The organism is Streptomyces sp. NPDC043876 (genome assembly GCF_056435825.1).
The window spans coordinates 1-47,219 of record NZ_JBWKDV010000023.1 but is presented as its reverse complement, the minus strand read 5'-3'; the positions used below and the strand labels follow the sequence as shown (position 1 = coordinate 47,219).

Here is a 47,219-nt window from a genome sequence, read left to right as displayed (position 1 = left end):
ACAACTCCCACAAGCCGTCCGGCACCATCCGCTGCACAAGCCCAGTCGTCACCACACCAGACTGCCGCAAGATCACACCAAACGAAATGGCGTCTCAGCAGGTCAGAGGTTCAAGGAGCGACCGAGCGCTGATATCCGTCCACGAATGGGCCACGGCCTGCGGAACCTCGGGGATCAACCCCTGGAGACGTGGGGGCACAAGGAACGCCGCTCATACCCACCCAACACGCCGTTCCCGAGGGATGCCCAGAAGAGCTTCGATTCCGCGAAATGCCCACCGAGGGTGTGCCAGGACGCGTCCGGGTGTTCCAACCGCAACGTGGCCAGGCCGGCCGAGGCCAGGCCGCAACGCTGGTAGCTGGGGAGCGTGTAGGGCTCCTCGACCCAAGCGAGACGGCAGGCCGGGCAGGCCTGGTAGTCGACGCAGAACGCATACTCGCCATCCAGGTTCGCAGCTCGCTGCCGCCAGCCGGCCCGGTTCGGCGAAGGGGTGTCCTGCCAAGGAGTATCCAACTCGACTTCAGCCGCTGGCCTGTTGCGCTGGCCGAGTCGCCCTCGGGTCAGCCACCGCACGGCTTCGCGCCATGGCTCTCGCCCAGACACCCACCCGATTTCCTGGGCCTGGCCAGCCAAGAGCCGAGCTGCTTGCCGGTTCGATTCGCTCGTCATGACTCTGACCATTCCCTGAAATGTGACGTGGGAGCCTTGAGCTTGGGAATCGCCGGTCTTCGATCCCCTTACGCCCCCTGGCCAGGGGGAATGGGAGTCGTCGCGAAGCTCTGGGGTTCCTCGCGGACCCGTCGTTGACCGCTGTAGCCCGCCCTGTGTGGCACACGACTGGCATGCGATCGCGAAGCCACCTGGCGAGGAAGCGGCAGCGAAGTAATGCACCAGTCAAGCAAGCACTGGGGTTCGCACCGCGTATCGTTCGAAACACCTTCGGGCTAGGGGTGTCTTGGGTCACACTAGGCGTCCGTAGAGCCAAGGGGGAACCATGACGAATCCGTACATCAACGCGCCTATCCAGGCTCGCATGTACGCGAACACGGTGCACAAGGTGGTCTGGGTCGTCGCGGTCGTGGCGTCGGCGGGCCTTCTCGCGCCGCCTCTGTTTTTCATCGCAGCCAAGAAGCGTGTCGTCAGCATGGCTGTGCCAGCGGCGTACGCGGTGATCATCTACGGCACGGGATTTCTGGGTTCGCTCCTCGGCAACCCGAAGAACTGGGTAGGCGGCGTTCTCTCGATCGCGATGATCATTGCTGCCGTGCATGCCGCCATCCTCGATGCGGATTGGAAGCCGGGCCGATAGCAGCCGAGAGAGCTGCGCCCACCTGTCAGTGCGGGGAGGGCAGGCGCTGTTGAGCGCTGAGACGTTTCGAGTGCAGGACCTGAGTGCCTGGAGTTGGTGCGACCTTCTGATTCGTAGCTCTAGCGGGATCAGTCAGCGAGGTCGTGCCGACTTTCATGTCCTCGTGACCTGCCGACTGTCGAGGGTGGTTGGGTGCGACGCTGCTGCACGGCCAGCCCTTCGGGCCCCGACTCCTGCCGGGGCCCTCGGACGGTCAGCCCGCGTAGTCGCGGGGGTCGTAGCCGTGGTTGCAGGCGGGGAAGAGGTCATGGTGAGGCAAGCGTTGAGTCGACCTGACACTCTCGCCTAACCCGGCTGAGGGTGAGACCTAAGGAGATCATGGTGGGAACGTACTGGGGGCTGGCTGCAACCCAGCCAGATGGTGCAAGCTGGACGGCCCCCATCGTGGCCGCAGGAATCGCCGCAATCGCGGCCATCATTGCGGCCGTAATCGCTGCGCGTTCGGCCAGGGTGGCCAAGAAGTCCGAGCTTGAGGCCCAGAAAATCCGGGACTTGGAAGCGAGGATATCGGAGAGGAAGTACGACACCTATAAGCCGATGATCAATCTGCTAAAAGATTTTATGAATCAGCGGACTGTTGATCAGGAGATTTTTAGGGCCAGTGTTTCTGACTTCGCCACGTGGGTTGCAATCTACGGGTCGGGTGAGGCCGTGGGGGCGTTCCATAACTTCATGCAGGCGAGCTATAGTTCGCCACCACCGATAATTCTGATGCGGCTCTACGCAGATTTTGTAATTTCCGCTCGGCGCGACATCGGGCATCCCGACACTCAAGTGACGAGAATGCAGTTTCTGGGAATGCGGATCACCGACATATATACTCACCCGTCGTTCGCGGAGATCGACAACCCGTTTGTTGATCTATGTCGCAGTGCCGGATGGACACCGCCATGGCCCCACCAATCGACCAGCTGACGATCGAGGTTTGCGGAGCGGTCTGACCATCATGGCGCGCCCCCCCAACTCCCATCCCGTCTGCCGTCGGCCCACACGTATGTGGAGCGGGCGCGGTGCCGGGCGTCCTGGTGGAGCGCCCAACTGGACGAACGACCTGGACGCCCGGTGCCGTGTCTGCTCGGCTTGCCTGGGTCGACGGCAGACGGGATGGGAGTTCCCCACCACGGCCATCCACGGCCGGTGGCCGCAAGCGGTGCCCCTCCATCCCGGAGCCTGAGCGCCCCCGCCGGAGGCATCGGCGTTGACCGGCAGACGACAGACCTGGCACGTCCCCCACTCAACCCCCAGCCGAAAGGCGCGCGGCCGGCGGTCCGGGCTGGAGCGGGGCGGAGACAGGAGCGCAGGCCCGGGGCGACGGGCGCGCGACGCCGCCTTGGCGGCGGAAGCGCCCTTGATGAAGTAGGGAAAGTCTTACCGCACAGGCCTGAGTTAGAGGGCGATCGGCCTGTACGCCAAGGCTCGCGTGACGACCTTCTCAGCGGTCAAGCCCGGGTCGAAGTCCCAGTAGATGTAGTTCGCGATGTGCGGGCACCGCAGGCCCACGTGGAGGGCTTCCAGGGCGGCTTCGGCCTCGGGCTCGGTGCTGAGGGTGCCGTCCAGGAGCTGTTGGACGAGGTGGAGCGCTTCCTCGCGCGTCATGCCGTGAGGAGCTGGTGGCCGTCGTGGCTGCGGACGTGGGGGCCCGCGTGGTCCAGGGCGTCCAGGAGGCGGATCGCGTAGACCTCGGACATCTGGGCCGAGACCTCCTCCGGGGTGAGCCAGGCGACCGCGGTCGATTCCTCCGAGGTGCGTTCCGTGCCGCCCGCGGGCTTGCAGCGGAAGACCAGGGCGACGATGCCGCGCGTGGTGTTCTTGTAGACCCCGGTGAGTTCGTCCACCTCGATCTCGATGCCCGTCTCTTCCAGGACCTCGCGGCGGACGCCGGCTTCCGGGGATTCGGCGAGTTCGAGGACTCCGCCCGGCAGTTCCCAAGTCCCGTTGTCCGCTCGTCGGATCGCCAGGAGTCGGCCGTCCTCGCGGAGCACTGCCCCGGCTACGGACACGGAGTGCAGTGGCGTTGACTTGGCCTGGGGGGAACCCGTACTCATGTACAGGAGCATAGGAGGAAGAGAAGGACTATGGGAACCGCAGTGGGAGGTGGCCGAGGGGCCGTGCCGCGCTACGTGCAGATCGCCGACGACCTCGTCCAGCAGATCCGGGCCGGTGTGCTGAAGGCCGGCGACATGGTGCCGAGTGAGTCCGAGCTGGTGGAGCGCTACGGCGTCGCCGGCGGGACGATCCGCAAGGCCATGGTGGAGGTGCGGGCCAGTGGGCTCGTGGAGACGCGGCACGGCAAGGGGTCGATCGTGAAGGCCCGGCCTGCCGTACGGCACCGGTCCTCCGACCGTTTCCGGCGCACGCACCGGCAGGAGGGTAGGGCGGCGTACCTCGCGGAGTCCGCGCAGTCCGGTGCCGAGGCGAAGGTGAGCGTGCTCTTCATCGGGCCCACGGAGGCGCCGGATGGGATCGCGGAGCGGCTCGGGGTGACCGTGGGGACTCAGGTCCTGGCTCGGCGGCGGCTCTACTTCCGGGACGGGACTCCGGTGGAGACGGCGACGTCGTACCTGCCGTGGGACGTCGTCAAGGACATCCCGGAGCTGTTCTCGGAGAACCCCGGCCCCGGTGGGATCTACGCACGCTTGGAGGATCACGGCCACGTCTTCGCCGAGTACGTGGAGACCCTCCAGGCCCGGCCCGCCGCCAAGGCCGAAGCGATCGAGCTGTCGCTGACCCCCGGCGCTCCGGTGGTGCACCTGCTCCGTGACGCCGTCACCGAGGAGGGTCGGGTGGTGGAGGTGTGCGACACCCTCATGGCCGCTGACCAGTTCGTCTTCGAGTACCGGATCCCCGCCCGAGACTGACGCTCGCTCAACTCACCAAAGCCCGCCGCGAGTTTCTCTTCGCGGCGGGTTGACTCATGTATAGGAGTGGGGCACTCTTCTTCATGTAACTCATGTACATGAGTGCAGGAGTTCCACCTCTACATAGGAGTGATCTTTCGTGCGTCAGATCCCCGTCGACACCACCGGCGCGACCCTGATGGTCGCCCAGCCCCCGCAGCTCAAGATGCGGGACAAAAAGACGGGTCAGGTCGCCGTCGACAACGAGAGCGGCAACAGCCTCATGACGGTCGACGTGCTGTTCGTGATGAACGGCAACGCCGAGGTCGTCTCCGTGACCGTGGCAGAGCCCGACATCTCCGGTGACCTGACCACGGGCACCCCGGTCGCGCTGACCGGCCTCGTCGCCCGGCCGTGGGAGAACGAGTTCAACGGTCAGAAGCGGCACGGGCTCAGCTTCCGCGCCGTCGCCGTCACCTCGCTGGCCAAGGCGGGCTGACCATGAGCGCCTTATGGGGCACGCTGCTGGCGGTCCTGCTGGTCCTCGTGCTCGCGCTGGTCCTGCGTTGGCTGCGGCCCACCTGGTACTGGATGACCTTCGGGGTCAGCCTCGCCACGGTCCGCGTCCTGGTCCGGTACCGCTCAGTGATGGATGCCTGCGGGCTCACCGTTCCGCCTTCGCGGTGGCGGCTGGCCCTCGCCCGGTTCGCTGATCGCCCCGTTCCCGAAGCTCGTTCGCCCCGCATCTTGTGGCTGAGGCCCACCGCCACTGGGCTGGTCCTGCGCCTCAAACTGCGGTCCGGGCAGGACGCATTCGACTTCACCGCCTCCTCGGACCGGCTGCGGCACTCCTTCGCCCTTCACAACGTCGTTTCCCGCGAGATCCGCTCCGGTGTTGTCGAACTACGGATGACCGGATACGACGTACTCAGGCGGGTGCGCATGCCGATCGCCCCGCACGCCGAGACACTGCGGGTTCCGGTGGCCCTGCGCGAGGACGGGGAGGTCCACCACCGCGACTACCGACAGGTCCCGCACGCCCTGAACGTCGGTGCCACGAAGTCCGGCAAGTCCGTCTACCAGCGCACCCTCGTCGCCGGCCTCGCTCCGCAGAACGTCGCGCTCGTCGGGATCGACTGCAAGAACGGCGTCGAACTCTTCCCGCTGGCCCGCCGCTTCACCGCCCTGGCCGACAACCCGGTCGCCGCGGCCGAACTGCTGGCCGCGCTCGTCCAGTACATGGATCGCGTCTACCAACTCATCCGGGCCGAACAACGCATCAGCGTCGCCTTGCCCGACGCGGAGATCACCGCCGACATCTGGGACCTGCCCGCCCACCTACGTCCCGTCCCCGTCGTGGTCCTGGTGGACGAGGTCGCGGAGCTCGCCCTCGCTGCGAACAAGGCGGAGGAGGCACGGCGGGACCGGATCGTCACCGACCTGGTCCGCCTCGCCCAGCTCGGCCGGGCCGCAGGCATCCATCTGGAGATCTGCGGCCAACGCTTCGGCTCCGAGCTCGGCAAGGGCATCACCATGCTCCGCGCCCAGCTCACCGGCCGGACCGCCCACCGCGTGAACGACGAGACCTCGGCGAACATGGCCTTCGGGGACATCTCCCCGGACGCCGTCCTCGCCGCCGTCCAGATCGACAAGGACCGTCCCGGCACCGCCGTGGCCGGCGACTCCTCCGGCGGCTGGTCCCGCATCCGGGCCCCGCACACCACGCTCCGCCAGGCCGTGAACGTCTGCAACGAGCACGCCCACCGCACCCCGGAGATCCCCGAACTGGACGCCTTCCGGCCCGAACCTCCGGCCCGCGTCCTCGTCGGCAAGGTCCAGCCGTGGGCCGCTGGAGCAAGTGCCTTCTAAGCACGTGGCCAACCCGATCGGCGCGACCTCATCGCGCCAGCTCCCTACCCACCCCATGCCTGAAAGCCCGAAAGGAGGTGAAGACCATGCCCCGCCTGGTCCGTCCGGATGCCGTCCTCGTCCAAGCCGTCATTGCTGGCGCCCTCTCCTTCGCTCACCTCCACGACCTCGCCGAAGCCGCCGGACAGGACGGCTGGAAGGCCTGGGCTTACCCGGTCAGCGTGGATCTGCTCCTCGTCGCCGCCTGGCACCGCCTACGGAGTCTGCGAGATGCGGGAGAGCCCTCGCACTCGGCCTGGTCCTGGTTCGCCGTAGCCCTCGCGGCCTCGCTCGGTGCGAACGTCGCGACGGCCGGCCTTCTCGACCTGCGTGACGTCCCGGACTGGCTACGGATCCTCGTGGCCGGATGGCCCGCGCTCGCCTTCCTCGGCGGCACGCTCCTGGTCCACCGGCCTACGTCGCCTAGCTCGCCGGAACCCGCCCCGGACCCGGTGTCCCCGCCCGCGGTCGAGCTGGACGCAGAACCCGACGTACAGGTCGTCCCGGCTCCCGTCCCTCCCGCTACCACTGTCACCGCACCACCCGCCCTCGTCGCCCACGCCCAGAAGCTCGCCGCCGAACACCGGCTGCGCACCGGCTCGGACATCGACGTCGAGACGTTGCGGGCCCGGCTCGGCGTCCCGGCCCCGCTGGCAGAGGCCATCGCCGCCCAACTAGCACCCCAACAGCTCGCCTGACAGGAGACCCCATGCCCGCCCGGATCAACTTCCGCTCGCTCATGAAGATCGGCCCCGTCCAGATCGGCGCCTACCGCGACCGGCGCGGCCGCACCAAGGACGCCGCCGTCTGCACCGCCGACGGCTGCGGCTGGTCCTCGGACTACAGCTCCTCGACCGCCGCCCAGCTCGCCGCCCGCTCCCACCGCTGCCGCGTCAACTGATCCGAAGGGAAACCCCATGGACGTCCCGCTCTGGTTCGCCCTGATCGTCGTCGGCGCCCTCGGGATCAAGCTCATCCGCCCGCCCTGGTGGCTCGTGGCCGTGATCCTCCTCGGCGGCTTCCTCCTCGCGGACAGCTTCCTCGCCCCGGCTATCGACACCGCGATCCACAAGTAACCCGCCCCGGAAGGAGAACGGCCATGTTCAAGCCCAAGTATCCCCACCCCGACACCTACGCCTACACCCCGGCGACCATCCGCCCGACCGCGGTCCCCGTCGAGCACGCGGAACACGGCGGCCCGGCCCCCGTAGCCATGAAGTCCCCGAGTGCCTTCGCCGGCCTGGTCCAGCAGTCGCCCGGTACGGCTGTCGTCCTCGTGATCGGCGGAATCGCCGGAGTCCTCGCGCTGGCCTCGGTCGCTGTCTCGCTGCTCCTGGCTGTCGCGGTCACCGCCGTCGCGCTGTCCGTCACCGCCGTCGTCTTGCTCTTCCTCGTCCGCGCCATGCGCCAGGAGTTCACGCGCCGCTGACCGGCCCCGGGACGGCCTCAACCGCCAAGTGTCCGCCGTCCCGGCGCCGTGCTCCTGCCCGATCCGAAGAACCGGAAGGAAACACCATCATGAGCCAGGTCTCGGGCCAGCTCGGCTTGGACCCCGCCCTCCTCGGCGACATGCTGAGGGTGGCCGGGGCTCCCGGATACAGCCGCTGGGAGGACCAGGTCCGCCGCACCGGCGGCTGCTCCGACCCGATCCACATCACCGGGTGGACCATCGCCAAGGACAAGACCTCCGGCGAGATCCTGCACCGCTACTCCACCGCCGACGAACCCGGCGCACGCCTCCGCATCGCGTGCGGCAACCGCCGCGCGTCCCGCTGCCCCGCCTGCGCGTGGACGTACTCCGGCGACACGTACCACCTGATCCGCGCCGGACTGGCGGGCGACGACCGCCGCGACATCCCCGCCACGGTCCGCGAACACCCCCGCGTCTTCGCCACCCTCACCGCCCCCTCCTTCGGCCCGGTCCACAACCGCCCCGCCGGCCGTCCCTGCCGCTGCGGCAACCACCACCAGGAGAAGGCGCCCGAACTCGGCACCGCCCTCGACCCCATCACCTACGACTACGCTGCCGCCGTCCTCTTCAACAACCACGCCGGCCAACTCTGGCAGCGCTTCACCACCCGCCTCCGCCGCGAGATCGCCGCCTCCGCAGGTCTCACCCAACGCGAGCTGAGGGCGGAAGCGCGGATCTCCTTCGGCAAGGTCGCCGAGTTCCAGAAGCGCGGCGCCATCCACTTCCACACCGTGATCCGGATCGACGGCCCCACCGGCCCGGCCTCCCCGCCGCCCACCTGGGCCAGCACGGCGCTTCTCGACCGCTCGATCCGGGCCGCCGTCGCCCACTCGTACACCTCGATCACGGTCACGGCCTCCGCAGACCAGCCCGCCCGCACCTTCCGCTGGGGCGCCCAACTCGACGTCCGCCCCATCAAGGCCTTCGGGGACGGCTCCGACATCACCGAGCAGGCCGTCGCCTCGTACGTCGCCAAGTACGCCACGAAGGCCGCGGAGAACACCGGCACCCTCGACCGCCGCATCGGCAACCGCGAAGCCTTATTGCTTCTCGACGTCCCCGACCACACGGCCCGCCTCATCGAGGCCTGCCTCGACCTCGACCCGCTCTACCCGGACCGCCGCCTCGCCGCCTGGTCCCACATGCTCGGCTTCCGCGGCCACTTCTCCACCAAGTCACGCCACTACTCCACCACCCTCGGGGCCCTGCGCCAGACCCGCGCCGACTACCGCGCCGCCCAGGAACGCGAAGCCCGCGGGCTGGATGACATCGAGCCGGACACCGTCCGCGTCCTCGGCTCCTGGCAGTACGCCGGCCACGGACACACCCCCGGCGAATCGATCCTTGCCGCCACCATCGCCAGCGGCATCCAGCTCAACCGCCGGACCGCCCGCGAAGCACTCGCCGACCTGACCGCAGAACACGAGGGGGAACGATGACCGTCCTGAGCCACCACGGCGGCGAAGCCATGGCACCGGCGCTCTATCGGATCGGCGAAGCCACGACCGTGTTGAGGTTGAGCCGGACGGTCATCTACGAGCTGATCCGCACGGGCCGCCTGCGGACGGTCAAGGAAGGGCGCACCCGCCTCGTCCCGGCCTCCGCCATCACCGACTACGTGGCCCTCCTGGAGCACGAAGCGGGTGTGGCCCGATGACCGCCCGCCGGAGCCGCGGAGACGGTGGCCTGCACTGGGACGAGAAGCGCCAACGCTGGATCGCGTCCGTCAGCCTCGGCTACGACCCGAGCGGGAAGCGGCTCGTGAAGCGCGGCAGCGGCAGGACCAAGACCGAGGCGAAGGCCAAGCTCAAGGAGGTCCTACGGGACCATGAGGACGGCCTCGCCATCGCGCCCACCAACTACACGGTGGAGAACGCCGTGAACGACTGGCTGATGTACGGGCTGGCCGGACGGGACACGGGCACCGTCAACACCTGCACCTCGCTCAGCCGCAACCACGTCATCCCCGCCCTCGGCGCGCGCAAGCTCCGCGAGCTGAGCGGTGAGGACGTGGACCGGTGGCTCGCCCAGAAGGCCGGGACGCTGAGCACCCGAACCCTCCAGGCCGTGCACTCCTGCCTGAACCGTTCGGTCAAGCGGGCCATGGTCCGGGACAAGGTGAAGCGGAACATCGTCGAACTGTGCGCGGTTCCTGCCGGACAGCCGGGACGCCTGTCGAAAGCGCTCACCCTCGCTCAGGCGGAAGCGGTGCTCAAGGCCGCGGCGGGTACGTCGGCACATGCGTACATCGTGCTGGCCCTGCTGACCGGGGCCCGTACGGAGGAGCTGCGAGCGCTGACCTGGGACCACGTGTTCCTCAAGGAGGACACGCGGGCGACGCCGCCGGTACCGGCCCACATCGCGGTGTGGAGGTCCGTCCGAACGGGTGGGGACACCAAGACCAAGAAGTCCCGTCGGACCATCGCGCTGCCCGCCCGCTGCGTGGAAGCGCTCGGGCAGCAGTTCGAGGACCAGGGGTGGGACCGCCTGGCGGCCGGGGATGACTGGGTGGAGAACGGGCTCGTCTTCTCGTCCGCCGTCGGCACGGCTCTGGACTCCACCAACGTCCGGCGAGCCTTCCGACAGGCCATCGCCGGCGCCGGGGGAGTGGAAGCGAAGGAATGGACCCCGCGCGAGCTGCGGCACAGCTTCGTCTCGCTGCTCTCGGACAGCGGCGTCCCGATCGAAGAGATCTCCCGGCTGGTGGGCCACTCGGGTACGGCCGTCACCGAAGAGGTCTACCGGAAGCAGATCCGCCCGGTGATCCAGACCGGTGCGGTCGTCATGGACGACATCTTCCGGGCAGGTCCGGAGGCGTAGTCACGCAGATCGTCACGCACAACGCAAAAGGCCACCTACGAGAACTCGTAGGTGGCCTTTTGACCTGGTCTTACGAAGTCGGGGTGGCGGGATTTGAACCCACGACCTCTTCGTCCCGAACGAAGCGCGCTGCCAAGCTGCGCTACACCCCGATCGCCGCCTTGGCGATGTTGCTGCCCTGGCGACATCGATTACTTTAGCGGACCGTCGGCCGGAGACGAAATCCGGTTTTCGCGGGGCCGGGGCCGGGGCGGAGCCCCGGGGTGCCCGCGGCTCAGGGCGCCGGGGTCAGGGTGAGCAGGGTCGCCTCCGGCGGGCAGGCGAAGCGGACCGGGGTGAACCGGTTCTGGCCGCAGCCCGCGGAGACGTGCAGGTACGAGCGGTGCCCGGCGGCCTCGTGCGTGGAGAGCCCCTTGACCCGCTTCGTGTCCAGGTCGCAGTTGGTGACCAGGGCCCCGTAGAAGGGGACGCACAGCTGCCCGCCGTGGGTGTGGCCCGCGAGGATCAGCGGGTAGCCGTCCGCCGTGAAGGCCTCCAGCGTGCGCAGGTACGGGGCGTGCACGACGGCGAGCGAGAAGTCGGCGTCCGCCTCCGGACCGCCGGCCACCCGTTCGTAGCGGTCCCGCTTGATGTGCGGGTCGTCCAGGCCGGTGAAGGCCAGCTCCAGCCCGTCCAGCTTCATCCGCGCCCGGGTGTTGGTGAGGTTCAGCCACCCGGCCCCGTCGAAGGCGTCCCGCAGGTCCTCCCACGGGTTGTGGACGGCGCCGACGACCGGCTTGTTGCCGTTCAGCCCGTGCCGGCCCTGGACCTTCTCGATCAGGTAGCGCCCCGGATTGCGCAGCCGCGGCCCGTAGTAGTCGTTCGAGCCGAAGACGTACGCGCCCGGGAACTCCATCAGGGGGCCCAGCGCGTCCAGCACCTCCGGCACCCCGTCGGTGTCCGAGAGGTTGTCGCCGGTGTTGATCACGAAGTCGGGCCGCAGCCCCGCCAGGGACTGGAGCCAGGCGCGCTTCTTGCGCTGCCCGCACACCATGTGGATGTCGGACACCTGGAGGACCCGCAGGGGCCGCATCCCCCGGGGGAGCACCGGGACGGTCACCCGGCGCAGCCGGAACGACCGGGCCTCGAAACCGGCGGCGTAGGCCACCCCGGCTGCTCCGGCCGCGGCGATGCCGGCGGTGACCTTCAGGGGGATTCCGTAACGCGCGCGCATGGCCCCATCGTCTCAGACCGGTGAAACCGGTGGGCGCCGACGCCCCCTCACCTGGCAGACTCGACCCATGACCACGCTCAAGGCCAAGCTCAGGGAAGACCTCACCGTTGCCATCAAGGCGCGCGACGAACTCCGTTCGGCCACGCTGCGCCTGACCCTCACCGCCATCACCAAGGAGGAGGTCGCGGGCAAGGAAGCGCGCGAACTCTCCGACGACGACGTCCTCAAGGTGATCGCCAAGGAGGCGAAGAAGCGCCGCGAGGCCGCCGAGGCCTTCGCCCAGGGCGGCCGCAGCGAGCAGGCCGCGCGCGAGCTGGCGGAGGGCGAGGTGCTCGACGCCTACCTCCCCAAGCAGCTCGGTGACGACGAGCTGACCGCGATCGTGGTCGCGGCCGTCGAGGAGGCCCGGGCGGCGGGCGCCGAGGGGCCGCGGGCGATGGGCGCCGTCATGAAGATCGTGAACCCGAAGGTCGCCGGGCTGGCGGAGGGCGGCCGCGTCGCCGCCACCGTCAAGAAGCACCTCTCCTGACGCAGGGGAAACCCGCCACGGAACACGCCGGGGAAACCCGCCACGCAACACGAGGAGGGCCCCGGTCGCCGATGCGACCGGGGCCCTCCGTCTTCCGTCCCTACGCGCCGGCTACGGCCGGCGGCCCGTCGGCTCGCCCAGGATGCCCGCCGGGAGGCTGATCCCGGGGTCGGGGGTGCCGGGGAACCCCGGGTCGCCGGTGGTCGCGCCCGTGAGCGCCTGGCCGGCCGGCCTGCCGTCACCCGGCTTGCCGTCGCCGCCCGGCTTCCCGGGCTTGCCGCGGCCCGGCTTGTTCGGGTTCGGCGGGGTCGGGTTGGCACGGCTGCCGCCCGACGGGTTGCCGGCGTCCGGGATGGTGACCGTGGCGAACATCGGGGACTCGCGCCCGGACAGCGCGCCCGAGACGGCGTCCTTCCAGATCGGGCCGGGCAGGCCACCACCGAAGACCTTCGGGTAGTACTGCCCGCCGATGGTGATGTCCTCCATCGAGATCTTCTTGGCACCGCCCGAACCGACCCACACCGCACCGGACATGTTCGGGGTGTAGCCGACGAACCAGGCGTTGTAGCGGCTGTCGGTGGTACCCGTCTTGCCCGCGCTGTCGCGGTCGGACAGTCCGGCCTTCTCACCGGTACCGGAGTCGACCACCCCGCGCAGCAGGGTGTTGATGGTGTCGGCGGTCGTCTCCGACATGGCCTGGTCGCACTTGGACTTCGGCACCTGGAGCGCCTTGTTGTGCGAGTCCGTGATCGCCTCGATCGCGACGGGGGTGCAGTACACGCCCCGGTTGGCGAAGGCGGCGTAGGCGTTGGCCATCGTCAGCGGGGACATCTCGGCGGAACCGAGCGCGATGGACGGGGACTCGGGGAGCTTCTCGCCGCTGGCCGGGACGACGTTCAGCTTCTGCGTCATCTCGGTCACCGGGCAGAGCCCGACCTCGCCGATCATCTGGACGAAGTACGTGTTGATGGACTTCTCCATCGCCGTCCGCAGCGGGTACGGGCCGAACTCGTCCTCGGTCTCGTTCTGCGCCTTCTCGTACTTCCTGGTCTTGGGGTCGCGCTCGTTGATGTAGTTCGTGCCGTCGCAGCGCGCGATCGGGCTCGGGTAGTCGATCTCGTACGGCGCCGGGTACACCTTCGACGGCTGCATCCCGCGCTCCAGCGCGGCGGCCGCGATGAACGGCTTGAAGGTGGAGCCCGTCTGGAAGCCGAAGTTGGAGCCGCCCATCCGCTTGTCCACGGAGTAGTTGATCTGCGTCTCGTTCTTCCCGAAGCCGTACGGCTTGGACTGCCCCATCGCCAGCACCCGGCCGGTGCCCGGCTGGACCATGGTCACGGCCGTCGCGATCGAGTCGTCCGCGTAGACGTGCTCCTTGATCGAGGCGTTGGCCGCCTCCTGCGACTGCGGGTCCAGCGTGGTCCGTACGGTCAGGCCGCCCTGGTTCCAGACCTTCGCCCGCTCCTCGCGGGTCTTGCCGAAGACCGGGTCGGACAGGAAGGTGTTGCGCACGTAGTCGCAGAAGAAGCCCGCGCCCTTGACGGCGGTGATGCAGCCGTTCTTCGGCCGGGTCACCTTCAGGGTGACCGGCTTGGCCTTCGCGGCGTCCGCCTCCGCCTGGGAGACGTCCTTCATGTCGGCCATCCGCTGGAGGACGACGTTGCGGCGCTTCATGGACTCGGCCGAGTCGTTGACCGGGTCGAAGCGGCTCGGCGACTGGACGATGCCCGCGAGCAGCGCGGCCTCGTCCAGGGCGAGGTCCTTGGCGGGCTTGCTGAAGTAGCGCTGCGCCGCCGACTCGATCCCGTACGCCTGCTGGCCGAAGTACGTGATGTTGAGGTAGTTCTCGAGGATCTTCTTCTTCCCGAGTTCCTCCTCGACCTGGATCGAGTACTTCAGCTCGCGGATCTTGCGGCCGAGGCTCTTCTCCTGTGCCTCGCGCACCTTGCTCTCGTCGTCGCCGGCCTCTTCGACGAAGACGTTCTTCACGTACTGCTGCGTGAGCGTGGAGGCGCCCTGTGCGGCGCCGCCCTCCTGCGCGTTGCGGTTCACGGCGCGCAGGATGCCCTTGAGGTCCACCGCGCCGTGTTCGTAGAAACGCGAGTCCTCGATCGCGACGATCGCCTTCTGCATGTAGGGCGAGATCGCGGTGAGCGGGACGACCTGGCGGTCCCGTGAATAGACAGTGGCGATCAAGCCACCCTCTGCGTCCAGAATCGTGGTGCGCTGACTCAGCGGCGGTGTCTTCAGATTGGCCGGGATCTCGTCGAATCCCTCGACCGTGCCCTTGGCCGCGAGGCCCAGCGCGCCCGCGCCGGGGATCGCGATGCCGGCGAGCACGACTCCGGAGAGAACGGACACACCGAGGAACCTGGCGGCCTGTTGGCTCCCCGAGAGCCCTCCGCTTGAGCGCTTCTTTCCCATGGAGGGCAGCCTACGTTCTCATTCGCCGGACACACGCGAATGCCTTGGCCTAAGCTGGCAACAACTGTCACAGCAGTGTGGCGCGACATCAACCCCGCGGCTCGATTTTCACCCTTCCCGAATGGGGTGAACTCGTGTCCGAATCTCGCCCCTCTTCCGGGTGGCCTACCGCCGATTCACCCGAATTGCCGGAATGGTCGGGCATGTCGTCCGATCACTCCGTCGGGTGATCTGCCGCTTACCCATAGTCCGTTCGGACCATTCAAGATTGGGCCCGACGGGGGTGTTGCACTCTGTCCACCTTCCGTAACGTCCTCAACTGGCAGCGGTGAATATGCCGCTACCGCCGTGGGGGAGCCTCGATTCGGGAGAGGACGGCGCCGGGATGGGCTGGGTTACCGACTGGAGTGCGCAGGCAGCCTGCCGCACTACCGATCCGGATGAACTGTTCGTTCAAGGAGCGGCACAGAACAGGGCCAAGGCGGTGTGCACCGGATGTCCGGTGCGGACCGAATGCCTGGCCGATGCGCTCGACAATCGCGTGGAGTTCGGCGTGTGGGGCGGAATGACCGAGCGGGAGCGGCGCGCACTGCTGCGCAGGCGCCCCACCGTCACCTCGTGGCGACGGCTGCTCGAAACCGCCCGTACGGAGTACGAGCGCAGTACGGGCATCCTCACCGTGGATGTCGAGGGGGAGGTTGATCTTCGGTTCGAGACGTACGCGGCAGCCGGGTAGACCCCCGCGCAGCCCGTCTACGCTCCGGCCGGCACCCCGGCCGCGAGCCGCTCTCCGATGGCCCGCAGCCCGGCGAGGTCGTGCACATCGCCGGGCAGGGCGGCCACTTCGGCCACCGCCACCTCGGGGTGCAGCGAGGTGAACCGATCACGTGTGCGCCGTTCGCGCGCGATCACCTGCATGCGCTCGGCGTGCAGGCGCAGGAGCCCGGCGGTGATCTCGTCCGCCGTGACGTCGTCGTCGTCCGGAGTCGTGCCGGTGCTGTCGGTACTTCCGGTTCCTTCGGTGCTTTCCGTGCTTTCGGCAGGGCCGGCAGGGGTGGGGGAGCCCTCCGCGGCGGAGCCACGATGTCCAGCTTTCCCGGCCTCCTGATCGACAATGCCGCCCTCTTCAAGATTCTCTGCGGCGGCCAACGCCCGCTCCGCCGACAGCTGGTCGGCCCCGCTGCCGTGCACCCGGTTCAGTACGAGCCCGGCCAGCGGCATCCGTTCCGCGGCCAGCCGCTCCACGAAGTACGCCGCCTCGCGCACCGCGTCCGGTTCCGGCGCCGCGACCACGAGGAAGGCCGTACCGGGCGCCTGGAGCAGCCGGTACGTCGCGTCCGCGCGGGTCCGGAAGCCGCCGAACATCGTGTCCATCGCCGCGACGAAGGTCTGCACGTCCTTCAGCAGCGAGGCCCCCATCAACTTGCTGAGCGTGCCGGTCATCATCGACATGCCGACATTGAGGAACTTCATCCCCGCCCGGCCGCCGACCTTCGCCGGAGCCATCAGGACCCGGATGAACTTCCCGTCCAGGAAAGACCCCAGCCGCTTCGGCGCGTCCAGGAAGTCCAGCGCCGACCGGCTCGGCGGGGTGTCCACGATGATCAGGTCCCAGTCGTCCCGGGCGCGCAGCTGCCCGAGCTTCTCCATCGCCATGTACTCCTGCGTGCCCGCGAACCCGGCCGACAGGGACTGGTAGAAGGGGTTGTCCAGGATGGCCCTGGCCCGCTCGCCGTCCGCGTGCCCCTCGACGATCTCGTCGAAGGTCCGCTTCATGTCCAGCATCATCGCGTGCAGTTCGCCGCTGGCCCCCGGCGCGCCGTCCGCCGCGCCCACCTCCGCCACCCGCCGCGGGGTGTTGTCGAGGGAGTCGATGCCCAGCGACTGGGCCAGCCTGCGCGCCGGGTCGATGGTCAGGACGACCACCGTGCGCCCGCGCTCCGCCGCCCGTACGCCGAGCGCCGCGGCCGTCGTGGTCTTGCCGACGCCGCCCGAACCGCAGCAGACGATGATCCGCGTACCGGGGTCGTCGAGCAGCGCGTCGACCGCCAGCCGCGGCGGAGTGTCCAGGCCCATGGTCCCCGCGCTCCCCAGGTTCTCGCTCATTCGGTCCCCACCTGCTTGCGGAGTTCCGTCGCCAGCTCGTACAGCCCGGCCAGGTCCATCCCCGCGCCGAGCAGGGGGAGTTCGTACGCCGGTACGTCCAGCCCCTCCAGCACCGCCCGCTGCTCCCGCTCCAGCTCCACCCGGCCCGCGTGCTCCTCGGCCTGCTCCAGCAGCGGGTCCAGCAGCCGCTCCGCCAGGCCGCCGCGCCGCGCGCCGCCCAGCCCGGCCCGGGACAGCGACCGCGCGAGTTCGGCGCGGCGCTCTCCGGCGGCGGCCCGCAGGGTTCCGCCGTCCAGGTGGTGCGGCCGCATCATGTTGACGACGACCCGGCCGACCGGCAGCCCGGCGGCGCGCAGTTCGGCGATTCCGTCCGCGGTCTCCTGGACGGGCATCTCCTCCAGCAGCGTCACCAGGTGCACGGCCGTCTCGGGGGACTTCAGCACCTTCATGACGGCCTGGGCCTGGTTGTGGATCGGCCCGAACCGGGCCAGCCCCGCCACCTCGTCGTTGACGTTCAGGAAGCGGGTGATCCGCCCGGTCGGCGGCGCGTCCATCACCACGTGGTCGTAGACGAACCGGCCCGCCTTGTCCTTGCGCCGCACCGCCTCGCACGCCTTGCCGGTGAGCAGCACGTCCCGCAGCCCCGGCGCGATCGTCGTCGCGAAGTCGATGGCGCCCAGCTTCTTCAGGGCGCGCCCGGCCGAGCCGAGCTTATAGAACATCTGGAGGTAGTCCAGCAGGGCCCGCTCCGCGTCGATCGCGAGCCCGAACACCTCACCGCCGCCCGGCGCGACGGCGATCTTGCGCTCCTCGTACGGGAGCGCCTCCGCGCCGAAGAGCTGCGCGATCCCCTGCCTGCCCTCCACCTCCACCAGAAGCGTGCGTCCGCCCTCACGTGCGAGGGCGAGCGCGAATGCCGCGGCGACCGTGGTCTTTCCGGTGCCGCCCTTGCCGCTGACCACCTGGAGCCTGCTCACAGCGACCGAGCCTAATTCCTCGGCGGCGGTGGCGTGGGCGGCGGGGGCCGGGACGGGCCGGGGGACGGGCCGCGCGTCACCCCCCGGGACAGGCACTACGCTCGCTCCCATGACCAAGAAGTTCGAATATGCGACCGTCCCGCTGCTGGTCCACGCCACCAAGCAGATCCTGGACACCTGGGGCGAGGACGGCTGGGAGCTCGTCCAGGTCGTGCCCGGCCCGAACAACCCCGAGCAGCTCGTCGCCTACCTCAAGCGGGAGAAGGCATGACCGCCGGAGCCGTCGAGGCCAGGCTGGCCGAGCTGGGCCTGACGCTGCCCGAGGTCGTCCCGCCGCTGGCCGCCTACCAGCCCGCCGTGCGCTCGGGCGCCCACGTGTACACCGCGGGCCAGCTGCCGATGGTGAAGGGCAGCATGCCGGTCACCGGCAAGGTCGGCGCCGAGGTCTCGGCCGAGCAGGCCAAGGAACTGGCCGCGATCTGCGCGCTGAACGCGCTGGCCGCCGTGAAGTCCGTCGTGGGTGACCTCGACCGGATCGCGCGCGTGGTGAAGGTCGTCGGCTTCATCGCCTCCGCCCCCGACTTCACCGGGCAGCCGGGCGTGCTCAACGGCGCGAGCGAGCTGCTGGGCGAGGTGCTCGGCGAGCGCGGCGTGCACGCGCGCAGCGCGGTCGGCGTCGCGGTGCTGCCGCTGGACGCGCCCGTCGAGGTCGAGATCCTGGTGGAACTGACCCCGGACGAGGTCTAGCCGTACCGGCCCCCGCCGCTCCCCCTGCGGGGAGGGGCGGGGGCCCTCGAACATCCCGCCGGTTACCCGTAGCATCCCGCCATGCCGAATGATCCGCACGGCCAGTCGCCCAGCGTGCCCCCCGCCCCCGGCGGCCAGTGGTACCCGCCCGAGTGGCCCGACCGCATCCGCGCCCTCGCCGACGGGACCCTGACCCCCGTGGCGCCCCGGCGCGCGGCCACCGTCATGCTGCTGCGCGACGACGAGAGCGGAAGCGGCGCCGGTCCCGCGGTGCACATGCTGCGCCGCCGCACCTCGATGGCCTTCGCCGGGGGCGCGTACGCCTATCCCGGCGGCGGTGTCGATCCCCGCGACGAGGACCACCGCATCGGCTGGGCGGGCCCGGCGCTGTCCGACTGGGCCGCCCGGATGGGGACGGACCCGGCGACCGCCCAGGCGATCCTCTGCGGCGCGGTCCGCGAGACCTTCGAGGAGGCCGGGGTGCTGCTCGCGGGCGAGAGCCCCGGCACGGTCGTCGGCGACACCACCGGCGACGACTGGGAGGCCGACCGGCGCGCCCTGGTCGCCCGTGAGCTGTCCTTCGCCGAGTTCCTGGACCGCAGGGGCCTGCTGCTGCGCTCCGACCTGCTCGGCGCCTGGGCGCGCTGGATCACGCCGGAGTTCGAGCCGCGCCGCTACGACACCTGGTTCTTCGTGGCCGCCCTCCCGGCCGGGCAGCGCACCCGGAACGCCTCCACGGAGGCCGACCGGACCGTGTGGATCCGCCCGTCCGAGGCCGCCGCGGGCTACGACAAGGGCGAGCTGCTGATGATGCCGCCGACCATTTCCACCCTGCGTTCGCTGGAGCCGTACGGGAGCGCCGCGCAGGCGCTCGCCGCCGCATCGGGACAGGACCTGGCCCCGGTGCTGGCCCGGGCCGTGCTGGAGGGCGGCGAGGTGGTGCTCAGCTGGCCGGGCCACGACGAGTTCACCAAGCGGGTCCGGCAGGGGGACGCGCCGTGACCGACGCCGCCGCCCTGCCCGGCCAGCCGCGCGGAACCGTCGTCTCCGGTCCCGCCACCGCCCGCGCGGTCAACGTCCTGGCCCCCAACGCCTCCGCGATGACCCTGGACGGCACCAACACCTGGCTGGTCTCCGAACCGGACTCCGACCTCGCGGTGGTCGTCGACCCCGGCCCGCTGGACGAGGGCCACCTGCGGAACGTGATCGCGACCGCCGAGGCGGCGGGCAAGCGGGTCGCGCTGACCCTGCTCACGCACGGCCACGTCGACCACGCCGAGGGCGCGGGCCGCTTCGCCGAGCTGACCGGCACGAAGGTGCGCGCCCTGGACCCCGCGCTCCGCCTCGGCGACGAGGGGCTGGCGGGCGGCGACGTGATCCGGGTCGGAGGTCTGGAGCTGCTGGTCGTGCCGACCCCGGGCCACACCGGCGACTCGCTCTGCTTCCACCTCCCGGCCGACGGCGCGGTGCTGACCGGGGACACCGTCCTCGGCCGCGGCACCACGGTGGTGGCCCACCCCGACGGCCGCCTCGGCGACTACCTCGACTCGCTGCGCCGGCTGCGCTCCCTGACCGTGGACGACGGGGTGCGTACGGTCCTGCCGGGCCACGGGCCGGTCCTGGAGGACGCCCAGGGCGCGGTGGAGTACTACCTCGCCCACCGCGCGCACCGGCTCGCCCAGGTCGAGACGGCCGTCGAGAACGGGCTCGCGACCCCCGAGGAGGTCGTGGCGCACGTGTACGCGGATGTGGACCGCTCGCTGTGGCCGGCCGCGGAGTGGTCCGTACGGGCCCAGCTGGAGTACCTGCGGGAGCACGGCCTGATCCCGGGCGGCCCGGAAACGTACGCCTGAGGGTGCGACGTCCGGCCGACCGGGCGGGACCTCTAGAAGACTTCCCCGGCCCGCCGCGGGCCGCGGCGGCCGTGCCGGGCGGTGTGCTCCGCGGCGAGCCACGGTCCCAGGTCCTCCAGGTGGGCCCAGAGGACGCCCCGGTCGGCGCCCGGGTCCAGGCCTTCGGCCGCCGCCGCCCGCATCTGGTCCGCGCGCTCGGGGTGGTACCGGGCGAAGATCTCGGCGGATTCGGCCAGGTCGCTGGTCCAGCCGCCCCACCGGGGCATGACCAGGGTGAATCCGGTGCGCACGAGACGCCGAGCGAGGAAACGATTCAGCTCCCGCAGCTCCGCGTCCGTCCGCGCCGCCGCGGCCCGTTCGCGCGCGGTGGCGAGTACGTCCTCCAGGTCGCCGCTGGTCTCCCGGGCGAGCCGGGCGTCCGGGCGGTAGCGCGGCAGGTGCTCGGCCAGGTCCGCACCGAGCAGCGGGGTGCACAGGCAGGCGAGGAACCACCCCAGTTCGTACCGCTGCGCCTCGCCGAGCAGGGTCTCCTTGCCGTGGAGCAGGATCCCCGCGCCGCGGATCACCCCGCCCGCCCGCGCGAAGTCCAGGTCGAGCCCGCGGACGAGCACCTCGGCGGTGTCCCGGTCCTCGCCGGCGGGCTCGCGGTGCAGGGCGACCAGGAGGTCGAGGCCGGAGCGGCCGGGCCGGGCGGTGCCGCGCGGCACGGACCCGTACAGGTAGGCGCTGTGCAGCCGCGGCCCGTACGCCTCGGCGATCCGCGTCCGGGCGGCGGCGACCACCTCGCGGAAGGGCGCGGGCACCCGCCCGAGGGAACCTTCGCGCGCGATGAACCCCTGGGGGTCCAGCCCTCTGTGTCCCATGGGAACCACTGTGGCACCGCGGCCCGGGGACCGGCGGGGGCGGGGCATGCGGAAGGGGGTCCCGCCCGTGGGCGGAACCCCCTTCACGGTGTCGCCGGGCGCCCGCGGGGGCGCCGTGGGACGAGGGCGGGCGTCAGCGCGAGCGCTTCGCCAGCCGCTCCACGTCCAGCAGGATGACGGCGCGCGCTTCGAGGCGCAGCCAGCCGCGGCCGGCGAAGTCGGCGAGCGCCTTGTTCACGGTCTCGCGGGAGGCGCCGACGAGCTGGGCCAGCTCCTCCTGCGTCAGGTCGTGCACGACGTGGATGCCCTCTTCGGACTGCACGCCGAAGCGGCGCGACAGGTCCAGCAGCGCCCGGGCCACGCGGCCCGGCACGTCGGAGAAGACCAGGTCGGACATCTGGTCGTTGGTCTTGCGCAGGCGGCGGGCGACGGCGCGCAGCAGCGCGGTCGCGACCTCGGGGCGGGCGTTCAGCCAGGGCTGGAGGTCGCCGTGGCCGAGGCCGAGCAGCTTGACCTCGGTCAGCGCGGTCGCCGTGGCGGTGCGCGGGCCCGGGTCGAAGAGGGACAGCTCACCGATCAGCTCGCCGGGGCCGAGCACGGCCAGCATGTTCTCGCGCCCGTCGGGCGAGGTGCGGTGCAGCTTCACCTTGCCCTCGGTCACCACATACAGGCGGTCGCCGGGGTCGCCCTCGTGGAACAGGGCGTCACCGCGGGCGAGGGTCACCTCGCCCATGGATGCGCGGAGCTCCGCGGCCTGCTCGTCATCGAGCGCCGCGAAGAGCGGGGCGCGCCGCAGAACGTCGTCCACGAGTCTCTCTCCTATGTCGACCGGCGTCAGGGGGACCTGCGTCCCCCATTTTGCCGGACGCGTTAAACAGTGCGATCAGTCACTCAGGTCACAAGGATGCCGGACTTACGGGCGTGCTGTGCGGTGGGAGGCCAATCGGAGTGGTGTTACCAGAGGTCCGGCGGGGTGTCAGCCGTCGGCCTTAGGCTGGCCGGGTGTCCAATAAGCCGGTGAGAGCACAGGCCAAGGGGTCCGCGGATGTGACCGCGGCCCATAATTCTGCTGTGGGCGAACAGCCTCCGTCCGGGGCCGCTCCGGAGGGGTCGCCGCCCGCGAAGGGCAAAGTTTCGGCCAAGAAACCCGCCGCGGGGGCGTCGAAGGTGAAGGCGGCCAAGGCGGCGCCCGCGGTGACGTCCGGGAGAGCGGCCAAGCCGGCCGAGGCGGCCAAGGGGGCCAAAGCGGAATCCCGCCTCGCCATGGTCCGGCGTGCCCGCCGCATCAACCGCGAGCTGGCCGAGGTCTATCCGTACGCCCATCCGGAACTCGACTTCCGCAATCCCTTCGAGCTGCTCGTCGCGACCGTGCTGTCCGCGCAGACCACCGACCTGCGGGTGAACCAGACCACCCCGGCGCTCTTCGCCGCCTACCCCACCCCCGAGGACATGGCGGCGGCCGTGCCCGAGGAGCTGGAGCAGATCATCCGGCCGACCGGGTTCTTCCGGGCGAAGGCGAAGTCGCTGCTCGGCCTCTCGGCCGCGCTGCGCGACAACTTCGGCGGTGAGGTGCCGGGCCGGATAGAAGACCTGGTCACCCTGCCGGGCGTCGGCCGCAAGACCGCCAACGTGGTCCTCGGCAACGCCTTCGGTGTCCCGGGGATCACCGTCGACACCCACTTCGGCCGCCTGGTGCGCCGCTGGAAGCTGACCGAGCAGGAGGACCCGGAGAAGGTCGAGGCGGAGATCTGCGCGATCTTCCCGAAGAGCGAGTGGACGATGCTCTCGCACCGGGTCGTCTTCCACGGCCGCCGGATCTGCCACTCCCGCAAGCCCGCCTGCGGCGCCTGCCCGATCGCGCCGCTCTGCCCCGCGTACGGCGAGGGCGAGACCGACCCGGAGAAGGCGAAGCTGCTCCTGAAGTACGAGATGGGCGGGTATCCGGGCCAGCGGCTGAGTCCGCCCCCCGACTACCCGGGCCGCCCGGCGCCCCCGCTCGGCGCGGGGTCGTGACGCCGCGGGACGTGTCGACGACCTGACATGCCCGGGATGGCCCGAGATGGTTTCGAGGTGTTCCGAGGAACGAAACCGGCCACGGACCGCGTTGTCCGGATGCCGGAAGTACAGGGAGCAAGGGTGCCTATGACGCGCGGGACGCAGGACGACAGCCTGACCACCGGAGCCCGGGCCCGCACCGGCCCCGGACCCGCCCGGGGCGGCGGCGGCGCGCCCGGCGGGATCGAGGTCAGCACGCGCGGGCTGCCCGGCTGGCTCGACCCCGTGGTCTCGGCCGCCCGGACCGTCCGGCCGACCCAGCTGAGCCGCTTCCTGCCCCCGGAGGACGGCGCGGGCCGCCAGTCCGCCGTGCTGGTGCTCTTCGGCGAGGGCCCGCGCGGCCCCGAACTGCTCCTGATGGAGCGCGCCGCCGCGCTGCGCTCTCACGCCGGCCAGCCGTCCTTCCCGGGCGGCGCCCTCGACCCCGAGGACGGCGACCCGCAGACCACCGGCCCGCTGCGGGCCGCCCTGCGCGAGGCCGAGGAGGAGACCGGGCTGGATCCGGCCGGAGTGCAGCTCTTCGGCGTGCTGCCCCGGCTCTACATCCCGGTCAGCGAGTTCGTCGTGACCCCGGTGCTCGGCTGGTGGCGCGAGCCCAGCCCGGTCGGGGCCGTGGACCTCGCGGAGACCGCGCGGGTCTTCACGGTTCCCGTGGCGGATCTCACGGACCCGGCCCACCGGGTCACCGTCGTCCACCCGGGCGGCTACCAGGGCCCCGCGTTCCAGGTCGCATCGGCTCTGGTCTGGGGTTTTACGGCCGGAGTGATCGACCGGATCCTGCATTTCGCCGGCTGGGAGCAGCCGTGGGACCGCTCGCGCCAGGTCCCCCTCGACTGGCGCGCATGAGACGGTGGCCCACGTGAACGTGCTGGACATCCTGTTGCTGGTCGCCGCCGTGTGGTTCGCGATCGTGGGCTACCGCCAGGGGTTCGTCGTCGGCATCCTGTCGGTGACCGGCTTCCTGGGCGGCGGTCTCATCGCCGTGTCCCTGCTCCCGCTCGTCTGGGACCAGGTGACGGACGACAAGGCCAAGGTGTCCACCACCATGGCCGTGGTCGCGGTGGTCGTCGTCATCGTCTGTGCCTCGATCGGCCAGGCCTTCACCACGCACCTGGGCAACCGGCTGCGCCGCTACATCACCTGGTCACCGGCGCGCGTGGTGGACGCGACCGGCGGCGCGCTGGTGAACGTGATGGCCATGCTGCTGGTGGCGTGGCTGATCGGCTCCGCGCTCGCCGGGACGTCACTTCCCACGCTGGGCAAGGAGGTTCGCGGCTCCAAGGTGCTGCTCGGCGTGTCGCGGGTGCTGCCCGACCAGGCCAACACCTGGTTCTCGGACTTCAGTTCCGTCCTCGCGCAGAACGGCTTCCCCCAGGTCTTCAGTCCGTTCTCGAACGAACCGATCACCGCGGTGCAGCCGCCCGACCCGGAGCTGGCCCGCAGCCCCGTCGTCGAGCGCGCGAAGCGATCCATCGTCAAGGTGGTCGGCACGGCGCCCAGTTGCAGCAAGGTGCTGGAGGGCTCCGGCTTCGTCTTCGCGCCGGGCAAGGTCATGACGAACGCGCACGTCGTCGGCGGGGTCGGCGAGCCGACCGTGCAGATCGGCGGCGAGGGCAAGCTGTACGACGGCAAGGTCGTGCTCTACGACTGGGAGCGGGACATCGCCGTCCTGGACGTGCCCAAGCTGAAGGCGCCGCCGCTCGAATTCGCCGAGAAGGACGCGGCGAGCGGGTTCGACGCGATCGTCGCCGGGTTCCCGGAGAACGGCGCCTACGACGTGCGCCCGGCCCGCGTCCGGGGCCGGATCAATGCGAACGGCCCGGACATCTACCACCGGGGCACCGTCCGCCGTGACGTCTACTCGCTGTACGCGACGGTCCGCCAGGGCAACTCGGGCGGCCCGCTGCTGACGCCCGACGGCAAGGTGTACGGGGTCGTGTTCGCGAAGTCGCTCGACGACCCGAACACCGGCTACGCCCTGACGGCGGACGAGGTCCGCGACGACATCAGGAACGGCCGGAGCGCCGAGCGCCGGATCGACAGCCAGGGCTGCGCCCTCTGAGCCGTACGCGGTGTGCGCGGCCCGCGGGAGCGGACCGCGCACACCGCGCGGGCGGACGGATCGGGTGGGGTGGGGTGGTGGTACGCCTCGGGTGCGTCGTCTACGTGTGCGTCGTCTACGTGCGCGGATGGCGCAGGCGCGCCGAGACCCAGCGGGCCCGGCGGCGCAGGATCAGTGGAATTCCGAGCCGGGGGTCGTGGCCGTGGCCTTGTCGACCGACCCTCTCGTGGGTGCCCGGCGCGGCGGCCGAGCGTCGTTCGCGTGCGGTGTCACCGTAGTCGTGCGTCCAGCCCATACCGGGACCTCTGCCCGTGGCCCAAGGTCCGTAATCGCCCGGGCGTCGGCCAATTGGCCTATGCGGCGGGCAAGTGAACGTGCGTAGGACACGTGTTCCCGCCGGTCACCGGTCGGGTTCGGGGTCCCCCAGCCAGTTCACCAGCTCCGTCGAGAAGACGTCCGGGGCCTCCTCGTGCGGGAAGTGCCCGAGACCGTCGAACAGCCGCCACCGGTACGGGGCTTCGACGTACTCCCCGGACCCCGCCGCACTGCGCGTGCGCATCACCGGGTCGAGCGCGCCGTGTACGTGCAGCGTCGGCACCCGCACCGGACGCTTCATCCGGCGGTTGAACTGGAGCCCGTCCGGCCGGGCCATGGAGCGCATCATCCAGCGGTAGGGCTCGATCGAGCAGTGCGCGGTGGACGGGATGCACATCGCGCGCCGGTAGGCGTCGATGGCCTCCTCCTCCGCGCGGCCGTCCGGGCCCCCCTGCGACAGCGGCCCCGACCACGCGCGGATCAGCTCGCCGACCAGCGCGCCCCCGTCGGCGACGAGCTGCCGTTCGGGGATGAACGGCCGCTGGAAGCCCCAGATGTGCGCACTGGCCCGGGTCTGGCCGACGTCGGACAGCATCGCCGAGCGCCAGCGGCGCGGATGCGGCATGGAGGAGACGACCAGGCGCCGCACCAGCTTGGGCCGCATGACGGCGGCGGTCCAGGCGAGGTACCCGCCCAGGTCGTGCCCCACGAGCGCGGCGTCTGGCTCGCCCAGCGAGCGGATGACCCCGGTGACGTCGAGGGCGAGGTTGGCCGGATCGTAACCGCGCGGGGTGCGGTCGCTGCCGCCCACCCCGCGCAGGTCCATCGCCACCGCGCGGTAGCCCGCGTCGGCGAGCGCCACCAGCTGGTGGCGCCAGGTCCACCAGAACTGCGGGAAGCCGTGCAGGAGCAGCACCAGCGGCCCCTCGCCCAGCTCGGCGACGTGGAACCGGGCGCCGTTGGCGGCGACGTCCCGGTGGGTCCAGGGGCCGTCGATCCGCACCGGCGAGGCAGCCGGGGGCGGGGTGCTGCTGGGGTCCGGTGTGGGCGCTGTCATGAAGACGAGCGTGCCACACCCACCGCCTTGTCACTGACCGGCCGCGGATGCGGCTTGACGGTCCCGACCAGGGCCGCGGTCTGCTTGACGGAGGCGATGGAGCGCTCCGGCGGCTTGACCTTCTTGAACTTCGACACTGCGATCAGCGCGAGCAGGCCCGCGAGCAGCAGGAACGCTCCGCCGACGATCAGGAACGACCACGCGAGGCCGAGGCCGAGGGCGTGGATCCCGTAGGCGGCCGCGAAACTCAGCACCGGCAACGAGAAGATTCCGAACACTCCGGCGATACCGATGGCGGTAGCACCGATGCCCACGCGCTTGACGTCCTGGCGCAGTTCCGCCTTCGCGAGGGCGATCTCGTCGTGCACCAGGGCGGACATCTCGGCGGTGGCCGAGGCGACCAGCTGACCGAGCGTGCGCTCGGCTCCTTGCGCCCCTTGGTCCACTGCGCTCATCGCTCTCTCCCTCATTCGTCTGTCGGCGACGGCTGTCCTCCGTCAGTCAGATCATGCCGGACGGTCGCCTCCGGCGGGGGACCCGGTGGCGGCGGCGCTGGCCGCTTCGGCCCCTTCGGCGGAGCCCGCGGCCCCCGCGACCGCTCCGGGGGCCGCTCCGGCGGCTTCCGCCCGGCGGCGGTGTTCCGCGGCCTTGGCCTCGTAGATCTTCGCCATGCGCAGGTGGTAGTCCGGCTTGTCCGCCTCGTAGACGTCCGGGATCCCGTCGAGGTCCTCGTCGCGCTCCTCCGCGTCGGTGAGGGCCTTGTACTTGCGGTCGCGGAGCTTGAGCATCACGCTCGCGAAGACGGCGGCGATGAGGGAGCCGATCAGGACGGCGGCCTTCACCTCGTCGGTGAGGGTCTGGTCGCCGGCGAAGGCGAGTTCGCCGATCAGCAGGGAGACGGTGAATCCGATGCCGGCGAGCGAGGCGACCGCGAAGACGTCGGGCCAGGCGAGGTCGTCGTTCAGCTCGGCCCTGGTGAAGCGGGCGGCCAGCCAGGTGCCGCCGAAGATGCCGATGGTCTTGCCGACGACCAGGCCCAGCACCACGCCGAGCGTCTCGGGCCGGGTGAAGACCTGTCCGATCGATTCGTCCGAGAGGGAGACGCCGGCGGCGAAGAGGGCGAAGAAGGGGACGGCCAGACCGGCGGAGACGGGCCGGACCAGGTGCTCGATGTGCTCGCCGGGGGAGTGCTGCTCGCCGTCCTTGACGTGGCAGCGGAGCATCAGGCCCATGGCGACACCGGCGATGGTCGCGTGCACGCCGCTGTTGTACATCAGGCCCCAGATCACCAGGGCGAGCGGCACGTAGACGTACCAGCCGCGGACGTCTCGGCGCAGCAGGAACCAGAAGAGGACGAGGCCGGCGACCGCCCCGCCGAGCGCCGCGAAGTTGATGTCGCTGGTGAAGAACACCGCGATGATCAGAATGGCGAACAGGTCGTCGACCACGGCCAGGGTCAGCAGGAACGCGCGCAGCGCGGACGGCAGCGAGGTGCCGATCACGGCGAGGACGGCGAGTGCGAAGGCGATGTCGGTGGCGGTGGGGACCGCCCAGCCGTCCGTCGAGCCGCCGCCGAAGGTGTTGACCGCCACGTAGACCAGGGCGGGGACCGCCATGCCGCAGAGGGCGGCGATCACTGGCAGGGCGGCGGCCCTGGCATCGCGCAGGTCCCCGGCGACGAGTTCGCGCTTCAGCTCGATGCCGGCGACGAAGAAGAAGACGGCGAGCAGGCCGTCGGCCGCCCAGTGCTGGAGCGAGAGGTCCAGCCCGAGGGCGGCGGGGCCGAGGTGGAAGCCGCGGACGCTGTCGTAGCCGTCGGCCAGGGCCGGGATGTTCGCCCACATCAGGGCGGCGATGGCGGCCACGAGGAGCAGGACGCCGCCCACGGTCTCGGCGCGCAGCGCGTCGGCCACGAACCGGCGCTCGGGCAGCGAGAGCATGCCGAGGAGCTTGCGGGCGGGCGGTTCGGTCGGGCGGGGCGCGGCCACGTGAGGACCTCCGGGGTCGGTTGGACGGCATGACGAAGCACGTTGCCGACCAGACTTCCCGGCGCACCCTGTGGATCACATTTTTACGTTCTCAATACTTTACAGGGGACCCGCGGACGGTGCGAGGTACGCAAGGGATGTATCCGGCGATCATCACCTTAAACGCGAAAGGGGCACCCGGCGCGCTGTGCGCCGGGTGCCCCTGGGACGCGGGGGACTCAGTCCTCGTCGCCCGCGGCGGGCAGCTGGGTCTGGATCAGGTCCATGACCGAGGAGTCCGCGAGGGTGGTGACGTCACCGACCGCCCGGTTCTCCGCGACGTCGCGCAGCAGGCGGCGCATGATCTTGCCGGAGCGGGTCTTGGGCAGCTCCTGGACCGGCAGGATCCGCTTCGGTTTGGCGATGGGGCCGAGCGTGGTGCCCACGTGGTTGCGCAGCTCCGCGACCAGGGTGTCGGTCTCGGCGGCGCTGCCGCGCAGGATCACGAACGCCACGATGGCCTGACCGGTGGTCTCGTCCGCCGCGCCGACCACGGCCGCCTCGGCGACCGAGGGGTGCGAGACGAGCGCCGACTCGACCTCGGTGGTCGAGATGTTGTGGCCGGAGACCAGCATGACGTCGTCGACCCGGCCGAGCAGCCAGATGTCGCCGTCGTCGTCCTTCTTGGCGCCGTCGCCGGCGAAGTACTTGCCCGGGAAGCGCGACCAGTAGGTGTCGATGAACCGCTGGTCGTCACCCCAGATGGTGCGCAGCATGGAGGGCCACGGCTCGGTGAGGACCAGGTAGCCGCCTCCGCCGTCGGGGACCTCGTTGCCCTCGTCGTCCACGACGGTGGCGCCGATGCCGGGCAGCGCGCGCTGGGCGGAACCCGGCTTGGTCGCGGTGACACCGGGCAGCGGGGAGATCATCATGGCGCCGGTCTCGGTCTGCCACCAGGTGTCCACGATCGGACAGCGGTCACCGCCGATGTTCTTGCGGTACCACATCCAGGCCTCGGGGTTGATCGGCTCGCCGACCGACCCCAGCACGCGCAGGCTCGACAGGTCGAACTTGGCGGGGATGTCGTCGCCCCACTTCATGAAGGTGCGGATGGCGGTGGGCGCCGTGTAGAGGATGGTGACGCCGTACTTCTGCACGACCTCCCAGAAACGCCCCTGGTGGGGGGTGTCGGGGGTGCCCTCGTACATCACCTGGGTCGCGCCGTTGGCCAGCGGCCCGTAGACGATGTAGGAGTGCCCGGTCACCCAGCCGATGTCGGCGGTGCACCAGTAGACGTCGGTCTCCGGCTTGAGGTCGAAGACGGCGTGGTGCGTGTACGAGGCCTGCGTGAGGTAGCCGCCCGAGGTGTGCAGGATGCCCTTCGGCTTCCCCGTGGTGCCCGAGGTGTAGAGGATGAAGAGCGGGTGCTCCGCGTCGAAGGCCTCGGGGGCGTGCTCGGCGGACTGGCGGCCGACGATGTCGTGCCACCAGACGTCCCGGCCCTCGGTGAAGGCGGTGTCCTGGCCGGTGCGCCGGACGACGAGCACGTGCTCGACCTGCGGGCACTTGCCGACGGCCTCGTCGATGGCGGGCTTGAGCGCGGTGGGCTTGCCGCGGCGGTAGCCGCCGTCGGCGGTGATGACGAGCCGGGCGTCGGCGTCCTGGATGCGGGAGGCGACGGCGTCGGCGGAGAAACCGCCGAAGACCACGGAGTGTGCGGCGCCGACCCGGGCGCACGCGAGCATCGCGACGACGGCCTCGGGGATCATCGGCAGGTAGACGGCGACCCGGTCGCCGCTGCGCACCCCCAGCTCGGTCAGGGCGTTGGCGGCCCGGGAGACCTCGTCCTTGAGCTCGGCGTAAGTGATCGAGCGGCTGTCGCCCGGCTCGCCCTCGAAGTGGAGGGCCACCCGGTCGCCGTTGCCGGCCTCGACGTGACGGTCCACGCAGTTGTAGGCGACGTTCAGCTTGCCGTCCGCGAACCACTTCGCGAAGGGCGGGTTGCTCCAGTCGAGCGTCTCGGTGGGCTCGACGGCCCAGCTCAGCCGACGTGCCTGCTCGGCCCAGAAGCCCAGCCTGTCCGCGTCGGCCTGTTCGTACGCCGCGGCCGTCACGTTGGCGGCGGTGGCCAGATCGGCGGGCGGTGTGAACCGCCGCTCCTCCTTGAGCAGGTTGGCCAGGCTGTCATTGCTCACGACATCTCCCTTTCCCAGGGTGTCCGTTGTGTCCCCGGGTATAGCTCATCAGGTCGGACACCCAGGTGACAAGCCCTTGCCGAGAATTGGTTTAGACCTATACCACGGTGGATCGGGTGCCCCGGCCCCGGGCGGGCAGGCGCCGATGGCCCCTTCCCGCGACGGGTCGCGGGAAGGGGCCATCGGTGGCGTTCGAGGACGGAGCGTATCGGCTCAGGCGTGGGAGGCCGCCCGGGGCAGAGCGGGAGCGTCCCGCTTGGCCGCTTTTGCCCCCTCGGTGTCCGGGAGGACACTGTCGAAGACCCGGCAGTCGAAGAAGTCCTCGCCCGGGGACAGCAGATAGGCCTGGGCCTCGCCCACGTGGAAGTACATGCCGTGGAGTTCCAGGGTCCCCTCCGCCAGCCTGCGCGCCACCGACTCGTGGGCCCGCAGGTGTTCCAGCTGCTGCACCACATTGGTCAGGCAGAGCTGCTCCACGGCGTCCGCGGGCAGCCGGCCCGAGATCCGCACCCAGGCGTGGTGCCGACTGGACATCCGGGCCAGGCTCGGCAGTCCGTGCCGCAGCCAGCGCCGCAACGGCGTCATCGGTGCGCCCGGCGTCGCATTGAGCAGTGCCTGCATCGCCCCGCACCCCGAGTGCCCGCACACGGTGATGCTGTCCACCCGCAGGACGTCCACCGCGTACTCGATGGCGGCCGCGACGGAGTCGTCGGTGGACTCGGCGCCGGGCAGCGGGACCAGGTTGCCGACATTGCGGACCGTGAACAGGTCGCCCGGACCGCTGGCCGTGATCATGCTGGTGACCAGACGGGAGTCCGCGCAGGTCAGGAAGAGCTGCGAGGGGCTCTGCCCCTCGCGCGCCAGCCGGGCCAGCTCGTCCCGGACGTGCGGGGCGGTGTCGCGCTGGAACGCGACGATCCCGTTGGCCAGTTGGCCCGCTCCCCGGCGGCGCGGCCCGGGGGTCGGGCGGACGCCGGCCCGCGCCCCGGCGGCAGCGGAGCCGGCCGGGCCGACCGGAGCGCCCGGACCCGCCGAGCCGCCCGGAACCGCCGCGCCCCTCGCGGGAGCGGCCTCGCCGACGGGGACCACCGAACCGGCGTGAGCCGCCGGACCCACCGCTCCGGTCTCCGGCTCCCCGGCCGTCCGGTGGTCGCAGTGGTTCTTCCAGGGGGTCCAGGGGCGGCAGCAGTGGTGGGCGCCGTGCGGGGCCTGGCCGGGCTCACCGATCCGGGCCCCGGAGCGGCCGGTGACCTCCACCGAACCGCCGTGTGCCAGATGGGAGTCCTGCCAGTCCTGGAGCGTCTCGTAGGCCGCGTGGTCGATGAAGGAGCCGTCCAGCTCGATCACGGCGTGTGCCTGCGGCGGGATCTGCCCCAGCACCCGGCTCAGCCGCGGCACGGCGAGGAAGGTCAACTGGCCGCGTGCCCAGACCCGGTGGACCGCGCCGTCGTCCTGGATCTCGACGGTGATCCGCGTGCGTGCCAGGCGCTGCAGGGCCACGGCGACCGCGGCCGCGATGCCGACGGCCACGCCTTCGAGGACGCCGCCGAGCACCACGGCCGTGATGGTCGTGAGGTAGACGACGAACTCCCGGTGACGGGTGACGTTGCGCAGCCGCGTGATGCTGGCCATCTGCACGCCCACGGCCATGACGAGCGCGGCCAGCGCGGCGAGCGGGATCAGGTCCAGCAGGGGGACGAGCAGCCCGGCCGCGAGCAGCACCCACAGGCCGTGCAGCATCGACGACCTCCGGCTGACCGCACCGGACTTCACGTTGGCGACGCTACGGGCGGCCCCGCCCGCGACGGGAAGCCCGCCGAGCGCCCCGGAGACCATGTTGGCGAGCCCTTGGCCGCCCAGCTCCCGGTTCAGGTCGGCGCGCGCGGGGCGGTCGCCGGTACCGCGGCTGGAGGCGATCATCTTGTCGGTGGCGACCGCGGACAGCAGCGATTCCACACTGCCGACCAGGGTGACCGTGAGCACCGCCGCGAGGATGCCGAGGACGGGCCCCTCGGGCAGCTCGGGCAGGGCGTGGCTGCTCCAGGACGGCAGGTCCACCCGGGGCAGGGTGAGTCCGGCGAAGGCCGCGACGGCGGTGGCCGAGGCGACGGCGGCGAGCGCCGCCGGAACCTTGCGCAGCGCCCGCCCGGTCCGACCGGGCAGCCGGGGCCAGGCGAGCAGCACGGTCAGGGTGAGCGCGCTGACGGCGAGCGCCCCGGGGTGGAGGTCGGCCAACTGGGCGGGCAGTCCCAGCACGTTGGCCACAGCGGAACTCTGCGGAGTGCCGCCGAGCACGATGTGCAGCTGGGCGATGGCGATGGTCACGCCGACGCCGGCGAGCATGCCGTGGACGACGGCCGGGCTGACCATGAGGGCGGAGCGGGCGGTGCGCAGGAGGGCGAGGCCCAGCTGGCAGAGACCCGCGAGGACGGTGATGGCGCAGGTGGTGCGCCAGCCGTAGCGCTGGATCAACTCGGCGGTGACGACGGTGAGTCCGGTGGCGGCGCCGCTCACCTGGAGCGGAGCCCCGCCGAACCGTCCGGCGACGATCCCGCCCGCGACGGCGGCCACGAGCCCGGCCTGGAGGGGCGCGCCGGTGGCCAGGGCGATGCCCAGGGAGAGCGGCAGGGCGATCAGGAAGACGGCGGCGGAGGCGGAGAGGTCGGCGGCGAGGCCGGGGGGAATCCGGGGCGTGGCCCCGGGGGGCGCCGGGGGCGGGGAGGCGTGGTGGGTGGAGCGCGTGGGGGCGCTGGCGGTCATGTCCCGTCTCCTCTGGGGGCAGGGGTGAAGCGGCGGGAGTCTCAACACTCGGTAAATGGATGGTAATGCAGAGTAAAGAGCCTGCCTAGACATAGGGGTCGAATAGCCTACGAATTAGCTCGCACGAGTGATTAAGTATTTAGTCGGGCTTGTCATACCTTTCCCGGGCCGGGTCGCGTGCGACGTTTCAGCCGGAACGTGCGGAACACCGAAACGGGCAAGGGATGAGGTGGGCGGATGATGGCCGCCACGAAGAAGATCGCCGGAGGGCTGATCGCCACGGCACTGGTCCTGGGCGCGACCGGATGCGGCGCCTCGGAGCCCGCCAAGTCCACCGGCTCGGGGGGCGCTCAGGTCAAGAAGGGCGCGGCGGCGCCGGAGGCCCCGGGCAGCGTCCTGCGGATGATCGGCGACGGCTCGACCTCGTACACCGGCCCGCAGCCGAACGTGGCCAAGCCGGAAAAGCTCAAGCCCGGCCAGAAGCCCCCGCAATTCGTGGTCTTCTCGTGGGACGGGGCCGGCGAGGACAGCCAGAAGCTCTTCTCGCACTTCCGCGGGGTCGGCAAGCAGTACAACGCGCGGATGACGTACTTCCTCAGCGGCGTGTACATGCTCCCCGAGGAGAAGCGTTCCCTCTACACCGCTCCCCAGCACGCCCCCGGCCGCTCGGACATCGGCTTCGGTGACCTGCAGGGCATCAAGGACACCGCCGAGCAGGTCCGCGGCGCCTGGCTCGAGGGCAACGAGATCGGCACCCACTTCAACGGCCACTTCTGCGGACCCGAAGGCGGCGTCGGCACCTGGTCGGTGGAGGAGTGGAAGAGCGAGATCAACCAGGCCAAGTCCTTCGTCAAGTCCTGGAAGACGAACACCCCGGCCCTCAAGCAGGAGAAGGCGCTGCCCTTCGACTACGACAAGGAGCTGATCGGCGCCCGCACCCCGTGCCTCGAAGGCCAGAAGAACTTCATGCTGGCGGCGAAGGACATGGGCTTCCGCTACGACTCCAGCGGGATCAGCAAGCAGATCTGGCCCAAGAAGACGGACGGCCTGTGGGACCTGCCGCTCCAGCTGGTGCCGATGCCGGGGCGCGCGTTCGAGACGCTCAGCATGGACTACAACTACCTGGTCAATCAGTCGGGGACGACGACCCAGGGCGACCCCTCGCAGCACGCCTACTGGGGTGAGCAGATGCGCGACGGCCTGATGAAGGCCTTCGGCCGCGCCTACGAGGGCAACCGCGCCCCGCTGATCATCGGCAACCACTTCGAGTCCTGGAACGGCGGCACCTACATGCGCGCCGTCGAGGACTCCATCAAGGGCATGTGCACGCAGAAGGAGGTCCGCTGCGTCACCTTCCGCGAGCTGGCCGACTGGCTGGACGCGCAGGACCCCAAGACCCTGGAGTGGATGCGCACGCTCGACGTCGGCCAGGCGCCGAAGGAGGGCTGGACGAAGTTCCTGACCGCGGGTCCGGCGGCCCCGCCCTCCGCTGCCGCGGCGCCCCCGGCCGTCAAGCCGGCTGCGGAGTCGGCAGAGGAGAGCTGAGCGGCTCACCCGCCGGCCCGGCGGACGCCCCGGTGACGGGCTCGCCGTCGAGCCGCTGGTGACCGAGCCGCTCGTGGAGGACGAAGTCGGGGTCGATCTGGTCCGTCAGATCGACCCCCGTCTTCGCGTTGCCCCAGCTCTCGGCGTTCTTCCGGTGGAAGTGCACCATCTGCTCGGTGTACCGGACCCAGTCGCGCCCGGCGTACGAGTCGTCGGCCGCGTCCTGGAGCGTCTGCAGGGCCACCCGGTTGCTCGCCTCCAGCAGGTCGAAGGGGGCCGGACGGCCCTTCTCCATCGACCGGACCCAGTCGGAGTGCCCGACGGTGACGAGCAGGTCGTCCCCGACCTCGGCGCGCAGGAAGTCGATGTCGTCCTGCCCCTGGACCTTGTTCCCGACCACCTTCAGCGTGACGCCGAAGTCCCGCGCGTACTCCTTGTACTGGCGGTAGACGGACACGCCCTTGAGCGTCGGCTCGGCGACCAGGAAGGTCATGTCGAAGCGGGTGAACATGCCGGAGGCGAAGGAGTCCGAACCGGCCGTCATGTCGACGACGACGTACTCGTCGGGTCCGTCCACGAGGTGGTTCAGGCAGAGTTCGACCGCCCCGACCTTCGAGTGGTAGCAGGCCACGCCCAGGTCGGATTCGGTGAAGGGCCCGGTGACCATGAGCCGGACGTACTCGACGTCGCCCTCTTCGTGGCGGTCGAGCGTGACGGTACGGGCACAGGCGTCGTAGACCGGGTTGTCCTCCGCGACGCGCAGCAGGCGCGAGCCGCTGCCGGGCGGGGTGGTCTTGATCATCGCCTCGGCGGAGGCGATGCGGGGGTTGGAGCCGCGCAGGTACTCCTTGATCAGCGGCAGGTGCGCGCCCATGGCGGGCAGCGCGGCGGCCTCTTCCTCGGTGAGACCGAGCGCGGCGCCCAGGTGCTGGTTGATGTCGGCGTCCACCGCGACGACGGGGGCCTCATTGGCTGCGAGGTGGCGGATGAAGAGGGAGGACAGCGTGCTCTTGCCGCTGCCTCCCTTTCCCACGAAAGCGATCTTCATGTTCACCAAGCGTAGTCGGTTGACCGCACGGTGTGTCCGAGGTGAGTGAAGAAGACCACTCCAAGGAGGGGTCGGTGCTATGGCTGAGCAGTGCGTAGGCTCCCTACTTATGAGTAGCGCTTCTGATCCGCTGGCCGTCCTGACGTCGCTCCCCGGAGTGCCGGACGCGGTGGACTCCGTACGCAAGGCCGTGGACCGGGTCTACGGGCACCGGGTGATGCGGCGCCGCGCCGGCGAGGTCACCTCGGAGGCCGCACTGCGGGCGGCGCGCGGGAGCGCGGCGCTGTCCGGTGCGGACTGGGCCCTGGAGGAGGTGCGGCGGCGCAGCGACTTCGGCTCGGAGGAGCAGGCGCGGACCGTGGGCGCGGCGCTGCGGCTCACCGCCGAGGCCGGGCAGCTGCTGAGCATCTGGCGGCAATCGCCGATGCGGGTGCTGGCGCGGCTGCACCTGGTGGCGGTGGGGCAGGTGAGGACGGGTGGTGGCTCTGGCTCCGGTTCCGCGCCGGGGGCGGACGGACCGGCCGTGGACACCGTCGGGCGGCCGAGGCTGGCCGGCGAGCCGGTGGACGAGCCGCTGGTGGAGCTGCCGCTGCCGGACGCGCGGGAGGTCGCGGGACGGCTCGAAGGGCTGTCCGGGCTGATCATCGGCGGGAGTGCGGCCCCGGCTCTGGTCACGGCGGCCGTGGTGCACGGCGAGCTGCTGGCGCTGCGGCCGTTCGCTTCGTACAACGGGCTGGTCGCGCGTGCGGCCGAGCGGATCGTGCTCATCAACAGCGGCCTCGACCCGAAGGCGATCTGCCCTGCGGAGGTCGGTCACGCCGAGCAGGGCCGCGCGGGCTACCTGGCGGCCTTCGAGGGGTACGTGTCCGGGACCCCCGAGGGGATGGCCGCATGGATCGCGCACTGCGGGCGGGCGGTCGAACTGGGTGTCCGCGAGTCGACGGCGGTGTGCGAGGCGCTCCAGCGCGGCGCCGCCTGAGGGCGGCCGGAACAAAGGGTTGCGGCGACACCGTCTTGCTCTGGTGTCGCCGCTGGCACTCGCGCCGGGTTACCAAGCGTCCTCGAAGGTTGCCCATCAGGTCGGGAACTCTGCCCGTCACCTGGTGCGGCTGGCCCGTAATCGACGGGTCGACGTCGCGTGGGTGCTCGGCGTTCGTGCATCTTGCTCGGTCCGTGGGCCTTACTGCGGTTAAAGATGATCCTCTCGGATGTTCTTTGGTCTCGCGGGCCGTTGACTCCTTTGTACTCCGCTTCCGAAGTAAGCGGAACCCCTAGCCCCACTTCTTTACTTTCGGGGCGTAACGGTGCGAATCGGGCGCGGCGTGTCGTGGCTGGTCAGGGCCTCGCGGGGGGCTGTGCGAGGTGCGGATCGGCGGGCGTCAGGCGGAGCCGGTGACCGCCGCGAGGGCGCTCGCCCGGCGTCGGCTGGTGTACCAGACGAGGCCGGCCGTGGCCGCGGCCGCGCCGACCGCCGCCGCCGCGATAAGTGCGGGGCGGGCGGGCATGGACAGTCCGGGCAGCCGCTGCTTGAGCCGGACCGGCCGGTTGAAGACCAGGACCGGCCACTCTCGGGCCAGTGCCTCCCGACGCAGTGCCCGGTCGGGGTTGACCGCGTGCGGGTGGCCGACCGCCTCCAGCATCGGGACGTCCGTCGCCGAGTCGCTGTAGGCGTAGCAGCGCGCGAGGTCGTAGCCCTCGGACTCGGCCAACTCCCGTACGGCTTCCGCCTTGGTGGGCCCGTAGGCGTAGTACTCGATCTCGCCGGTGAAGCAGCCGTCCTCGCCGACCACCATGCGTGTGGCGACGACCCGGTCGGCGCCCAGCATCTCGCCGATCGGCTCGACCACCTCCGCGCCGGAGGTCGAGACGATCACCACGTCGCGGCCCGCGGTGTGATGGGCCTCGATGAGGGAGGCCGCCTCGTCGTAGATGATCGGGTCGATGAGGTCGTGCAGGGCCTCGGCGACGATCTCCCGGACCTGCTGGACGTTCCATCCCTTGCAGAGCGCGGAGAGGTACTCCCGCATCCGCTCCATCTGGTCGTGGTCGGCGCCGCCGGCCAGGAAGATGAACTGGGTGTACGCGGTGCGCAGCACCGCTCGCCGGTTGATCAGGCCGCCCTGGTAGAAGGACTTGCTGAACGTCAGCGTGCTCGACTTGGCAATGACCGTCTTGTCCAGGTCGAAGAAGGCGGCAGTGCGAGGCGAGGAGTGCGGCAAGGGCTGGTTTTCCACGCCCCGAGCATATGCGCCCACCATTCGGCGTAAAGTGCGGCGCGTGGGTTTGCCTAAGCGGCCTCTCGGGTACACCATGGAAGTCACGGATCGTTCGCGACCGTGCTAACCCGGTCTGGCTCCTCCCCCCCCGAGTCGGACCGTGGGGACGACCCCCGCTCTCCCCCCCGGCGGGGGTCGTCGCATGTCCGGACGCGGTTCGCGTCCCTGCCTTCGGCCCCAAGTGATCATTCCTCTGGCCCCTCTTGCTCGGTGGGCCTGCGTGGCGAAGGCCCTTCATTCTCTCGAACGCATGACGCTGTGTAGTTGTTCCAGTGCGCTGTGAACTCACTCTTGTGGGTGGCGAAGTTATTCACAGGCGCGTTCTTGTCCCCAGTTTTCAAGCAAGATCCACTTGATTTCCCCTCCTCGCTGCACGGTGATTCCGGGCGTGAAGTCCACGGCCCGGGATGTGCGGTGAGAAAGGGGTGGGGATCATGGCTGGATCGTTCACGGGATCGACGGCCGGAATGTGGGCCGGACCGAGGACCGGGAGGGCGGCCGCGGCGGGGCCCCGGGCGCGGACCCGGCCCGCGGCGGGACCGGTGGCCGGAAGGCCGCGGGGAGCGGCGGTCGGTGTGAAGGCCCGCGCGCGGGCAGGGGAAAGGGCTCGGCCGGGACGGGGCGTGCCGGTTCCCGCCGGGGAGCGGCCCGCGCTGGGCGGCGGACGGCCGCTGATCATCACGGAAGACCCGTTGCTGCTCGACGATCTGCTGCGGCTGTGCGCCGCGGCGGGAGCCGAGCCGTATGTGGACCACTCGGTGCCGGAGCACAGCGGAACGGCGTGGGCCGCCGACGTCGACCCAGACGGCGCCGAGGGCGGCGAGGCCGCCGGGGCCCGGCGCACCGGCGGGGACCCAGGGGACGGCGCCGAGCGGACCGCGGGCGGGGGCATCGGCTGGGAGAGCGCGCCGCTCGTCCTCGTCGGGGACGACGCCGCGCGGCGGGTGCGCGGAGCGCCCCGCCGGCACGGGGTGTTCCTCGTCGGCCGGGATCTGGACGATCCCCTGGTGTGGCAGCGGGCGGTGGAGATCGGCGCCGAGGAGGTCCTGCGGCTTCCGGACGCCGAGAGCCGTCTCGTCGACCGCATCGCCGATGTGGTCGAGGGCGCCGGACGGCCCGCGCTGACGGTCGGGGTCATCGGCGGGAGCGGCGGCGCCGGAGCCTCCACGCTGGCCTGCGCCCTGGCGGTGCGGGCCGCCGCTTCCGGGGAGCGGACCCTCCTCGTCGACGGCGACCCGCTGGGCGGCGGTATGGACGTGCTGCTCGGCGGCGAGGGCGCCCAGGGGCTGCGCTGGCCGGACTTCGCGGGCTCGCGGGGCCGGGTCGGCGCCGACGCGCTGGCGGAATCACTGCCGGAACTGCACGCGCTGCGGGTGCTCAGCTGGGACCGCGGCGACCGGGTGGTGGTGCCGCCCGCCGCGATGCGGTCCGTGGTGGCCGCCGCGCGGCGCCGGGGCGGCGTGGTGGTGGTCGACCTGCCCCGGCGGGTGGACGAAGGGGTGGCCGAGGTACTGGCCCAGCTGGACCTGGTGCTGCTCGTGGTGCCGGGCGAGCTGCGGGCGGTGGCCGCCGCCGGGCGGGTGGCGGCGGGGGTCCGGATGGTGGCCCGGGACGTGCGGGTGGTGGTCCGGGGAAGGTTCCCGGGCGGGCTGGACGCCGAAGCGGTGGCCGAGCTGCTGCGGGTGCCGCTGGCCGGAGAGGTGCCGCTGGAGGTGGGACTGCCCGGCAGGGTGGCCGAGGGGGAGACCCCGGGGGCTCGGGCCCGGGGTGCGCTGGCCCGGTTCTGCGACGGCTTCTGGGCGCGGGCGCTGGCCCCTGCCGGTCAGGGGGTGACGGCATGAGCGCCGGGCTGCTGGACGCGGTGCGCCGGCGGCTGGCGGAGAGCGGGGCGGAGCCGACCCCGGCCCGGGTGGCGGCGGCGCTGCGGGCCCAGGGGCGGTTGCTGGGGGACGCGGAGGTGCTGGGCGCCGCCGAGGAGTTGCGGTGCGAGCTGGTCGGCGCGGGGCCGCTGGAGGCCCTGCTGGCCGATCCCGGGGTGACGGACGTGCTGGTGGCCGCGCCGGACCGGGTGTGGGTGGACCGGGGCGGGGGGCTGGAGCTGACCGCGGTGACCTTCGCGGACGCCGAGGCGGTGCGCAGGCTCGCGCAGCGGCTGGCCGCCGTCGCGGGGCGCCGGCTGGACGACGCGCGGCCCTGGGTGGACGCGCGGCTCCCGGACGGCACCCGGCTGCACGCGGTGCTGCCACCCGTCTCGGTCGGCTCGGCCTGCTTGTCGCTGCGGGTGGTGCGGCCGCGGGCCTTCACCCTGGAGGAACTGGTGGCCGCGGGGACGCTGCCGCCGGGCGGGCAGCGGCTGCTCCGGGCGCTGATCGAGGCCCGGCTCTCGTTCCTGGTGTCCGGGGGCACCGGCACCGGAAAGACCACGCTGCTCAGCGCGCTGCTGGGGCTGGTCGGTCCGGACGAGCGGATCGTGCTGGCCGAGGACTCGGCCGAACTGCGCCCCGACCACCCCCACGTGGTGCGGCTGGAGGCCCGCCCGGCGAACCAGGAGGGCGCGGGCCTGGTCACGCTGGCCGACCTGGTCCGCCAGGCGCTGCGGATGCGGCCGGACCGGCTGGTCGTGGGCGAGGTGCGGGGACCCGAAGTGGCCGATCTGCTGGCCGCTTTGAACACCGGGCACGAAGGCGGGTGCGGGACGGTCCACGCGAACGCCGCCGCGCACGTCCCCGCCCGGATGGAGGCCCTGGGAAGCGCCGCCGGGCTTGACCGGGCCGCCCTGCACAGCCAGTTGGCGGCGGCTCTCTCCCTGGTGATCCACCTGGTCCGGGACCGGGGCGGGCAGCGCCGGGTGGCCGAGGTGCACGTGCTGGAGCGGGATTCCGCCGGACTGGTGGTGACGGTGCCCGCGCTGCGCTGGGGTGCGCGGGGTTTCGTCCGGGAGGCGGGCTGGGAGCGGCTGCGCCCTCTGCTGGGAGGTGTGCGATGAGCGCGGGGACGTCGTTGGTATCGGTTCCGGTGTTCGCCGCGGCGCTCTGTACCGGGGCGGCGGCCTGGCTGCTGGCCGCCCGGGACCAGGGGCCCCGGCGGGCCCGGCTGCTGCTGGCCGGGGCGGGACCAGTGGCATCCGGGGGGCCCGCGCCCTGGGAGCGGCTGGTCGCCGCGGTGCGGGTGCGGGCGGCCCGCGCGCCGGAATGGGGTGCGCTGGTGGCCGGGCTGGTCCTGGCCGTACTGGGGGGATCGGCGATCCCGCTCGTCGTGGGGGCGGTGGCGGTGCCGCTGGTACGGAGACTGCTGCGGATCCGGCGGCGGGCCCGCGCCCGGGAGGCGCGGGCCGCGGAGGTGACGGCCCTGTGCGGGGCCGTGGTGGGGGAGCTGCGCTCCGGGGCGCAGCCGGGGCAGGCCCTCACGGCGGCGATGCGCCGGACGGTGGCCGGACCGGGAGGTCCGGGCGCGGCGGAGGCGGGGCTGCTGGCCGCGGCGGCCTTCGGCGGGGACGTGGCCGGGGCACTGCGGCTGGCGGCCCGGGAGCCGGGCGCGGAGGGGCTGGCCGGGATGGCCGCCTGCTGGCGGGTCTCGCTGGACGGCGGTGCGGGGCTGGCGGCCGGGCTGGAGCGGCTGGAGGGGGCGTTGCGGGCGGAGCGGGACCGGGACGAGTCGCTGCGGGCCCAGTTGGCGGGGGCGCGCTCCACCGCGGTGGTGCTGGCGCTGCTGCCGCTGGTCGGGCTCCTGATGGGGACGGCCATGGGCGCCGACCCGCTGCGGGTGCTGCTGCACACCCCGCTGGGGCTGGGGTGTCTGGCGGCGGGCGGGGTGCTGGAGGCGCTGGGGTTGCTGTGGTGCCGGCGGCTGATGCGGGCGGGTGAGCGGTGATGGGCGGGTTCGGGGCGTGGCTGCCTGAGCCCGGGGGTGGCTTCGGGTTCTTCGTCCACAGGCTGGGGACGGCGCTCTGCCTCGCGGGGGCGGTGGTGTGCTTGGCGTCGGCGCTGGGTGCGCGGGTCCGGGAGCGGGGGGTCCGGCGCAGGCTCGCGGTGCTGCTCCCGGTGGACCCGGTCCCCCGCGGGCCCCTGATCGGATCCCGGATCCGGGGTGCGGTGGCGGGGTGGGCCGCGCCGGTCGGGGCGCTGCTGGCCGGGTGGGTCCTGGTCGGCGGGGTGGCGGGCGGGGCGGTCGGGTGCGCGGCGGCCTTCGGGGTGCGGAGGTGGCAGCACCGGGTGCGGGCGGCGCCCGCGGTGGATCCGCGGGAGGCGGTGCGCCAGTTGCCGTTCGCCGCGGATCTGCTGGCCGCGTGCCTGGCGGCCGGAGCGGGGCCGGTGGAGGCGGCCGAGGTGGTCGGGGAGTCGCTCGGCGGGCCGGTGGGCGAGCGGCTGGCCATGGCCGGGGCGGAGCTGCGGCTCGGCGGTGAACCGGGGGACGCGTGGGGGAGGTTGGCGCGGATACCGGACGCCCGGATGCTCGCCGAGTGCCTGGAGCGGGCCGCCAGGACGGGGGCTCCGGCGGCGGAGCCGGTGTCCCGGCTGGCGGTTCGGCTCCGCGAGGACCGGGCCCGGCGGGCGGGGGCCGTGGCGCAGAGGGTGTCGGTTCTCATCACCGCCCCGGTCGGGCTGTGTTTCCTCCCCGCCTTTCTCGCCGTGGGAGTGGCTCCGGTGGTGATCGGAATGGCTTCCGGTCTCCTCTCCGGTAACTGAAATCACATCAGAAACTCACATTCACAGGAGGTTGTCATGCGGATCATGTGGGCGCGTGTCAGGTCGGCTCTGCGGGGTCGCTGCGGGGACGCGGGAATGTCCACTTCGGAATACGCCATGGGCACGATCGCGGCGTGTGCGTTCGCGGCCGTTCTGTACAAGGTGGTGACGAGTGACGCCGTCGCGGCGGCGCTCCAGTCGACCATCGGGAAGGCACTCGATGCGCCCTTCTGAGTGGACTTCCCGGTGTTCTTCCGGCCAGGGGTCTGACGACGCGTCCGGGAAGTCCGGGCGCGTGCGGAAAAAGGGGGACCGGGGATATGTGACGGCTGAGACGGCACTGGTGATCCCGGCGCTGGTTCTTTTCGCGGCGCTGCTGGTGTGGGCGTTGATGGCGGCGGCAGCGCAGATCCGGTGCGTGGACGCGGCGCGGGCGGGGGCACGGGTGGCGGCCCGGTCGGAACCGGCCGAGGCGGCCCTCGGCGCGGCCCGGGAAGCCGCGCCGGCGGGGGCGCGGGTGGAGCTGGAGCGGACCGGTGACCTGTGGCGGGTCCGGGTGAGCGCGCCCGCGCCCGGCCCGGGGGCGCTGCCGGTGCGGCTGGGGGCCCAGGCGGTGGCGCTGGCCGAGGACAGCGTGGGGCCGCCGCCGTGAGCCGGGACCGGGGCTCGGCCACGGTGTGGGCGGCGGTGGTGGCCACGGCGCTCGTGGCGGTGTTCGGGGGAGTGCTGCTGCTGGGCCAGGCGGTGGTGGCCCGGCACCGGGCCGCTTCCGCCGCGGACCTGGCGGCGCTGGCCGCCGCCGCGAGCTGGACCCACGGCCCGCGGGCCGCGTGCGCGACGGCGATACGGGTGGCGGTGGCCCAGGGTGCCCGGATGACCGCCTGCACGCTCTCGGGGGAGCTCGCGGACGTCACGACCCGCACCTCGACGGGCCCCTTCACCCCCGAGTCGACTGCCCGCGCGGGCCCGCGGCTGCCCCCGGCCCCCGGTCCCCGCCCGGCCTCGAACCCCGCCTCGGCCTCAACCCCAGTCCCTGGCTCTGCCCCGGGCCCGGCCACCGGCTCCGACCCGCCCCCCGGACCTGACTGACTAGGGCGGGGACGGAGCCCGGGCCTAGGAAGCCGCCGGCGGTGCCGACGGCCCGAGCTCCGGCCCCGCGGCGGGCCCCGGCTCCGGCCCCGCGGCGGGCCCCGGCTCTGGCTCCGCCCCCGGCCCCGCAGCGGGCCTCGCCCCCGCCTGCCCCTCAGGGTCCGGGGCTCCTGAGAGGAGGTGGGTCAGGAGGCGGATGGCGCCGCGTTTGTGGAGGGGGTCGTTGCCGTTGCCGCATTTGGGGGACTGGATGCAGGACGGGCAGCCGGCCTCGCACTCGCAGGCCGCGATGGCGTCCCGGGTCGCGGTCAGCCAGGCGCGGGCCGTGTGGAAGGCCCGCTCCGCGAAGCCGGCACCGCCCGGATGGCCGTCGTAGACGAAGACCGTCGGAAGGAGGGTGTCCGGGTGGAGCGGCACGGAGACGCCGCCGATGTCCCAGCGGTCGCAGGTGGCGAACAGGGGGAGCAGGCCGATGGAGGCGTGCTCGGCGGCGTGCAGGGCGCCGCCGAGGATCTCCGGATTGATCCGCGCCTGGTCGAGCTGGTCCTCGGTGACCGTCCACCACACGGCCCGGGTGCGCAGGGTGCGCGGCGGCAGGTCGAGTTTGGCCTCGCCGAGCACCTCGCCGGTGATCAGTTTGCGCCGCAGGTAGGACACGACCTGGTTGGTGACCTCGACCGAGCCGAAGCAGAGCCGGGCCGCGCCCCAGGGGATCTCGGTGTCGGTGTCCAGGACGGAGATGGAGGTGATGTCGCGGGCGGTGGTGGAGAAGGGCGGGGAGGCCTCCTCGACGAGGGCGACCGAGTCCTCCAGGTCCAGGTGCTTCACCAGGTAGCTGCGGCCCTGGTGAAGGTGGACCGCGCCGTCGTGGACGGTGGTGTGGGCGGCCGCCTCGTCGACGGTGCCGAGCAGCCGCCCGGTGGCGGCTTCGACGATCTGGACCGGGCGTCCGCCCTCGCCCCGGATGTCCGTCAGGTCGGAGGCCCGCTCCCGGCGGGTCCAATGCCAGGCCGTGGCGCGGCGGCGCAGCAGCTTCGCCGCTTCGAGCTGGGGGATGAGGTCGTGGGCGGCCGGGCCGAACAGCGCCAGGTCGGCCTGGGTCAGCGGCAGCTCGGCGGCCGCCGCGCACAGGTGGGGGGCCAGGACGTAGGGGTTGTCGGGATCCAGCACGGTGGCCTCCACGGGCCGCTGGAACAGTGCCTCGGGGTGGTGGACGAGGTAGGTGTCCAGCGGGTCGTCGCGGGCGATCAGGACGGCCAGGGCGCCGTGGCCGGAGCGCCCGGCCCGGCCCGCCTGCTGCCACAGGGAGGCCCGGGTGCCCGGGTACCCGGTGATCAGGACGGCGTCCAGGCCGGAGACGTCCACGCCCAGCTCCAGGGCGGTGGTGGCGGCCAGCCCGAGGAGTTCCCCGGAGTGCAGGGCCCGCTCCAGGGCCCGGCGCTCCTCGGGCAGGTAGCCGCCGCGGTAGGCGGCCACGCGGGGCGGCAGGGAGCGGTCGACGGAGGCGAGGCGCTCCTGGGCGATCAGGGCGATCAGCTCGGCGCCGCGCCGGGAGCGCACGAAGGCGACCGTACGGACGCCCTGGACCACCAGGTCGGTCAGGAGCTCGGCGGTCTCCGCGGTGGCCGTGCGCCGCACCGGGGCGCCCTTCTCGCCCCGCAGCTCGGTGAGCGGCGGCTCCCACAGGGCGAAGACGACCTCGCCGCGCGGGGAGGCGTCGTCCGTGATCTCCGTCACGGGGATGCCGGTGAGGCGGCTCGCCGAGGCGGCCGGGTCGGTGGCGGTGGCCGAGGCGAGGAGGAAGACCGGGTCGGCGCCGTAGCGGGCGCACAGCCGCCGCAGCCGGCGCAGCACCTGGGCGACGTGCGAACCGAAGACCCCGCGGTAGGTGTGGCACTCGTCGATGACCACATAGCGCAGGGCGCGCAGGAAGGAGGACCAGCGGGGGTGGCCCGGGAGTATGCCCCGGTGCAGCATGTCGGGATTGGTCAGCACGTAGTTGGCGTACTGGCGGACCCATTCGCGTTCCTCGACGGGCGTGTCCCCGTCGTAGACGGCGGGCCGGACGGCGTTTCCGAGCGGTCCGGCGAGTTCCCGCACGGCGCGCCGCTGGTCGGCGGCGAGGGCCTTGGTGGGCGCGAGGTACAGGGCGGTCGCGCCCCGCCCATTGGGCGCCTCGGCGCCGTCCGCGAGGGCGCTGAGGACCGGGGCGAGGTAGGCGAGGGACTTGCCCGAGGCGGTGCCGGTGGCGACGATCACGGACGTGCCGTCCAGTGCGTGCTCGGCCGCCCGCGCCTGGTGTTCCCACGGGTGTTCGATGCCCGCGGCCTGGATCGCCGCTACGACATCCGTTCGGATGCGATCGGGCCACACTGCATGACGGCCCGCCCGAGGGGGCAAGTGCTCCGTATGAGTGATGCGCGCAGCTCGCGAAGGCCCCCGTGACAGGCGGTCCAGGACCGTGTCGGGGCCGGGTCGTGAGTCCGCGGCCGCCGTGGGCCGACCGGGACGGGAAGTGTGGGACATCCGAAGTGAGTGTGTCACCGGTGTGCGGGACAATGGTCCCAAGGCGTCGTGCGCGCCTGCCGGTAAGTGATTGAATGCCATCGCGGCAGCCAATCCCTCCTCTACCTTCGGATGAGGAGGCCCCTGGGGGGCGCCGCTCGATAGCAAGGTGCTGGAGGATCCGTGGACCTGTCCCTGTCGACTCGCACAGTTGGCGACCGCACAGTCGTCGAGGTCGGTGGCGAGATTGATGTGTATACCGCGCCCAAGCTGCGCGAGCAGTTGGTCGAGTTGGTGAACGACGGCAGCTACCACCTGGTTGTCGACATGGAGCGAGTGGACTTCCTCGACTCCACCGGCCTCGGTGTGCTCGTGGGAGGCCTCAAGCGCGTCCGTGCGCACGAGGGCTCGCTGCGCCTGGTGTGCAACCAGGAGCGCATCCTCAAGTTTTTCCGCATTACCGGTCTCACCAAGGTGTTCCCGATTCACACCACGGTGGAAGACGCCGTCAACGCCACCGACTGACGGATCCCGGCAGTAGGA

At 71.7% G+C, this 47,219-nt stretch carries 48 protein-coding genes and 1 tRNA gene; 31 read left to right on the top strand and 18 right to left on the bottom strand.

The features are described 5' to 3' along the window. Window positions 1-994: 994 nt before the first annotated feature. Together AC0693_RS37695 and AC0693_RS37690 are read left to right on the top strand one after the other, a co-directional pair. Window positions 995-1,309: a hypothetical protein gene (locus AC0693_RS37695; protein ID WP_478804449.1), complete on the top strand. Its 315-nt coding sequence runs from the start codon at window positions 995-997 to the stop codon at window positions 1,307-1,309. Window positions 1,310-1,687: 378 nt separating this feature from the next. Continuing rightward, window positions 1,688-2,284 carry a hypothetical protein gene (locus tag AC0693_RS37690; protein WP_478804448.1) on the top strand — a complete coding sequence of 199 codons (597 nt, stop codon included), beginning with the start codon at window positions 1,688-1,690 and terminating at the stop codon, window positions 2,282-2,284. A 471-nt stretch (window positions 2,285-2,755) separates the two neighbouring features. Here AC0693_RS37690 and AC0693_RS37685 read toward each other — a convergent pair whose 3' ends face one another. Then, complete coding sequence (locus AC0693_RS37685) at window positions 2,756-2,965, bottom strand: e9imm peptide (RefSeq protein ID WP_478804447.1); 210 nt, start codon at window positions 2,963-2,965, stop codon at window positions 2,756-2,758. Next, complete coding sequence (locus AC0693_RS37680) at window positions 2,962-3,426, bottom strand: NUDIX hydrolase (RefSeq protein ID WP_478804446.1); 465 nt, start codon at window positions 3,424-3,426, stop codon at window positions 2,962-2,964. The genes AC0693_RS37685 and AC0693_RS37680 overlap by 4 nt, the downstream gene beginning before the upstream one ends. An 18-nt stretch (window positions 3,427-3,444) precedes the next feature. Between AC0693_RS37680 and AC0693_RS37675 the strand changes: the two genes are divergently transcribed. From AC0693_RS37675 to AC0693_RS37630, 10 genes are all read left to right on the top strand, one after another. After that, window positions 3,445-4,227 carry a GntR family transcriptional regulator gene (locus tag AC0693_RS37675; protein ID WP_478804445.1) on the top strand — a complete coding sequence of 261 codons (783 nt, stop codon included), beginning with the start codon at window positions 3,445-3,447 and terminating at the stop codon, window positions 4,225-4,227. A gap of 139 nt (window positions 4,228-4,366) precedes the next feature. Next, window positions 4,367-4,705, top strand: coding sequence for an SCO3933 family regulatory protein (locus AC0693_RS37670; RefSeq protein ID WP_478804444.1), 339 nt, complete (start codon window positions 4,367-4,369; stop codon window positions 4,703-4,705). 2 nt (window positions 4,706-4,707) lie between these two features. Further along, window positions 4,708-6,075, top strand: a complete 1,368-nt coding sequence (locus AC0693_RS37665) for an FtsK/SpoIIIE domain-containing protein (RefSeq protein WP_478804443.1) — start codon at window positions 4,708-4,710, stop codon at window positions 6,073-6,075. An 86-nt stretch (window positions 6,076-6,161) separates the two neighbouring features. Next, a complete protein-coding gene (locus tag AC0693_RS37660) occupies window positions 6,162-6,812 on the top strand; it encodes a DUF2637 domain-containing protein (RefSeq protein WP_478804442.1) in 651 nt (216 codons plus the stop codon). 11 nt (window positions 6,813-6,823) lie between these two features. Beyond that, window positions 6,824-7,015: a mobile element transfer protein gene (locus AC0693_RS37655; RefSeq protein ID WP_478737922.1), complete on the top strand. Its 192-nt coding sequence runs from the start codon at window positions 6,824-6,826 to the stop codon at window positions 7,013-7,015. A gap of 16 nt (window positions 7,016-7,031) precedes the next feature. Then, entirely contained in the window at window positions 7,032-7,190 is a 159-nt protein-coding gene (locus AC0693_RS37650) for a hypothetical protein (RefSeq protein ID WP_478737920.1), read from the top strand. A gap of 23 nt (window positions 7,191-7,213) precedes the next feature. Next, window positions 7,214-7,543, top strand: coding sequence for a hypothetical protein (locus AC0693_RS37645; RefSeq protein ID WP_478804441.1), 330 nt, complete (start codon window positions 7,214-7,216; stop codon window positions 7,541-7,543). Between the two features lie 89 nt (window positions 7,544-7,632). After that, window positions 7,633-9,024 carry a replication initiator protein RepSA gene (repSA, locus tag AC0693_RS37640; RefSeq protein ID WP_478804440.1) on the top strand — a complete coding sequence of 464 codons (1,392 nt, stop codon included), beginning with the start codon at window positions 7,633-7,635 and terminating at the stop codon, window positions 9,022-9,024. Further along, window positions 9,021-9,242 (top strand): helix-turn-helix domain-containing protein, encoded by a 222-nt coding sequence (locus AC0693_RS37635; protein ID WP_478804439.1) that lies wholly within the window; start codon window positions 9,021-9,023, stop codon window positions 9,240-9,242. The genes repSA and AC0693_RS37635 overlap by 4 nt, the downstream gene beginning before the upstream one ends. Further along, entirely contained in the window at window positions 9,239-10,405 is a 1,167-nt protein-coding gene (locus tag AC0693_RS37630) for a site-specific integrase (RefSeq protein WP_478804438.1), read from the top strand. Before AC0693_RS37635 ends, AC0693_RS37630 begins: the two co-directional genes overlap by 4 nt. 78 nt (window positions 10,406-10,483) lie before the next feature. Here AC0693_RS37630 and AC0693_RS37625 read toward each other — a convergent pair. Together AC0693_RS37625 and AC0693_RS37620 are read right to left on the bottom strand one after the other, a co-directional pair. After that, window positions 10,484-10,557 (bottom strand) — tRNA-Pro (locus AC0693_RS37625). 122 nt (window positions 10,558-10,679) lie between these two features. Further along, entirely contained in the window at window positions 10,680-11,618 is a 939-nt protein-coding gene (locus tag AC0693_RS37620) for a metallophosphoesterase (protein WP_356406494.1), read from the bottom strand. A gap of 67 nt (window positions 11,619-11,685) precedes the next feature. On the opposite strand from AC0693_RS37620, the gene AC0693_RS37615 reads away from it, so the two are divergent. Continuing rightward, the gene (locus tag AC0693_RS37615) at window positions 11,686-12,147 is read left to right on the top strand and encodes a GatB/YqeY domain-containing protein (protein ID WP_356406496.1); all 462 of its coding nucleotides are present in this window, start codon (window positions 11,686-11,688) and stop codon (window positions 12,145-12,147) included. Window positions 12,148-12,258: 111 nt separating this feature from the next. Here AC0693_RS37615 and AC0693_RS37610 read toward each other — a convergent pair whose 3' ends face one another. Beyond that, window positions 12,259-14,571 carry a transglycosylase domain-containing protein gene (locus AC0693_RS37610; protein WP_469319761.1) on the bottom strand — a complete coding sequence of 771 codons (2,313 nt, stop codon included), beginning with the start codon at window positions 14,569-14,571 and terminating at the stop codon, window positions 12,259-12,261. 385 nt (window positions 14,572-14,956) lie between these two features. Between AC0693_RS37610 and AC0693_RS37605 the strand changes: the two genes are divergently transcribed. Beyond that, complete coding sequence (locus AC0693_RS37605; protein WP_356406502.1) at window positions 14,957-15,307, top strand: WhiB family transcriptional regulator; 351 nt, start codon at window positions 14,957-14,959, stop codon at window positions 15,305-15,307. A 17-nt stretch (window positions 15,308-15,324) separates the two neighbouring features. Here the strand turns inward: AC0693_RS37605 and bagB are convergent, their stop codons facing one another. Further along, window positions 15,325-16,677: an ATPase BagB gene (gene bagB, locus AC0693_RS37600; RefSeq protein ID WP_478804437.1), complete on the bottom strand. Its 1,353-nt coding sequence runs from the start codon at window positions 16,675-16,677 to the stop codon at window positions 15,325-15,327. Continuing rightward, window positions 16,674-17,654, bottom strand: a complete 981-nt coding sequence (gene bagA / locus AC0693_RS37595) for an ATPase BagA (protein ID WP_356406505.1) — start codon at window positions 17,652-17,654, stop codon at window positions 16,674-16,676. Before bagA ends, bagB begins: the two co-directional genes overlap by 4 nt. A gap of 109 nt (window positions 17,655-17,763) precedes the next feature. Here bagA and AC0693_RS37590 point away from each other — a divergent pair, with 109 nt between their 5' ends. The 4 genes from AC0693_RS37590 (at window position 17,764) to AC0693_RS37575 (ending at window position 20,254) form a co-directional block, all read left to right on the top strand. Then, the gene (locus AC0693_RS37590) at window positions 17,764-17,925 is read left to right on the top strand and encodes a Sp36 family protein (RefSeq protein ID WP_007264966.1); all 162 of its coding nucleotides are present in this window, start codon (window positions 17,764-17,766) and stop codon (window positions 17,923-17,925) included. Beyond that, on the top strand, window positions 17,922-18,401 hold the full coding sequence (locus AC0693_RS37585) for a RidA family protein (RefSeq protein ID WP_356406506.1): 480 nt from the start codon (window positions 17,922-17,924) through the stop codon (window positions 18,399-18,401). The genes AC0693_RS37590 and AC0693_RS37585 overlap by 4 nt, the downstream gene beginning before the upstream one ends. 81 nt (window positions 18,402-18,482) lie before the next feature. Continuing rightward, complete coding sequence (locus AC0693_RS37580) at window positions 18,483-19,403, top strand: NUDIX hydrolase (protein ID WP_469331348.1); 921 nt, start codon at window positions 18,483-18,485, stop codon at window positions 19,401-19,403. Next, window positions 19,400-20,254: an MBL fold metallo-hydrolase gene (locus AC0693_RS37575; RefSeq protein WP_356406508.1), complete on the top strand. Its 855-nt coding sequence runs from the start codon at window positions 19,400-19,402 to the stop codon at window positions 20,252-20,254. Before AC0693_RS37580 ends, AC0693_RS37575 begins: the two co-directional genes overlap by 4 nt. Window positions 20,255-20,286: 32 nt before the next feature. Here AC0693_RS37575 and AC0693_RS37570 read toward each other — a convergent pair whose 3' ends face one another. Together AC0693_RS37570 and AC0693_RS37565 are read right to left on the bottom strand one after the other, a co-directional pair. Continuing rightward, window positions 20,287-21,117 carry a nucleotidyltransferase gene (locus AC0693_RS37570; RefSeq protein ID WP_478804436.1) on the bottom strand — a complete coding sequence of 277 codons (831 nt, stop codon included), beginning with the start codon at window positions 21,115-21,117 and terminating at the stop codon, window positions 20,287-20,289. A 133-nt stretch (window positions 21,118-21,250) separates the two neighbouring features. Continuing rightward, window positions 21,251-21,925: a Crp/Fnr family transcriptional regulator gene (locus AC0693_RS37565; RefSeq protein WP_003981529.1), complete on the bottom strand. Its 675-nt coding sequence runs from the start codon at window positions 21,923-21,925 to the stop codon at window positions 21,251-21,253. Window positions 21,926-22,311: 386 nt separating this feature from the next. Here AC0693_RS37565 and nth point away from each other — a divergent pair, with 386 nt between their 5' ends. From nth to AC0693_RS37550, 3 genes are all read left to right on the top strand, one after another. Further along, window positions 22,312-23,130, top strand: coding sequence for an endonuclease III (gene nth, locus AC0693_RS37560; RefSeq protein ID WP_356406514.1), 819 nt, complete (start codon window positions 22,312-22,314; stop codon window positions 23,128-23,130). A 129-nt stretch (window positions 23,131-23,259) separates the two neighbouring features. After that, window positions 23,260-24,018: an NUDIX hydrolase gene (locus AC0693_RS37555; RefSeq protein ID WP_468469921.1), complete on the top strand. Its 759-nt coding sequence runs from the start codon at window positions 23,260-23,262 to the stop codon at window positions 24,016-24,018. A 13-nt stretch (window positions 24,019-24,031) separates the two neighbouring features. Further along, window positions 24,032-25,234, top strand: coding sequence for a MarP family serine protease (locus AC0693_RS37550; protein WP_356406519.1), 1,203 nt, complete (start codon window positions 24,032-24,034; stop codon window positions 25,232-25,234). Window positions 25,235-25,349: 115 nt separating this feature from the next. On the opposite strand, the gene AC0693_RS37545 is transcribed toward AC0693_RS37550, so the two are convergent. From AC0693_RS37545 to AC0693_RS37520, 6 genes are all read right to left on the bottom strand, one after another. Further along, a complete protein-coding gene (locus AC0693_RS37545) occupies window positions 25,350-25,529 on the bottom strand; it encodes a hypothetical protein (protein WP_356406522.1) in 180 nt (59 codons plus the stop codon). A 105-nt stretch (window positions 25,530-25,634) separates the two neighbouring features. Continuing rightward, entirely contained in the window at window positions 25,635-26,606 is a 972-nt protein-coding gene (locus AC0693_RS37540) for an alpha/beta fold hydrolase (RefSeq protein ID WP_356406525.1), read from the bottom strand. Beyond that, window positions 26,603-27,061 (bottom strand): phage holin family protein, encoded by a 459-nt coding sequence (locus AC0693_RS37535; protein WP_356406528.1) that lies wholly within the window; start codon window positions 27,059-27,061, stop codon window positions 26,603-26,605. Before AC0693_RS37535 ends, AC0693_RS37540 begins: the two co-directional genes overlap by 4 nt. Window positions 27,062-27,112: 51 nt before the next feature. After that, window positions 27,113-28,546, bottom strand: coding sequence for a Na+/H+ antiporter NhaA (nhaA, locus tag AC0693_RS37530; protein ID WP_478804450.1), 1,434 nt, complete (start codon window positions 28,544-28,546; stop codon window positions 27,113-27,115). A 266-nt stretch (window positions 28,547-28,812) separates the two neighbouring features. Beyond that, entirely contained in the window at window positions 28,813-30,810 is a 1,998-nt protein-coding gene (gene acs, locus AC0693_RS37525; protein ID WP_356406829.1) for an acetate--CoA ligase, read from the bottom strand. A gap of 171 nt (window positions 30,811-30,981) precedes the next feature. After that, the gene (locus AC0693_RS37520; RefSeq protein ID WP_478804435.1) at window positions 30,982-33,528 is read right to left on the bottom strand and encodes a SulP family inorganic anion transporter; all 2,547 of its coding nucleotides are present in this window, start codon (window positions 33,526-33,528) and stop codon (window positions 30,982-30,984) included. Window positions 33,529-33,765: 237 nt separating this feature from the next. On the opposite strand from AC0693_RS37520, the gene AC0693_RS37515 reads away from it, so the two are divergent. Further along, window positions 33,766-35,073, top strand: a complete 1,308-nt coding sequence (locus tag AC0693_RS37515) for a polysaccharide deacetylase family protein (RefSeq protein WP_478804434.1) — start codon at window positions 33,766-33,768, stop codon at window positions 35,071-35,073. Here AC0693_RS37515 and AC0693_RS37510 read toward each other — a convergent pair. Next, window positions 35,039-36,121, bottom strand: coding sequence for an ATP-binding protein (locus AC0693_RS37510; protein WP_478804433.1), 1,083 nt, complete (start codon window positions 36,119-36,121; stop codon window positions 35,039-35,041). The two genes, AC0693_RS37515 and AC0693_RS37510, sit on opposite strands and share 35 nt — an antisense overlap. A 109-nt stretch (window positions 36,122-36,230) precedes the next feature. On the opposite strand from AC0693_RS37510, the gene AC0693_RS37505 reads away from it, so the two are divergent. Further along, on the top strand, window positions 36,231-37,100 hold the full coding sequence (locus AC0693_RS37505; RefSeq protein ID WP_356406538.1) for a Fic family protein: 870 nt from the start codon (window positions 36,231-36,233) through the stop codon (window positions 37,098-37,100). Window positions 37,101-37,500: 400 nt separating this feature from the next. Here AC0693_RS37505 and AC0693_RS37500 read toward each other — a convergent pair whose 3' ends face one another. Beyond that, on the bottom strand, window positions 37,501-38,379 hold the full coding sequence (locus AC0693_RS37500) for an HAD family hydrolase (RefSeq protein WP_469319126.1): 879 nt from the start codon (window positions 38,377-38,379) through the stop codon (window positions 37,501-37,503). Window positions 38,380-39,020: 641 nt separating this feature from the next. Here AC0693_RS37500 and ssd point away from each other — a divergent pair. From ssd to AC0693_RS37465, 7 genes are read left to right on the top strand one after another with little or no spacing between them, the layout of a single operon-like run. Beyond that, window positions 39,021-40,238, top strand: a complete 1,218-nt coding sequence (gene ssd / locus AC0693_RS37495) for a septum site-determining protein Ssd (protein WP_478804432.1) — start codon at window positions 39,021-39,023, stop codon at window positions 40,236-40,238. Continuing rightward, a complete protein-coding gene (locus tag AC0693_RS37490; protein WP_478804431.1) occupies window positions 40,235-41,383 on the top strand; it encodes a TadA family conjugal transfer-associated ATPase in 1,149 nt (382 codons plus the stop codon). The genes ssd and AC0693_RS37490 overlap by 4 nt, the downstream gene beginning before the upstream one ends. Then, the gene (locus tag AC0693_RS37485) at window positions 41,380-42,267 is read left to right on the top strand and encodes a type II secretion system F family protein (RefSeq protein ID WP_469319124.1); all 888 of its coding nucleotides are present in this window, start codon (window positions 41,380-41,382) and stop codon (window positions 42,265-42,267) included. Before AC0693_RS37490 ends, AC0693_RS37485 begins: the two co-directional genes overlap by 4 nt. Continuing rightward, the gene (locus AC0693_RS37480) at window positions 42,267-43,082 is read left to right on the top strand and encodes a type II secretion system F family protein (protein WP_478804430.1); all 816 of its coding nucleotides are present in this window, start codon (window positions 42,267-42,269) and stop codon (window positions 43,080-43,082) included. The genes AC0693_RS37485 and AC0693_RS37480 overlap by 1 nt, the downstream gene beginning before the upstream one ends. A 45-nt stretch (window positions 43,083-43,127) precedes the next feature. Beyond that, window positions 43,128-43,316: a DUF4244 domain-containing protein gene (locus tag AC0693_RS37475; RefSeq protein ID WP_469319132.1), complete on the top strand. Its 189-nt coding sequence runs from the start codon at window positions 43,128-43,130 to the stop codon at window positions 43,314-43,316. Next, window positions 43,303-43,734 carry a TadE family type IV pilus minor pilin gene (locus tag AC0693_RS37470; protein WP_469319122.1) on the top strand — a complete coding sequence of 144 codons (432 nt, stop codon included), beginning with the start codon at window positions 43,303-43,305 and terminating at the stop codon, window positions 43,732-43,734. The genes AC0693_RS37475 and AC0693_RS37470 overlap by 14 nt, the downstream gene beginning before the upstream one ends. Next, the gene (locus AC0693_RS37465) at window positions 43,731-44,171 is read left to right on the top strand and encodes an Rv3654c family TadE-like protein (RefSeq protein WP_478804429.1); all 441 of its coding nucleotides are present in this window, start codon (window positions 43,731-43,733) and stop codon (window positions 44,169-44,171) included. The genes AC0693_RS37470 and AC0693_RS37465 overlap by 4 nt, the downstream gene beginning before the upstream one ends. A gap of 24 nt (window positions 44,172-44,195) precedes the next feature. On the opposite strand, the gene AC0693_RS37460 is transcribed toward AC0693_RS37465, so the two are convergent. Next, entirely contained in the window at window positions 44,196-46,778 is a 2,583-nt protein-coding gene (locus AC0693_RS37460) for a DEAD/DEAH box helicase (RefSeq protein ID WP_478804428.1), read from the bottom strand. Between the two features lie 81 nt (window positions 46,779-46,859). Here AC0693_RS37460 and bldG point away from each other — a divergent pair, with 81 nt between their 5' ends. Then, window positions 46,860-47,201 (top strand): anti-sigma factor antagonist BldG, encoded by a 342-nt coding sequence (gene bldG / locus AC0693_RS37455; RefSeq protein ID WP_478804427.1) that lies wholly within the window; start codon window positions 46,860-46,862, stop codon window positions 47,199-47,201. The last annotated feature ends 18 nt before the right edge of the window (window positions 47,202-47,219 follow it).

What these genes read in the sequence shown, in the direction of transcription:
- AC0693_RS37695 (WP_478804449.1), top strand. Translation starts at nt 995, where the DNA reads ATGACGAATCCGTACATCAACGCGCCTATCCAGGCTCGCATGTACGCG.
- AC0693_RS37690 (WP_478804448.1), top strand. Translation starts at nt 1,688, where the DNA reads ATGGTGGGAACGTACTGGGGGCTGGCTGCAACCCAGCCAGATGGTGCA.
- AC0693_RS37685 (WP_478804447.1), bottom strand. Translation starts at nt 2,965, where the DNA reads ATGACGCGCGAGGAAGCGCTCCACCTCGTCCAACAGCTCCTGGACGGC.
- AC0693_RS37680 (WP_478804446.1), bottom strand. Translation starts at nt 3,426, where the DNA reads ATGCTCCTGTACATGAGTACGGGTTCCCCCCAGGCCAAGTCAACGCCA.
- AC0693_RS37675 (WP_478804445.1), top strand. Translation starts at nt 3,445, where the DNA reads ATGGGAACCGCAGTGGGAGGTGGCCGAGGGGCCGTGCCGCGCTACGTG.
- AC0693_RS37665 (WP_478804443.1), top strand. Translation starts at nt 4,708, where the DNA reads ATGAGCGCCTTATGGGGCACGCTGCTGGCGGTCCTGCTGGTCCTCGTG.
- AC0693_RS37660 (WP_478804442.1), top strand. Translation starts at nt 6,162, where the DNA reads ATGCCCCGCCTGGTCCGTCCGGATGCCGTCCTCGTCCAAGCCGTCATT.
- AC0693_RS37655 (WP_478737922.1), top strand. Translation starts at nt 6,824, where the DNA reads ATGCCCGCCCGGATCAACTTCCGCTCGCTCATGAAGATCGGCCCCGTC.
- AC0693_RS37650 (WP_478737920.1), top strand. Translation starts at nt 7,032, where the DNA reads ATGGACGTCCCGCTCTGGTTCGCCCTGATCGTCGTCGGCGCCCTCGGG.
- AC0693_RS37645 (WP_478804441.1), top strand. Translation starts at nt 7,214, where the DNA reads ATGTTCAAGCCCAAGTATCCCCACCCCGACACCTACGCCTACACCCCG.
- repSA (WP_478804440.1), top strand. Translation starts at nt 7,633, where the DNA reads ATGAGCCAGGTCTCGGGCCAGCTCGGCTTGGACCCCGCCCTCCTCGGC.
- AC0693_RS37635 (WP_478804439.1), top strand. Translation starts at nt 9,021, where the DNA reads ATGACCGTCCTGAGCCACCACGGCGGCGAAGCCATGGCACCGGCGCTC.
- AC0693_RS37630 (WP_478804438.1), top strand. Translation starts at nt 9,239, where the DNA reads ATGACCGCCCGCCGGAGCCGCGGAGACGGTGGCCTGCACTGGGACGAG.
- AC0693_RS37620 (WP_356406494.1), bottom strand. Translation starts at nt 11,618, where the DNA reads ATGCGCGCGCGTTACGGAATCCCCCTGAAGGTCACCGCCGGCATCGCC.
- AC0693_RS37615 (WP_356406496.1), top strand. Translation starts at nt 11,686, where the DNA reads ATGACCACGCTCAAGGCCAAGCTCAGGGAAGACCTCACCGTTGCCATC.
- AC0693_RS37610 (WP_469319761.1), bottom strand. Translation starts at nt 14,571, where the DNA reads ATGGGAAAGAAGCGCTCAAGCGGAGGGCTCTCGGGGAGCCAACAGGCC.
- AC0693_RS37605 (WP_356406502.1), top strand. Translation starts at nt 14,957, where the DNA reads ATGGGCTGGGTTACCGACTGGAGTGCGCAGGCAGCCTGCCGCACTACC.
- bagB (WP_478804437.1), bottom strand. Translation starts at nt 16,677, where the DNA reads ATGAGCGAGAACCTGGGGAGCGCGGGGACCATGGGCCTGGACACTCCG.
- AC0693_RS37590 (WP_007264966.1), top strand. Translation starts at nt 17,764, where the DNA reads ATGACCAAGAAGTTCGAATATGCGACCGTCCCGCTGCTGGTCCACGCC.
- AC0693_RS37585 (WP_356406506.1), top strand. Translation starts at nt 17,922, where the DNA reads ATGACCGCCGGAGCCGTCGAGGCCAGGCTGGCCGAGCTGGGCCTGACG.
- AC0693_RS37580 (WP_469331348.1), top strand. Translation starts at nt 18,483, where the DNA reads ATGCCGAATGATCCGCACGGCCAGTCGCCCAGCGTGCCCCCCGCCCCC.
- AC0693_RS37570 (WP_478804436.1), bottom strand. Translation starts at nt 21,117, where the DNA reads ATGGGACACAGAGGGCTGGACCCCCAGGGGTTCATCGCGCGCGAAGGT.
- AC0693_RS37555 (WP_468469921.1), top strand. Translation starts at nt 23,260, where the DNA reads ATGACGCGCGGGACGCAGGACGACAGCCTGACCACCGGAGCCCGGGCC.
- AC0693_RS37545 (WP_356406522.1), bottom strand. Translation starts at nt 25,529, where the DNA reads ATGGGCTGGACGCACGACTACGGTGACACCGCACGCGAACGACGCTCG.
- AC0693_RS37540 (WP_356406525.1), bottom strand. Translation starts at nt 26,606, where the DNA reads ATGACAGCGCCCACACCGGACCCCAGCAGCACCCCGCCCCCGGCTGCC.
- AC0693_RS37535 (WP_356406528.1), bottom strand. Translation starts at nt 27,061, where the DNA reads ATGAGCGCAGTGGACCAAGGGGCGCAAGGAGCCGAGCGCACGCTCGGT.
- nhaA (WP_478804450.1), bottom strand. Translation starts at nt 28,546, where the DNA reads ATGCTCTCGCTGCCCGAGCGCCGGTTCGTGGCCGACGCGCTGCGCGCC.
- AC0693_RS37520 (WP_478804435.1), bottom strand. Translation starts at nt 33,528, where the DNA reads ATGACCGCCAGCGCCCCCACGCGCTCCACCCACCACGCCTCCCCGCCC.
- AC0693_RS37515 (WP_478804434.1), top strand. Translation starts at nt 33,766, where the DNA reads ATGATGGCCGCCACGAAGAAGATCGCCGGAGGGCTGATCGCCACGGCA.
- AC0693_RS37510 (WP_478804433.1), bottom strand. Translation starts at nt 36,121, where the DNA reads ATGAAGATCGCTTTCGTGGGAAAGGGAGGCAGCGGCAAGAGCACGCTG.
- AC0693_RS37505 (WP_356406538.1), top strand. Translation starts at nt 36,231, where the DNA reads ATGAGTAGCGCTTCTGATCCGCTGGCCGTCCTGACGTCGCTCCCCGGA.
- AC0693_RS37500 (WP_469319126.1), bottom strand. Translation starts at nt 38,379, where the DNA reads ATGGTGGGCGCATATGCTCGGGGCGTGGAAAACCAGCCCTTGCCGCAC.
- AC0693_RS37490 (WP_478804431.1), top strand. Translation starts at nt 40,235, where the DNA reads ATGAGCGCCGGGCTGCTGGACGCGGTGCGCCGGCGGCTGGCGGAGAGC.
- AC0693_RS37485 (WP_469319124.1), top strand. Translation starts at nt 41,380, where the DNA reads ATGAGCGCGGGGACGTCGTTGGTATCGGTTCCGGTGTTCGCCGCGGCG.
- AC0693_RS37480 (WP_478804430.1), top strand. Translation starts at nt 42,267, where the DNA reads ATGGGCGGGTTCGGGGCGTGGCTGCCTGAGCCCGGGGGTGGCTTCGGG.
- AC0693_RS37475 (WP_469319132.1), top strand. Translation starts at nt 43,128, where the DNA reads ATGTGGGCGCGTGTCAGGTCGGCTCTGCGGGGTCGCTGCGGGGACGCG.
- AC0693_RS37470 (WP_469319122.1), top strand. Translation starts at nt 43,303, where the DNA reads ATGCGCCCTTCTGAGTGGACTTCCCGGTGTTCTTCCGGCCAGGGGTCT.
- AC0693_RS37460 (WP_478804428.1), bottom strand. Translation starts at nt 46,778, where the DNA reads ATGGCATTCAATCACTTACCGGCAGGCGCGCACGACGCCTTGGGACCA.